46 protein-coding genes and 1 tRNA gene are annotated in these 52,280 nt (G+C 71.2%); 19 read left to right on the forward strand and 28 right to left on the reverse strand.

What is annotated here, in order from left to right:
• A partial coding sequence (locus VJ693_RS09865) for a dihydrolipoamide acetyltransferase family protein (protein ID WP_324153697.1) occupies positions 1–1,085 on the forward strand: 1,085 nt, incomplete at its 5' end.
• A 3-nt stretch (positions 1,086–1,088) separates the two neighbouring features.
• On the opposite strand, the gene feoB is transcribed toward VJ693_RS09865, so the two are convergent.
• Together feoB and VJ693_RS09875 are read right to left on the reverse strand one after the other, a co-directional pair.
• Positions 1,089–2,981 (reverse strand): ferrous iron transporter B, encoded by a 1,893-nt coding sequence (feoB, locus tag VJ693_RS09870; protein WP_324153698.1) that lies wholly within the window; start codon positions 2,979–2,981, stop codon positions 1,089–1,091.
• Entirely contained in the window at positions 2,978–3,250 is a 273-nt protein-coding gene (locus tag VJ693_RS09875; RefSeq protein WP_324153700.1) for a FeoA family protein, read from the reverse strand. The genes feoB and VJ693_RS09875 overlap by 4 nt, the downstream gene beginning before the upstream one ends.
• Positions 3,251–3,350: 100 nt before the next feature.
• Between VJ693_RS09875 and VJ693_RS09880 the strand changes: the two genes are divergently transcribed.
• Positions 3,351–3,959 carry a nitroreductase family protein gene (locus VJ693_RS09880; RefSeq protein ID WP_324153702.1) on the forward strand — a complete coding sequence of 203 codons (609 nt, stop codon included), beginning with the start codon at positions 3,351–3,353 and terminating at the stop codon, positions 3,957–3,959.
• Positions 3,960–3,976: 17 nt separating this feature from the next.
• Here the strand turns inward: VJ693_RS09880 and VJ693_RS09885 are convergent, their stop codons facing one another.
• From VJ693_RS09885 to VJ693_RS09910, 6 genes are all read right to left on the reverse strand, one after another.
• Positions 3,977–4,777 carry an ABC transporter ATP-binding protein gene (locus tag VJ693_RS09885; RefSeq protein ID WP_324153704.1) on the reverse strand — a complete coding sequence of 267 codons (801 nt, stop codon included), beginning with the start codon at positions 4,775–4,777 and terminating at the stop codon, positions 3,977–3,979.
• A 13-nt stretch (positions 4,778–4,790) separates the two neighbouring features.
• The gene (gene ntrB / locus VJ693_RS09890) at positions 4,791–5,705 is read right to left on the reverse strand and encodes a nitrate ABC transporter permease (protein ID WP_324153705.1); all 915 of its coding nucleotides are present in this window, start codon (positions 5,703–5,705) and stop codon (positions 4,791–4,793) included.
• A 25-nt stretch (positions 5,706–5,730) separates the two neighbouring features.
• Positions 5,731–7,002: a CmpA/NrtA family ABC transporter substrate-binding protein gene (locus VJ693_RS09895; RefSeq protein WP_324153707.1), complete on the reverse strand. Its 1,272-nt coding sequence runs from the start codon at positions 7,000–7,002 to the stop codon at positions 5,731–5,733.
• Positions 7,003–7,403: 401 nt separating this feature from the next.
• Positions 7,404–8,036, reverse strand: coding sequence for an ANTAR domain-containing response regulator (locus VJ693_RS09900; protein ID WP_324153709.1), 633 nt, complete (start codon positions 8,034–8,036; stop codon positions 7,404–7,406).
• Between the two features lie 50 nt (positions 8,037–8,086).
• Positions 8,087–8,800 (reverse strand): anti-sigma factor, encoded by a 714-nt coding sequence (locus VJ693_RS09905; RefSeq protein ID WP_324153710.1) that lies wholly within the window; start codon positions 8,798–8,800, stop codon positions 8,087–8,089.
• A 7-nt stretch (positions 8,801–8,807) separates the two neighbouring features.
• The gene (locus VJ693_RS09910; protein WP_324153712.1) at positions 8,808–9,458 is read right to left on the reverse strand and encodes a sigma-70 family RNA polymerase sigma factor; all 651 of its coding nucleotides are present in this window, start codon (positions 9,456–9,458) and stop codon (positions 8,808–8,810) included.
• A 122-nt stretch (positions 9,459–9,580) separates the two neighbouring features.
• Between VJ693_RS09910 and purU the strand changes: the two genes are divergently transcribed.
• Genes purU through VJ693_RS09930 form a run of 4 tightly spaced genes read left to right on the forward strand, consistent with a single transcriptional unit; the run spans position 9,581 to position 12,484 of the window.
• Positions 9,581–10,483: a formyltetrahydrofolate deformylase gene (purU, locus tag VJ693_RS09915; RefSeq protein ID WP_414652251.1), complete on the forward strand. Its 903-nt coding sequence runs from the start codon at positions 9,581–9,583 to the stop codon at positions 10,481–10,483.
• 17 nt (positions 10,484–10,500) lie between these two features.
• On the forward strand, positions 10,501–10,947 hold the full coding sequence (locus VJ693_RS09920) for a nuclear transport factor 2 family protein (protein ID WP_324153714.1): 447 nt from the start codon (positions 10,501–10,503) through the stop codon (positions 10,945–10,947).
• Between the two features lie 19 nt (positions 10,948–10,966).
• Positions 10,967–11,935, forward strand: coding sequence for a YheT family hydrolase (locus VJ693_RS09925; RefSeq protein WP_324153716.1), 969 nt, complete (start codon positions 10,967–10,969; stop codon positions 11,933–11,935).
• Positions 11,936–11,944: 9 nt separating this feature from the next.
• Positions 11,945–12,484, forward strand: a complete 540-nt coding sequence (locus VJ693_RS09930; protein WP_324153717.1) for a DUF2946 family protein — start codon at positions 11,945–11,947, stop codon at positions 12,482–12,484.
• A 56-nt stretch (positions 12,485–12,540) separates the two neighbouring features.
• Here the strand turns inward: VJ693_RS09930 and VJ693_RS09935 are convergent, their stop codons facing one another.
• Entirely contained in the window at positions 12,541–13,092 is a 552-nt protein-coding gene (locus tag VJ693_RS09935) for a c-type cytochrome (protein WP_324153719.1), read from the reverse strand.
• A 204-nt stretch (positions 13,093–13,296) separates the two neighbouring features.
• Between VJ693_RS09935 and VJ693_RS09940 the strand changes: the two genes are divergently transcribed.
• From VJ693_RS09940 to VJ693_RS09960, 5 genes are all read left to right on the forward strand, one after another.
• Positions 13,297–13,372: transfer RNA gene (locus tag VJ693_RS09940), tRNA-Arg, on the forward strand.
• 46 nt (positions 13,373–13,418) lie between these two features.
• The gene (locus VJ693_RS09945) at positions 13,419–14,321 is read left to right on the forward strand and encodes a septal ring lytic transglycosylase RlpA family protein (protein WP_324153721.1); all 903 of its coding nucleotides are present in this window, start codon (positions 13,419–13,421) and stop codon (positions 14,319–14,321) included.
• Positions 14,322–14,593: 272 nt separating this feature from the next.
• Positions 14,594–16,081: a histidine kinase gene (locus VJ693_RS09950; protein WP_324153723.1), complete on the forward strand. Its 1,488-nt coding sequence runs from the start codon at positions 14,594–14,596 to the stop codon at positions 16,079–16,081.
• Positions 16,068–16,592 carry a hypothetical protein gene (locus VJ693_RS09955; RefSeq protein ID WP_324153725.1) on the forward strand — a complete coding sequence of 175 codons (525 nt, stop codon included), beginning with the start codon at positions 16,068–16,070 and terminating at the stop codon, positions 16,590–16,592. Before VJ693_RS09950 ends, VJ693_RS09955 begins: the two co-directional genes overlap by 14 nt.
• 28 nt (positions 16,593–16,620) lie before the next feature.
• A complete protein-coding gene (locus VJ693_RS09960) occupies positions 16,621–17,463 on the forward strand; it encodes a LytTR family DNA-binding domain-containing protein (protein ID WP_324153727.1) in 843 nt (280 codons plus the stop codon).
• 7 nt (positions 17,464–17,470) lie between these two features.
• Here the strand turns inward: VJ693_RS09960 and VJ693_RS09965 are convergent, their stop codons facing one another.
• From VJ693_RS09965 to VJ693_RS09980, 4 genes are all read right to left on the reverse strand, one after another.
• A complete protein-coding gene (locus VJ693_RS09965) occupies positions 17,471–19,267 on the reverse strand; it encodes a S8 family peptidase (RefSeq protein WP_324153729.1) in 1,797 nt (598 codons plus the stop codon).
• Positions 19,268–19,408: 141 nt separating this feature from the next.
• Positions 19,409–21,205, reverse strand: a complete 1,797-nt coding sequence (locus VJ693_RS09970; protein WP_324153731.1) for a S8 family peptidase — start codon at positions 21,203–21,205, stop codon at positions 19,409–19,411.
• Positions 21,206–21,393: 188 nt separating this feature from the next.
• The gene (locus tag VJ693_RS09975; protein WP_324153733.1) at positions 21,394–22,089 is read right to left on the reverse strand and encodes a lysoplasmalogenase; all 696 of its coding nucleotides are present in this window, start codon (positions 22,087–22,089) and stop codon (positions 21,394–21,396) included.
• 14 nt (positions 22,090–22,103) lie between these two features.
• Positions 22,104–23,774 carry a M48 family metalloprotease gene (locus tag VJ693_RS09980; protein WP_324153735.1) on the reverse strand — a complete coding sequence of 557 codons (1,671 nt, stop codon included), beginning with the start codon at positions 23,772–23,774 and terminating at the stop codon, positions 22,104–22,106.
• Positions 23,775–23,982: 208 nt separating this feature from the next.
• Between VJ693_RS09980 and moaC the strand changes: the two genes are divergently transcribed.
• Both moaC and VJ693_RS09990 read left to right on the forward strand, forming a co-directional pair.
• Positions 23,983–24,480, forward strand: coding sequence for a cyclic pyranopterin monophosphate synthase MoaC (gene moaC / locus VJ693_RS09985; protein WP_324153736.1), 498 nt, complete (start codon positions 23,983–23,985; stop codon positions 24,478–24,480).
• Positions 24,481–24,566: 86 nt separating this feature from the next.
• Positions 24,567–26,273, forward strand: coding sequence for a tetratricopeptide repeat-containing sulfotransferase family protein (locus VJ693_RS09990; protein ID WP_324153738.1), 1,707 nt, complete (start codon positions 24,567–24,569; stop codon positions 26,271–26,273).
• Between the two features lie 67 nt (positions 26,274–26,340).
• Here the strand turns inward: VJ693_RS09990 and VJ693_RS09995 are convergent, their stop codons facing one another.
• Positions 26,341–27,042, reverse strand: coding sequence for a hypothetical protein (locus tag VJ693_RS09995; protein ID WP_324153740.1), 702 nt, complete (start codon positions 27,040–27,042; stop codon positions 26,341–26,343).
• A gap of 338 nt (positions 27,043–27,380) precedes the next feature.
• Between VJ693_RS09995 and VJ693_RS10000 the strand changes: the two genes are divergently transcribed.
• The 4 genes from VJ693_RS10000 to trhA all read left to right on the forward strand — a co-directional run bounded on the left by VJ693_RS10000 (position 27,381) and on the right by trhA (position 30,900).
• Positions 27,381–28,937, forward strand: a complete 1,557-nt coding sequence (locus VJ693_RS10000; RefSeq protein WP_324153742.1) for a methyl-accepting chemotaxis protein — start codon at positions 27,381–27,383, stop codon at positions 28,935–28,937.
• Positions 28,938–28,962: 25 nt separating this feature from the next.
• Entirely contained in the window at positions 28,963–29,316 is a 354-nt protein-coding gene (locus tag VJ693_RS10005) for a TonB family protein (protein WP_324153744.1), read from the forward strand.
• A 54-nt stretch (positions 29,317–29,370) separates the two neighbouring features.
• Positions 29,371–30,120 carry an SDR family oxidoreductase gene (locus VJ693_RS10010; RefSeq protein WP_324153746.1) on the forward strand — a complete coding sequence of 250 codons (750 nt, stop codon included), beginning with the start codon at positions 29,371–29,373 and terminating at the stop codon, positions 30,118–30,120.
• A gap of 87 nt (positions 30,121–30,207) precedes the next feature.
• A complete protein-coding gene (trhA, locus tag VJ693_RS10015) occupies positions 30,208–30,900 on the forward strand; it encodes a PAQR family membrane homeostasis protein TrhA (RefSeq protein ID WP_324153748.1) in 693 nt (230 codons plus the stop codon).
• A 28-nt stretch (positions 30,901–30,928) separates the two neighbouring features.
• Here the strand turns inward: trhA and VJ693_RS10020 are convergent, their stop codons facing one another.
• From VJ693_RS10020 to glpD, 14 genes are all read right to left on the reverse strand, one after another.
• Positions 30,929–32,908 (reverse strand): tetratricopeptide repeat protein, encoded by a 1,980-nt coding sequence (locus tag VJ693_RS10020; protein ID WP_324153750.1) that lies wholly within the window; start codon positions 32,906–32,908, stop codon positions 30,929–30,931.
• Positions 32,905–34,248 carry a tetratricopeptide repeat-containing protein gene (locus VJ693_RS10025; RefSeq protein ID WP_324153752.1) on the reverse strand — a complete coding sequence of 448 codons (1,344 nt, stop codon included), beginning with the start codon at positions 34,246–34,248 and terminating at the stop codon, positions 32,905–32,907. The genes VJ693_RS10020 and VJ693_RS10025 overlap by 4 nt, the downstream gene beginning before the upstream one ends.
• A 37-nt stretch (positions 34,249–34,285) precedes the next feature.
• On the reverse strand, positions 34,286–35,464 hold the full coding sequence (locus tag VJ693_RS10030) for a patatin-like phospholipase family protein (RefSeq protein ID WP_324153753.1): 1,179 nt from the start codon (positions 35,462–35,464) through the stop codon (positions 34,286–34,288).
• A gap of 118 nt (positions 35,465–35,582) precedes the next feature.
• Complete coding sequence (locus VJ693_RS10035) at positions 35,583–37,409, reverse strand: TIR domain-containing protein (RefSeq protein WP_324153754.1); 1,827 nt, start codon at positions 37,407–37,409, stop codon at positions 35,583–35,585.
• Between the two features lie 94 nt (positions 37,410–37,503).
• Positions 37,504–39,606, reverse strand: a complete 2,103-nt coding sequence (locus VJ693_RS10040; RefSeq protein WP_324153755.1) for a putative bifunctional diguanylate cyclase/phosphodiesterase — start codon at positions 39,604–39,606, stop codon at positions 37,504–37,506.
• A 17-nt stretch (positions 39,607–39,623) separates the two neighbouring features.
• Positions 39,624–40,169: a YfiR family protein gene (locus VJ693_RS10045; RefSeq protein ID WP_324153756.1), complete on the reverse strand. Its 546-nt coding sequence runs from the start codon at positions 40,167–40,169 to the stop codon at positions 39,624–39,626.
• The gene (locus VJ693_RS10050; protein WP_324153757.1) at positions 40,166–42,061 is read right to left on the reverse strand and encodes a TonB-dependent receptor plug domain-containing protein; all 1,896 of its coding nucleotides are present in this window, start codon (positions 42,059–42,061) and stop codon (positions 40,166–40,168) included. Before VJ693_RS10050 ends, VJ693_RS10045 begins: the two co-directional genes overlap by 4 nt.
• Positions 42,062–42,306: 245 nt before the next feature.
• A complete protein-coding gene (locus VJ693_RS10055; protein ID WP_324153759.1) occupies positions 42,307–44,037 on the reverse strand; it encodes an ABC transporter substrate-binding protein in 1,731 nt (576 codons plus the stop codon).
• Between the two features lie 96 nt (positions 44,038–44,133).
• Positions 44,134–44,442, reverse strand: a complete 309-nt coding sequence (locus tag VJ693_RS10060; RefSeq protein ID WP_324153761.1) for a DUF2160 domain-containing protein — start codon at positions 44,440–44,442, stop codon at positions 44,134–44,136.
• Positions 44,443–44,571: 129 nt separating this feature from the next.
• The gene (locus VJ693_RS10065) at positions 44,572–45,384 is read right to left on the reverse strand and encodes a carbohydrate ABC transporter permease (RefSeq protein ID WP_324153763.1); all 813 of its coding nucleotides are present in this window, start codon (positions 45,382–45,384) and stop codon (positions 44,572–44,574) included.
• Positions 45,377–46,273, reverse strand: coding sequence for a sugar ABC transporter permease (locus VJ693_RS10070; protein WP_324153765.1), 897 nt, complete (start codon positions 46,271–46,273; stop codon positions 45,377–45,379). The genes VJ693_RS10065 and VJ693_RS10070 overlap by 8 nt, the downstream gene beginning before the upstream one ends.
• Positions 46,270–47,343, reverse strand: a complete 1,074-nt coding sequence (locus VJ693_RS10075; RefSeq protein ID WP_324153767.1) for an ABC transporter ATP-binding protein — start codon at positions 47,341–47,343, stop codon at positions 46,270–46,272. The genes VJ693_RS10070 and VJ693_RS10075 overlap by 4 nt, the downstream gene beginning before the upstream one ends.
• 3 nt (positions 47,344–47,346) lie before the next feature.
• Positions 47,347–48,420 (reverse strand): ABC transporter ATP-binding protein, encoded by a 1,074-nt coding sequence (locus VJ693_RS10080; RefSeq protein ID WP_324153769.1) that lies wholly within the window; start codon positions 48,418–48,420, stop codon positions 47,347–47,349.
• A complete protein-coding gene (gene glpD, locus VJ693_RS10085) occupies positions 48,411–50,075 on the reverse strand; it encodes a glycerol-3-phosphate dehydrogenase (protein ID WP_324153777.1) in 1,665 nt (554 codons plus the stop codon). The genes VJ693_RS10080 and glpD overlap by 10 nt, the downstream gene beginning before the upstream one ends.
• Before the next feature lie 197 nt (positions 50,076–50,272).
• On the opposite strand from glpD, the gene VJ693_RS10090 reads away from it, so the two are divergent.
• Positions 50,273–51,040 carry a DeoR/GlpR family DNA-binding transcription regulator gene (locus VJ693_RS10090; protein WP_324153771.1) on the forward strand — a complete coding sequence of 256 codons (768 nt, stop codon included), beginning with the start codon at positions 50,273–50,275 and terminating at the stop codon, positions 51,038–51,040.
• Positions 51,037–52,280, forward strand: a 1,244-nt coding sequence (gene glpK / locus VJ693_RS10095; RefSeq protein WP_324153773.1) for a glycerol kinase GlpK, incomplete at its 3' end; no start/stop codon positions are given. The genes VJ693_RS10090 and glpK, both read left to right, overlap by 4 nt.

The following is a 52,280-nucleotide window of genomic DNA, read 5'->3' on the forward strand; positions in this document are numbered from 1 at the left end:
TGATCCGCATCGAGCGGGCCGGTGACGGGGCCGGGGCCGACGCTGCGGCGTCGGCGCCTCAGGCACCGCCCTCACCGGCCCCGGCACCGCAGGCGCCGCCAACGCCGGCCCCGTCCATCGCGCGCGCACTGGCGCCGGCCCCGGTGGCGGGGCGGCTGTCGGTGGCGGGGGTGTCCGGCCGCCCGATCGCCTCGCCCGCACTGCGCGAGCGCGCCTGGTCGCTGGGCATCGACGTGGCGCAGGTGCCGGCCAGCGGCCCGGGCGGGCGGACCATGCAGCGCGACCTGGACGACTACGTCGCCCGCCACGGCGCGCCCGGCCCGGCACGCAGCGCGCCGCCGCCCCCCGCACCCGCCGCCGTGCGCCCGCGCGTGGCCGCCGGCGCCGACCAGATCGAGACTGTCAAGTTCGTGGGCCTGCGGCGCAAGATCGCGCAGCGCATGCAGGAGGCCAAGCGCCGCATCCCGCACTTCACCTACGTCGAGGAGCTCGACGTCACCGAGGTCGAGGCCCTGCGCGAGCGCCTCAACGCCCGCCACGGCGCGGCGCGCGGCAAGCTGACGCTGCTGCCCTTGCTGGCCCGCGCGATGGCCGTGGCGCTGCCCGAGTTCCCCGACCTCAACGCCACCTTCGACGACGAGGCCGGCGTGCTGACGCGGCACAGCGCGGTGCACATCGGCATCGCGACGCAGACCGACGCCGGGCTGATGGTGCCGGTGCTGCGTGATGCGCAGGCGCACGACCTGTGGGCCAACGCGGCCGAGATCGCGCGCCTGGCCGAGGCCGCGCGCTCGGGCCGTGTCGTGCGCGACGAGCTCGCCGGCTCGACGATCACGATCACCAGCCTGGGCAAGGTGGGCGGCATCGTCTCGACGCCGGTCATCAACCTGCCCGAGGTCGCGATCGTCGGCGTCAACCGCATCGTCGAGAGGCCGGTGATCCGCGCCGGCGCCATCGTGCCGCGGCTGACGATGAACCTGTCGTGCTCGTTCGACCACCGGGTGGTCGACGGCGCGCAGGCGGCGGCCTTCGTGCAGCGCCTGCGCGAGCTGCTCGAGGCGCCCGCGCTGCTGTTCGTCGAGTGAGCGTCAGCCGCCCAGCGCCAGCGCGATGCGGTAGGTGGCGAACGACGCCAGCCAGGCCAGCGCGAACAGCCCGCCGGCCACCAGCGCCGGCGCCCGCCAGCCGCCGCTCTCGCGGCGCAGCGCCGCCAGCGTGGACAGGCACTGCGGCGCGAACACGTACCAGACCAGCAGCGACAGCGCCGTGGCCAGGCTCCACTGGCTGGCGATCAGCGGCGCCAGCGCCTGCGCGGTGTCGTCGCCGGTGGCCGACAACGCGTAGACGGTGCCCAGCGCGCTCACGGCCACCTCGCGCGCGGCCAGGCCCGGCACCAGCGCGATGCAGATCTGCCAGTTGAAGCCGATCGGCTCGAACAGCGTCACCAGCGCATGGCCGAGGCGGCCGGCGATGCTGTACTCGATCGCGGCTCCGGTGGCGCCGTCGGGCGGCAGGGGGAAGCTGGCGAGGAACCACAGCGCGATGCTCAGCGTCAGGATGATGCCGCCCACGCGCTTGATGAAGATCTCGGCGCGCTGCCACAGCCCCAGCGCCAGGTTGCGCGGCGAAGGCCAGTGGTAGTTGGGCAGCTCCATCATCAGCGGCCGCACCTGGCGGCCCTCGCGCGTGAAGCGCTTCTGCACCCAGGCAATGGCCGCCGCGCCGCCGATGCCGGCCACGTAGAGCGCGAACAGCACCAGCCCGCGCAGCCCGATGCCGCCGGCCAGCGTGCGCTCGGGGATGAACGCGCCGATCAGCAGCGCATACACCGGCAACCGCGCCGAGCAGGTCATCAGCGGGGCCAGCATCATCGTCAGCCGGCGGTCGCGCGGGTCGGCGATGCTGCGCGTGGCCATGATGCCGGGGATCGCGCAGGCAAAGCTCGACAGCAGCGGGATGAACGAGCGGCCGGACAGGCCGATCCGGCCCATCATGCGGTCGAGCAGGAAGGCCGCGCGCGGCAGGTAGCCCGATTCCTCGAGCGCGAGGATGAAGAAGAACAGGATCAGGATCTGCGGCAGGAAGGCCAGCACGCTGCCCGCGCCGGCGATGACGCCGTCCACCAGCAGGCTGCGCAGGGCGCCGTCGGGCAGTGCGTGGCCCAGCGCCTCGCCGACCCAGGCGGTGCCGGCCTCGATCCACGCGGTGGGCGCTTCGGCGCCGAGGAAGACCGCCTGGAACATCGTGAACAGCACCAGCGCCAGCAGCAGCGGGCCGGCCACCGGATGCAGCACCACCGCGTCGATGCGATCGGTGGCGGTGTGGGGCAGCAACTCGTCGAGCTCGAGCTGGCGCAGGATGTCGCGCACCGCGGCATGGTCGCCGCCGGGGTGGTGGGCCGGGTCGGCGGCCGGGGCGGCGCCGGGCTCGCGTGGTAGCTCCCAGGCGTCGGGCTCGGCCAGCAGGGTGCGCAGCGCGGCGTCGCCCTGCGGCGCCACGGCCACGGTGGCGACCACCGGCACGCCGAGCGCGCGCGACAGGGCAGCCGGGTCGATGTGCAGCCCGCGCTTGGCGGCCTGGTCGGCCATGTTCAGTGCCACCACGCAGCGCAGCCCGAGCCGGCGCACGCCCAGCACCAGGCGCAGCGTGCGGCGCAGGTTGGTCGCGTCGACCACGCAGACGACGAGGTCCGGCCGCTTCTCGCCACGGGCCTGGCCGCGCAGCACCTCGGTCGTCACGCGTTCGTCCGGCGAGCGCGGGTGCAGGCTGTAGGTGCCGGGCAGGTCGAGCACGCGCAGCGTCTTGCCGGCCGGCGTGGTGTGGCGGCCTTCCTTGCGCTCGACGGTCACGCCGGCGTAGTTGGCGACCTTCTGGCGGCTGCCGGTCAGGCGGTTGAACAGCGCGGTCTTGCCGCAGTTCGGGTTGCCCACCAGCGCGACCAGCGGGCCGCCGCGATGGACGTGGACGACGGCGGTGTTCACGTGCGCGGCACTTCGCGCCAGATCCGCACGCACGCCGCCTCGGCGCGGCGCAGCGCGTAGGTCGAGCCGCCCACGCGCACGCACAGCGGGTCGCCGCCGGGCCGGGCGCGCGAGATCAGCCGCACCGGCTCGCCCGGCTCGAAGCCCAGGGCCGTGAGCCACGGTGCCCAGGCCTCCAGCTCGGCGGGCGGGCGGACTTCGGCGATCAGGCCGGAGTCACCCGGCTCCAGGTCATCCAGCGAAGTGGCAATGGGGGTGGGAGCACGCATGCCGCAAGTTTAATGAGATTCGTTCGCATTCTCATGATCTGGGACAAATCCGTCAATCCTGGCCGCACGCGGGCGCTGCTGGCGCGTTCAGAATGGCGCCATGGCCGACTCCCATCGACGCCCCCAGGCGCTGGCGCCCGACGATCTGCTTGCCGCGCTGGCCGACCGTCACTCGGTCGGTCCCAAGCAGCTGGCCGCGCCGGCACCCAGCGACGAGGAACTGGCCTGGGCCGTGGGCCTGGCCCTGCGCGCCCCGGACCACCGCGGCCTGCGCCCGTTCCGTTTCGTCCAGGTGGCCGCCGGGCAGCGGGATGCGCTGGGCGAGCTCTTCGCCGAAGGGGCCCGCCTGCGCGGGCTGCCGGCCGCCGAGGTCGAGCGGGCCCGCCAGCGCGCCCACAACGGCCCGGGCCTGGTCGCGCTGGTGGGCCGGGGCCGTGAGGACGAGCCGGACGTGCCGCTGCGCGAGCAGTGGCTGTGCGCCGGTGCCGGCCTGATGAACTTCCTCAATGCCCTGCACCTGATGGGCTACGGCGCGAAGGCGCTCAGCGGCAGCTCGGTCGACGACCCGCCGGTGCGCGACGCCTTCTGCCGCGAAGGCGAAACGCTGCTGTGCTGGGTCATCTGCGGAACGCCGCGCGAACGCTCCAACCCGCGCTACGCCGCCGACCCGTGGGCGGCGCTGGAGCGCTGGACCGCGCCGGGCGAGTAGCGCGGCCAGCGTCCTGTTCAGGCTGCCATCGGCTCCACGTGCGCGTGGCGGGTATAGAGAAAGTCGATCACCGCCTTGCGCGCATGCACGTAGGTCGCATCCTCGGCCAGCGCGACGCGGTCGCGCGGGCGCGGCAGTTCGACCTTCAGGATCTCGCCGATCGTCGCCGCCGGGCCGTTGGTCATCATCACGATGCGGTCGGACAGCAGCACCGCCTCGTCGACATCGTGCGTGACCATCACGACCGTGCTCTTCGTGCGCGCCACGATCTTCAGCAGCTCGTCCTGCAGCTTGGCCCGCGTGAGGGCATCGAGCGCACCGAAGGGCTCGTCCATCAGCAGCACCTTGGGCTCCATCGCCAGCGCCCGGGCGATGCCCACGCGCTGCTTCATGCCGCCCGAGATCTCGTGCGGCCGCTTGTGCGTCGCGTGGTTCATGCCCACCAGGTCGAGCGCGGCCTGGGTGCGTGCCTTCAGCTGCGCCTTGGTCTCCTTGCCGCCGAACACGCGCTCGACCGCCAGGTGGACGTTGTCGAAGCACGAGAGCCAGGGCAGCAGCGAGTGGTTCTGGAACACGACCGCGCGCTCGGGGCCGGGCGCGGTGATCTCGCGGTTGTCGCACAGCAGCGCGCCGGCGCTGGGCTTGAGCAGCCCCGCGATCAGGTTCAGCAGCGTCGACTTGCCGCAGCCCGAGTGGCCGATCAGCGTGACGAACTCGCCCTGGTCGACCTTCAGGTGGATGTCGCGCAGCGCCTGGAACGGGCCCTTGGCGGTCTGGAACACGACCTCGGCGCCGTGGATGTCGATGAATGCGCTCATGGGAGTTGCTCCTTCACTCGAACGAGAAGCGGCGGGCGAGCAGCATCAGCGCCTGCTCGAGCAGCAGGCCGACGATGCCGATCGTGAAGATCGCGATGATGATGTGCTGGACGTTCAGGTTGTTCCACTCGTCCCAGACCCAGAAGCCGATGCCGACGCCGCCGGTCAACATCTCGGCCGCCACGATCACCAGCCACGCGGTGCCCACCGACAGGCGTACGCCGGTCAGCATGTAGGGCAGCACCGCGGGCAGCAGGATCTTGGTGATGACCTTCCACTCCGACAGGTTCAGCACCTTGGCGACGTTGAGGTAATCCGACGGGACGCGCTGCACGCCGACGGCGGTGTTGACCACCATCGGCCAGATCGAGCAGATGAAGATCGTCCAGATCGCCGCCGGGTTGGCGCTCTTGAACACCAGCAGGCCGATCGGCAGCCAGGCCAGCGGCGACACGGGCTTGAGCAGGCTGATCAGCGGGCTGACCATGCGGTTCGCGAACTCGAATCGGCCGATGATGAAACCCAGCGGAATGCCCACCAGCGCCGCCAGGCCGAAGCCCAGCCCGACCCGCTCGAGCGAGAACAGGATGTTCCAGCCTATGCCCTGGTCGTTGGGGCCGTTGCGGTAGAACGGGTCGGCAAAGAGCGTGACGGCGGCATCGAAGGTGGCACGCGGTGTGGGAAAGGGGCCACCCTTCTGCGTCAACAGCGCCCAGATGCCGACCAGCAGCGCCAGGCCCAGCACCGGCGGCAGCACCTTGAGCCACAGGCCGCGCCAGTCGAAGCGCGCGCGTGCCGGGCGCGGCGTGGCGGGCGGTGGCGCCGCCACGGTGATTGGGGCCGCCGCGCGGGCCAGGGCGGGCGCGGGCGAGGTCGCGGCCGGCTCGGCGGCAACGCTCATCGGGGAATGGAACACAGCGCTGACCATGGTGATCTCCAGTCGGGTGGCGCCTTCAGGCGCGGACCTTGAAGCCGTCGGCGTACTTGGCCGGCTCCTTGCCGTCCCAGACCACGCCGTCGATCAGCTTGGCGCTGCGCATCGGATCCTTCGGCACGCTGACCTTCAGCGCGGAGGCGGCCTGCTTGTAGAGCTCGATCTGGTTGATCTGCTTGGCCACGCCGAGGTAATCGGGGTGGTCCTTGATCAGGCCCCAGCGCTTGTGCTGGGTGAGGAACCACATGCCGTCGGACAGGTAGGGGAAGTTCACCGCCCCGTCGTTGAAGAACTTCATGTGGTTGGCGTCGTCCCAGGTCCTGCCCAGGCCGTTCTGGTAGCGGCCGAGGATGCGCTGGTTGATCGCGTCGACACCGGTGTTGACGTAGGCCTTGTCGGCCACGGTCTCGGCCATCTTCAGCTTGTTCTGCAGGCTCGCGTCGATCCAGCGGCCGGCCTCGAGGATGGCCATGATCGCCGCGCGGCAGGTGTTGGGGTACTTCTTGGCGAATTCGCCCGTCGTGCCCAGCACCTTCTCGGGGTGGTCCTTCCAGATGTCCTGCGTGGTGACGGCGGTGATGCCGATGCCGTCCATGATCGCGCGGTGGCCCCAGGGCTCGCCGACGCAGTAGCCGTCCATGTTGCCCACGCGCATGTTGGCCACCATCTGCGGCGGCGGCACGGTGATGACCTTCGCGTCCTTCATCGGGTTGATGCCGACGCTGGCGAGCCAGTAGTACAGCCACATCGCATGCGTGCCGGTCGGGAAGGTCTGCGCGAAGGTGTAGTCGCGCTTGTCCTTGGCCATCAGCTTGGCCAGCGAGGCGCCGTCCACCGCGCCCTGGTCGGCCAGCTTCTTCGACAGCGTGATCGCCTGGCCGTTGTTGTTCAGCGTCATCAGCACGGCCATGTCCTTCTTCGGGCCCGAGACGCCGAGGTGCACGCCGTAGATCAGGCCGTAGAGCACATGCGCCATGTCGAGCTCGCCGTTGACCAGCTTGTCGCGCACGCCGGCCCACGAGGCCTCCTTGGTCGGGATGATCTTGATGCCGTACTTCTTGTCGAAGCCCAGCACCGAGGCCATCACGACCGAGGCGCAGTCGGTCAGCGGGATGAAGCCGATCCGCACCTCCTCCTTCTCCGGCTTGTCCGAGCCCTGGGCCCAGGCGCGCGGCGCGCCGAACCCGGCGGCGGCGCCGACGGCCGCGGCGGAAGCGGCCTGCAGCACGCGTCGGCGGCTCAGGTCGGTGGTGGTGGTCACGCTGGCGGCGAGCGGGGCGGGGGCGTGCATCGGGCGGGTCCTCACGGCAAAAAAATAGGCGCCCGTCAGCTCGACCCGAGGGTCAAGCCGGCGGACGCCTTTGTCCAAAAAAACCTAGGAAGTCAGTGCAACCAGATCGTGCGACCCTTCGTTGGGTCACGCCTCTCACTACGCAATAGGTATGCCAGCGTGAGATGGTGCCAAACGCGCCGGACCCATGGTGGTCTTGCACCATGAGCGGCATCTGCGATCCGATGTCGCACCAAAGCCGGGCATCGCCACCAGGCCAAAGGAGGCACTCCGAAGGAGTCGCCGCCCATCAAGTGGCGTGCGCGGATCCGGCTTTGCCGGTCCGCTCGACGCGAGCCCCAGGGGTCCGAAGGGCCCCTTCGTGGCCCAGGGGGCAGCCCCCGGGAAGGGGGCGTGGGGGCTCAAGTAAACAGATCGGCCAGTTCGAGCAGCCGGCGCGCGACCTCGTGGATCGTCAGGCCCTGGTTCATCGCGGTCGTGCGCAGGCGCGCATAGGCCTGCGGCTCGAGCAGGCCGTGGCGCTGCATCAGCATGGCCTTGGCGCGATCGACGACCACGCGCTCGGCGAGCTGGCCCTTGGCGCGCGCGAGCTCGCCGCGCAGGCCCTGCTCGTGCTCGAAGCGGGCGATGGCGACGTCGATGATCGGCCGCACGCGCTCGGGCGCCAGGCCGGCGACGACGTAGGCGACCACGCCGGCGGCCACCGCCTCGCGCATGTGCGCCGGGTCGTGCTCTTCGGTGAACAGCACGATCGGCCGCGGTGCGTCGCGCGTGGCCCAGACCACGTGCTCGATCGCGTCGCGCGCGCCGCTCTCGGCATCGACGATCAGCACGTCGGGCGCCAGCGCGTTGAGCTTGTCCGGCAGCTGGGCGTCGGCACCCAGCACGCCGACGATCTGGTAGCCACCCACGCGCAGGCCATGCACCAGGTCACGCAGGCGCAGTGCCTCGTCCCAGCCTTCTTGGTCGGCCAGGTCGGGCACATGGGCCGACAGGGTGATGACGGCCAGGCGAAGCTCGTGCGTGACGCTCACAAGCGAGAGCCTATGCAATTTGCGCACCTGATGGGTGCTCGGTGCGTGCGCTATGACTCCAACTTGCCGACCGAGATGATCGGGCCGGTCGGTGCACCGGTCGGCGAGCCGCCTGCCGGCTCCAGGCTGACGGCGAAGGCGGCTGTGTCGCGCAGCAGCTCGGCGCGGATCACCTTGGTGGCGCCGTCGGCCGCCACCACGCCCAGCGAGCGCGGCGCACCCTGCCCCGGCACGGCCCAGAGCTCCAGCGCGCGCCGCGGGTCCAGCGCCAGCGCCTCGATCGGCTTGAGCACCAGGCCGCGCCCGTCGGCGCTGACGCTGGCGACGAAGCGGGCCTTGGCCAAGGCCCCCGCGGCGGCCGCATCGGCCGGCGCGAGCACGACCACGATGGGCGGCTGCGCGGGTTTCGGCAGCGTCAGCGCGACGCCCAGCGCCAGCGCGGCGGCGGTCGCGAAGCCGGTCGCGGCGCGCCAGGGCAGCACGCGCTGCCACCAGCGGGCGGGCGGCGAGGGCTCCTCGTGGGCGGCCTGCCGCTCGGCGAACAGCCGCGCCTCGATGGCGGCCCAGACGCGCGGCGACGGCGCCACCGGCTTCACGCTGGCCGCCAGCGGCAACAGTGCGCCTTGCCAGCGCAGCACCGCGGCGCGCAGGGTGGGGTGCGCGGGCAGCAGCGTGTCGAAACGGCGCCGGGCCGGGCCGCGCAGCGTGCCCAGCACGTATTCGGCGGCCAGGCGGTCGGGCAGGGGGGCGCGGAAATAGTCCATTCAGGCCTCAGGTTCCCACTGCGTCGATCGCGCCGGCACGCTCCAGGCACGCGCGCAGCGCCAGCAGCCCGCGCCGCACCCAGCTCTTCACGGTGCCCAGCGGCTGGCGCAGCTGCGCGGCCACCTCGGAATGCGACAGACCCTGGTAGAAGGCCAGCGCCAGCGTCTGCTGCTGCTCGCCCGTCAGGCCCTTCAGGCACACGCCGACCAAGCGTGCCTGGACCGCCTGGCCGAGCAGCTCCATCGGGCCGGCGCTGTCGCTGGCCATCTGGTCCAGCAGGTCGTCGTCGCCGTCGTCGACCGAGGCGCGCGCGGTCACCCAGGCCGGCTCGGCCCGGCGGCGGCGCAGGCCGTCGATCGCGCGGTGCCGCGCGATGCTGGTCAGCCAGGTCATCGCTTGTGCCCGCTGCGCATCGAAGCTGCCGGCAGCGCCCCAGATCTTCACGAACACCTCCTGCAACAGGTCCTCGGCCTGGGCCCGGTCACTGTGGATACGGAGGATGACCCCCAGCAGATGCGCGGCCGTCTGCTGGTACAGCGTGGCAAATGCCGCGCGGTCGCCGAGCGATACGCGGGCCAGCAGCGCAGCCAGCGCATCGGCACGCTGCGGGGTTGCGGCGGCGGCGCCGGTGGGGGCGGCGGAGGAAGGGTGGGCCATCGGGCGGGAATTCCAGGCTGGGGTCGGGCGGGGTCTGCCAGGGCATACGACGGCGCGCCGGTTCTGGATGCCGGGGTCGGTACCCGCTTGCGCCGACCCCCGTCCGTACAATCGAGCCCACCATGCCCCCGATGCCCCCGATGCCGCGCTCGCACGAATTCGTCCTCACGCTGGCTTGCCGCGACACCAAGGGGATCGTCCACAACGTCTCGGGCCTGCTCTACCAGGCCGGCTGCAACATCATCGACTCGCAGCAGTTCGGCGATGTGCTGGGCGAGGACGCGACCGGGCTGTTCTTCATGCGGGTGCACTTCGAGGCCCCCGAGCAGCTGGCCGACGTGGCGACGCTGGACAAGCTGTTCGGCCACGTGCGCCAGCAGTTCGACATGCAGGCCACCTTCCACGCGATCGCCCATCGGCCGCGCGTGCTGTTGATGGCCAGCCAGCACGGCCACTGCCTGAACGACCTGCTGTTTCGCTGGCAGAGCGGCCAGCTGGCGGTCGACATCCCGGCGGTCGTCTCGAACCACCTGAACCACAAGGCGCTGGTCGAGAGCTACGGCCTGGCCTTCCACCACCTGCCGCTGGCCGCCGGCGCCGGTGCTGCCGCCAAGCGCGAGCAGGAGCAGCGCATCGAGGCGCTGATCGAGACCGAGCGGGTCGATCTGGTCGTGCTGGCGCGCTACATGCAGATCCTCAGCCCCGAGTTCTGCGCGCGGCTCCAGGGGCGCGCAATCAACATCCACCACAGCTTCCTGCCCAGCTTCAAGGGCGCCAAGCCCTATGCGCAGGCGCACGCGCGCGGCGTCAAGCTGATCGGCGCGACGGCGCACTACGTGACCGCCGACCTCGACGAGGGGCCGATCATCGAGCAGGACGTCGAGCGCGTCGACCACTCGCTGTCGGCCGAGGACCTGACCGCCGTCGGGCGCGATGTCGAATGCGTGGTGCTGGCGCGCGCGGTGCGCTGGCATGTCGAGCACCGCGTGTTGATGAACGGCCACAAGACCGTCGTCTTCCGCTGACACCCCACGAGGCCGCGATGCCGACCACCCCGCCCAAGGCCGCACTGCTCGCCTCGCCCGACGACGTCGAGGCACAGTTCTACGACGCGCTGCGCGAGGCCGACCTGGACAAGCTGATGGCCGTCTGGGCTGACGACGAGGAGGTCGTCTGCATCCATCCCGGCGGCCCGCGGCTGATCGGCCCGGCGGCGGTGCGCGCGGCCTTCGAGGCCGTCTTCGCCAATGGGGCGGTGCAGGTGCAGCCCGAGAAGGTGCGGCGCGTGCACGCGCTCGGCGCCGCGGTCCACAGCGTGGTCGAGCGCATCGCGCTGAACACGCCCGAGGGCGTGCGCACCGGCTGGGTCATGGCGACCAACGTCTACCTGAAGACGGCCCAGGGCTGGCGCATGGTGGCCCACCACGCCAGCCCCGGCACGGCGCAGGAGCCGCCCGAGCTGGTCGAGACCCCGTCTGTCCTGCACTGAGAAGCTGGTGGGGCCGACGATGCGCGACTTTCGCGCGCCGCGCTGGCTGCCCGGCGGCCACCTGCAGACGATCTGGCCCGCGCTGTATGGCAAGCGCGTGCGGGGCCCGCGGCCCATCTACCAGCGCGAGCGCTGGGCCACGCCGGACGGCGACTTTGTCGATGTCGACTACCGGTTCTCGCGCCAGCGCGAGGCCCCGTGGCTCGTGCTGTTCCACGGCCTGGAGGGCTCGTCCCACAGCCACTACGCCGAGGCCTTCGCCGACGTGGCACAAGCGCTGGGCTGGAACTACGCGGTGCCGCACTTTCGCGGCTGCTCGGGCGAGCTGAACCTCGCGCCGCGGGCCTACCACTCGGGCGACCACGAGGAGATCGGCTGGATGCTCGGCCGGCTGCGCCTGCGCGCGGGCCAGCCGCTGCACGCGGTGGGCGTGTCGCTGGGCGGCAATGCGCTGCTGCGGTGGGCCGAGGAAGCGGGTGAATCGGCGGCCGCGACGGTGCACGCCGTCGCGGCAGTCTGCTCGCCGGTCGACCTGGCGGCCGGCGGCCACGCGATCGGCCGCGGCTTCAACCGGCAGGTCTACACCCGCCTTTTCCTGCGCTCGATGAAGCCCAAGGCGCTGGCCAAGTGGGCCCAGCACCCGGGGCTGTTCGACCGCGAACGCCTGCTGGCCGCGCGCGACCTGTACGAGTTCGACAACCTGTTCACCGCGCCGCTGCACGGCTTTCGCAACACCGACGACTACTGGGCCCGTGCGTCGGCCAAGCCGCACCTGGCGCGCATCCGCGTGCCGGCACTGGTGCTCAATGCCCGCAACGACCCCTTCGTGCCGGCGTCCAGCCTGCCCGGCGTGCAGGAGGTGGGGCATTTCGTGACGCTGTGGCAGCCGCCGCACGGCGGCCACGTCGGCTTTCCGGCCGGCCGATTCCCTACGCACGTGCGGGCCATGCCCGAGGCGGTGCTGGACTGGTTACGCCGTCCGGGCTAGAAAGCGCGCATGGACGACATCGTCAAGGCCGCGTTGGCCAAGTGGCCGAACGTGCCGCACTGCTACGACTGGCTCGCGCTCGATGCGCGCGGCGACTGGTACATGCGCGACGACCGCACCCAGGCCGCTGGCGCGTTCCCGCACCCCAAGGGCAGCCGCATCCTGCACGACAAGCTGCGCGAGTTCATCGCGCGCAACTACGAGGCCGACGACGATGGCTGCTGGTTCTTCCAGAACGGGCCGCAGCGGGTCTACGTCGAGCTCGAGGCCGCGCCCTGGGTCTGGCGCCTGACCGCCCAGCCGGGCACGACGCCGGCGATCGCCAGCCACACCGGCCGGCCGGCGCAGTTCCGCAGCGCCTGGCTCGACGACGGCGGGCGCCTGTTCCTCGAATGCGACATCGGCTTCGGCCTGGTGCACACGCTGGACGCGGCGCTGGCCGCCGATGCGGTCGAGAGCGGCGACTGGGGCCTGGACGAGATGCCCTTCGCGCTGATGCCGGCGCAGTTCGGCTACATACTGAGCCCGGCGGCGCGGCGCAAGCGCTGACCCGCCAAAGAGAAAAGCCGCCCTGTGGGCGGCTTTCGTTGCGTGCGGGGCCGCGCTTATTGCGCGGCGCTGGCGGCGGGGGCTGGGGCCTTGGGCTCGTCGAACTTGGCGCCGCCCTTGTTGGCCATGTAGACCACAGCACGGGCGACCTCGTAGTCCGAGAAGTCGCCGCCGCCTTGCGGGGGCATCGCGTTCTTGCCCTTCAGCGCCGAGTTCAGCAGCGCGTCGAAGGGTTGCTTGATGCGCGGGCCCCAGGCGGCTTCGTCGCCGAACTTCGGCGCGCCGGCGGCGCCCGTGGCGTGGCAGGCCGAGCACTGGGCCTGGAAGACCTGCTCGCCGGTGCGCGGCGCGGCGTTCGCGTTGGCTTCCTTGATCTCGACCGTGCCGACCGGCTGGATGCGCATGGCCACCGCTTCGCCGGTCAGCGCGTCGGTGCCGGCCGCCTGCTTCTCGCCGGTGGCGACGAACTGGGTCAGCATGATGATCACGATGATCGGCACCACGAACGAGGCCACCACGGCCCAGACCAGCTGCTTGGGCGTCTTGATCGGGCCTTCATGCGGGCCGTCGTGCTCGTGTTGTTCTGCGGGGGCGTGAGCGTCGCTCATGAATTCCTCGGTCGCTGAAGCCGTGTGGCGTGGTGTTGCTGTTTCAGGCGGGCGGCTGAGCCGGGCGTGGCGATTGCCATGGGCCTTCAGGGCCAGGGCCCGCTCGGCAAAACCGGCGGATTATAGCCAGCGCCCCCGCCGCGGCCGACTGGCCCGGCAGGCCCCTCAACCCGGCTGCTAGAATGCCCGCTTCTTCCATGCATGGCGCCCGTAGCTCAGTGGATAGAGTACTGGCCTCCGAAGCCAGGGGCCGCTGGTTCGATCCCAGCCGGGCGCGCCATCGCTCCCATTCCCTTTCCCCACGCAATGTCCTCGCCGCCGCGGCCGTGATCGCCGCGGTGATGCTGGCTGGCTGCTCGACCACGCCCGGCATGCGCGGCGCCGACGGCCCGCCGCCGGCCGGCAGCGACACCACCGACCTGAAGCAGACGCCCGATGCCGAGCCGCGGGTCGAGCCGATCCGCCCGGGCGGGCCGAACAAGCCCTACGAGGTGCTGGGCAAGTCGTATGTGCCGATGACCGGCGACGAGCCGCTGGTCGAGCGGGGCCTGGCCTCCTGGTACGGACGCAAGTTCCACGGCCGCCGCACCGCCAGCGGCGAGACCTACAACATGTACGCGATGACGGCCGCGCACAAGACGATGCCGATCCCGAGTTATGCGCGCGTGCGCAACCCGGCCAACGGGCGCGAGATCATCGTGCGGGTCAACGACCGCGGGCCGTTCTCGTCCGGGCGGGTGATCGACCTGTCCTACGCCGCGGCCGTGAAGCTCGGCGTGCAGAACGGCGTCGCGCAGGTCGAGGTCGAGCGCATCACCTACGAGGACATCCGGGCCGGGCTGGCCGGGCGTGGCCCGGTGCTGGCGCGCGCCCCGGAGCCGGAGCCCGCGCCCGCGCTGCCTGCCGCCACGGGCGTTTCGACGGTGGTGGCCCCGGCGGCCGACCCGGCCCCGGCCGACGCGCCCGCGCCATCGAGGGCCCACACGCCCGCGGCCAGCGGCTTCTGGTTGCAGCTCGGCGCCTTCGGCCAGGGCGGCGGCGCCTACAGCTTCCAGCAGCGGCTGGCGCAGGAGATGGACTGGCTCAGCCCGCTGCTGACGGTGTTCTCCGAGAACGGCCTGTTCCGCCTGCAGGCCGGGCCCTATGCCTCGCGTGACCAGGCGCGCGAGGCGGCCGAGCGGGTCCGTTCGGCGGTGGCGCTGGTACCGGTGATCGTCGAGCGCCGCTGAAGTGATGGGGCACCCGGCTGCGGGGTACCGCAGCCACCCTCCCGGAGGGTGCGCGGCCGCTTCGGAGCGGCCGTGCGCTGGCCGCGCCGATGGGGCACCCGGCTGCGTAGTACCGCAGCCACCCGGATGCGCCGCCGCCTGTCGCGCGCCGCTGCAGCCTGTCGGGGCGGGCGCCGCGTGCATCGCGCCGCGCTGGCGCCGGCACGCCGTCTGCGTAGAGTTCGCCTCATCGACGATTCCCTGGCCTCGCCCCGTTCCGCGCCTTGTCCACCATGAGCAGTCTCACCGCCACCCCCCCGCCCGGCTGGGCCAGCCGCTGGCAGCGTTTCAGCGCCGCCGCCGTGCGCGCCTTCCACGCCTACGGCTCGTGGCTGGCCAGCATCAGCTGGTGGCGCTTCGGGCTGCTGTCGCTGGCGCTGATCGTCATCGCCAACATCCTGCAGGACCTGCCGCCCTTCACCTGGACCTACACCGAGACGGTCGTCGAGCACCCGGGCGGCAGCGCCCCGCCCAAGCCGCCGGTGGTGCCCAAGGTGCCGAAGGTTCCCCATGTGCCCGGTGTGCGGATCGACAAGCCGGCCTCCGGCATCTCGGGCAGTGACCGGGAAGGCGTCGACATCTCGATCGACCATCGCGGCGTGCGCATCAGCCCGCGCGGGCCCGCCGCCGCCAGCGCCGCCGAGGCCGCCAGTGCCCCCGCCTCGGCCGCATCGTCGAACGGCTTCAGCGTCAAGATCAACGGCGAGCCGGTGGTCGAGATCAGCGCCGGCGACCAGGACGTGCGCATCGCCGTGCCGCCCGGCGCCAACTCGCAGGAGATCCGCCAGGCGGTCCAGGAGGCGCGCCAGGCGGTGATCGAGGCGATCGCCGAGGCCGAGCAGGCGCGCGATGACGCGGCCCAGGCGCGCGACGACATCGAGGAGGCCCTGGCCATCGGCCCGCGCGTGTCGCAGCGCAAGGTGCGGTACGGCGAGAGCCTGCCGCAGCTCGCGGTGCTGTGGATCCTGCTGTCGGCGCTCATCAAGGCGACCTACAAGGCGCGCATCCAGGCCGAGCACAAGGCCGCCGTGGCCACCGAGACGGCCGAGGCCGAGCAGCTTCGCCGGCAGGTCGTCGAGGCGCGCATGGCGGCGATGCAGGCGCAGGTCGAGCCGCACTTCCTGTTCAACACCCTGGCCTCGATCGACCACCTGATCGAGACCGACCCGGCCCGCGCCAGCCAAATGCAGAAGAACCTGATCGCGCTGCTGCGCGCCAGCATGCCGACGATGCGCGACACCGCCGACGGCGGCCCGCGCGACCTGGGCCGCGAGCTGGCGGTCGTGCAGCCCTACGTCGAGATCCTGAAGGTGCGGATGGAAGAACGCCTGGCGGCGACGATCGACGTGCCGGAGGGGCTGCGCTCGGCCGAGTTCCCGGCCATGATGATCCAGACCCTGGTCGAGAACTCGATCCGCCACGGCCTGGAGCCCAAGCCCGAGGGCGGCGCGCTGACGGTCCGGGCCGAGATCGTGCACGGCAGGCTGCAGGTCACGGTGGCCGACACGGGGGTCGGCTTCGGCAACGGCGGCACCTCGGGCACCGGCGTGGGCCTGGCCAACATCCGCGAGCGGCTGCAACTGCTGTACGGCGACAAGGCGACGCTGACCGTGGCGGCCAACCAGCCCAGCGGCACGATCGTGACGATCACCGTGCCCTACCGCACCGTCAATGCGCCCGGGGCCGGCAACGGCACCGGCCGCGCCAATGACCAAGTCTGATCACGAGGAGGCGAGCAACATGCAGGCGAACCGTTCTTCATCTTCCGCCTTGCGCTGGCTCGGCTGGCTGCTGCTGCTCGGCGTGCTGGTGATCGCCTTCGCGGCGGCCCTGTCGCTCGCGGCGTATTTCAACGAGATTCCGCCCGACCTGCTGGTGTCGGTGGACGGCGAGCGGATCGACCTGCACGGCCTGACGGCCGGCCACGCCTGGCTCATCTTCGGCGCGGTCGTGCTGGCCTGCGTAGTCGTGGTCGTCGTCGTGCCGCTGGCGCTGCTGTTCGGCATCGGCGTGCCCTTGCTGCTGGCCGGCCTCGGGGTGGTCGCGGCGCTGCTGTGCGCGACGGTCGCGGTGGCGGTGATCGGCTCGCCGGTGATCCTGCTCGGGCTGCTGCTGTGGTGGGCGCTGCGACCGAAGAAGTCGGCGCTGCCACCGGCCCCGCCGGCACCCGGCGCGCCGCCGCCGATCCCGGTGATCGGCCAGCACACCGACAACTCGACTCCCTTTGCATGAGGCCACGACGACGCCGTAGCATCGCGCGATGACGAACACGACCGAATCCACCGCCGCGCCGCGCGCCGTGCTGGCCGACGACGAGCGCCTGATGCGCGAGCAGCTGCGCGCCCGCCTGGCCGAGGCCTGGCCCGAATTGCAGATCGTCGCCGAGGCGAAGAACGGGGCCGAGGCCGTCGAGCTGGTCGAGCAGCACCGGCCCGACGTGGTCTTCCTCGACATCCGCATGCCCGGCATGACCGGCATCGACGCCGCGCGCCAGATCGCGCAGATGGATGTCGGCGACGAGGGCTTCCTGCCCGAGATCGTCTTCATCACCGCCTACGACCAGTACGCGGTCGAGGCCTTCGAGCAGGGCGCGGTCGACTACATCCTGAAGCCGGCCGAGCGCGACCGGCTCAAGCTCACCGTCGAGCGCATCGTCAAGCGCCTGGCCGCGCGCCAGGCAGCCGACGAAGGCGGCGGCTCGAATGGCGCCCCGCCGCCGGCGCAGCCGCTGCAGCAGCTGCTGCACAAGCTGGCCAGCCAGGGCGGCGTGAAGCCGGCCTACCTGAAGTGGATCCAGGCCACGGTCGGCCAGTCGATCCAGATGATCCCGGTCGACGAGGTGCTGTTCTTCATCAGCGACGAGAAGTACACGCGCGTGCAGACGCCGCAGGTCGAGGCGCTGATCCGCAAGCCGATCAAGGAGCTGGTCGACGAGCTCGACCCCGAGCGCTTCTGGCAAATCCACCGCTCGACACTGGTGGCGGTCGACGCGATCGCCTCGATCACGCGCGACTTTCGCGGCCGCCAGATCGTGGCCGTCAAGGGCCACCCGCAGAAGCTCGAGGTCAGCCGCAGCTACACCCACCTGTTCAAAGGCATGTAGCGCCGCGTCAGCGGTTGACTTCCAGCGTGTAGGTGCCGGCGGCGCCGACCGGCCCGGAGACGCGGCGCACGCGCAGGTAGATGTCGACCGCGGTGCCGCCGGCGTTGCGCCAGCTGACGGTGTCGGTCAGCCCCGCGCCGCGCAGGCTGCTCTTGGCCAGGGTGCCGGAGAGGTTGCGAAGGAAGAGGTCGTAGTTCGCGGTATCGGCGCCGATGAGGCGCGCCGTGACCGTCTGCCCCACGCCGACGTTGACCTTGACCGTGTCGATGTCGGTGGCCGTGGCCATCGTGCCGCGCAGCTTGACAGGGAAGCTCGACAGCACCTGCGCGGCAGTGAAGGCGTCATTCGGCTCGGTTTCGGTGGCGGTGCTCGGGCTGCCGGCGCCGAGGAAGACCGCGTTCACGGCGGCCGCCGCGTGCACGATGCCGCGCCCGCAGCCCAAGGTGCAGGCCACCGGCAAGGGGCGCGCCGTCGATTTCAGCAGCACCTCGACCTCGTCGGGCGTCAGCGCCGGGTTGCGCGAGAGCATCAGCGCGGCCACGCCCGCCACGTGCGGCGCGGCCATCGAGGTGCCTTGGTAGTAGGCGTAGCTGTCGTTGCCGGCCGTGCTGTAGCCGTCGTTGAGCGTCGACAGCACGCCGTTCGCCGCGCCGGCGGCCTGGTTGCCGCCGGGCGCCGTGACGTCGATCCTGGCGCCGTAGTTCGAGTACGGCGCGCGCCCGCCGCCGCGGCCGTTGGCGGCCACGGTCACGACGCCGGCGCAGTTGGCGGGCGTGTGCAGGCTGGCGTCCTGGTTCGAGTTGCCGGCCGCGACGACGACGACCGCACCGTTGGCGCGCGCCTGGTTGATCGCGGCCTGCATCGTCGTCGGGCAGGCCGCGCGGCCGCCGAGCGACAGATTCAGCACGCGCGCCGGCTGGCTCGGCGCCGCGACGCCGCCCACCGCGTTGCCCGAGGCCCACAGCACGCCGTCGGCGATGTCGGAGAAGTAGCCGCCCCCGCAGCCCAGCACGCGCACCGGCAGGATCTTCGCGCCGTAGGCCACGCCGGCGCCGCCCTCGCCGTTGTTCGCCACGGCGGCGACGGTGCCGGCCACGTGCGTGCCGTGCCAGCTGCTCTGGCCGCCGTTGCAGCCGTCGCCGGGGTCGGTCGCGTCGGCGTCGCGGCCGTCGCCGTCGTTCGACGACGAGGTGCTGCTGATGAAGTCATGGCCCGGCAGCAGGTTGTCGGCCAGGTCGGCGTGGGCGAGCACGCCCGTGTCGACGACACCGACGACGATGCCGCTGCCGGTGGCGCGGTCCCAGGCCAGCGGCAGGTTCAGGCCGCCGGTGGCCTCGAAGTAGTGCCATTGGCTTGCGTACAGCGGGTCGGTCGGTGTCGACAGGGCCTGCAGCCGGCGGTCGGGCTCGGCGTAGAGCACGTTCGGATCGTCGGCCATGAGCTGGCGCGCGAGGGCGTCCAACTCGCGCACCGGCGCTGCCCGGTTCAGGTGCAGGACCTGCGCGCCAAGGCCGTTGCGGTGCACCGCCAGCGTCTGCAGCCCGGCCGTCTGCAGGCGCTGCAGGGCGAGCGCGGTCGCGTGGGGCGCGGCCTGCAGGGCCGAGCGGCGGCCGCCGCCGCTGGTGCCGTCGCGGTAGTGCACGATCAGGCGGTCGGTCGTCTCCTCGGCCGTTGAGCCCGCCGAGCCGGTCGCTGCCTCGGCGCGCGGCGCCAGCAGCGCTGCACCAGCCAGCAGCACGCCGAGGGCGGTCAAGGGCCAGGCCGGGTGGCGCGTCGGCGGGCGGGCGGCAGGGGTCGAACGCATGGGCGGGCTCCGGCGGGCGAAAGCGGGAAGGCCCGCGGCGACAACCACGGGCCTTCTGCATTTCGGCCAATTGGCCGGTGAAATGAGCCCTTTTCGGGCTCATGCGTGTCAACTACTTGACGCAGGCGCCGGGTGTTCCGGCTACTGGCTCAGGCCCAGCGTGTAGGTGCCGCCGGCGCCGGTGGTGCCCGAGTAGTACTTCACGCGCACATACCAGGTGACCGCCGACGTGCTGGTGTTGGTGCGGGTGATCGTGTCGACCGCGCCGGTGCCGTTGATGCTGCTGGCCAGCTGGGTGCCCGACGAGTTGTACAGGTACAGGTCGTAGTCGGAGCTCGCGTTGGGCGTCAGCGTGGAGGTCAGCGTCTTGCCGGCGCCGACCGTCAGCTTGAAGTAGTCGGTGTCGGTGGACGTGCCGATCGTGCCCGACACCGTGGCCGGGTTCACGCTGATTGCCTGCGCGCTCGACAGCGTGTTGTTCGACTCGACTTCGGCCACGTTGCCGCCACCACCGCCTCCGCCGCCGGTGGCCGCGTCGACCGCCGCGCTGGCATCGACGATGCCGCTGCCGCACTGCGAGCAGCTGCCGGGGAAGGCGCGCGCGGTGGACTTCAGCTTGGCCTCCACCTCGTCGGGCGTCAGTGCGCTGTTCTTGGCCAGCATCAGTGCCGCGACGGCCGCGACGTGCGGCGAGGCCATCGACGTGCCCTGGTAGTAGGCGTAGGTGTCCGAGCCGGGGCTGGTCGTGCCGGTGTTCAGCGTCGAGTACACGCCGTTGGCGCTGCTGCCGCTCATGTCGCCGCCGGGGGCGGCCACGTCGACCACCGCGCCGTAGTTCGAGTAGTAGGCACGCGCGCCGGTGCGGCCGGTCGCCGCCACCGTGACCACGCCGGCGCAGCTGGCCGGCGAGTAGTTGGCGGCATTGGCGTTCGAGTTGCCGGCTGCGACCACGACGACCGTGCCGCGGCTGCGCGCGCCGTTGATCGCGGTCTGCGTGGTCGTGTCGCAGCTGCCGCTGCCGCCGAGCGACATGTTGATGACCCGCGCCGGGTTGGCGTTGGCCGGCACGCCGCTGACCGTGCCGCCCGAGGCCCAGGTGATCGCGTCGGCGATGTCGGAGGTGTAGCCGCCGCACTTGCCGAGCACGCGGGCCGGCACGACCTTGGCGTTGTAGGCCACGCCGGCGACGCCGCTGGCGTTGTTGGTCACCGCGGCGATGGTGCCGGCCACGTGCGTGCCGTGCCAGCTCGAGTTCTGCGCGGCGTGGGTACCGCCGCACTCGTTGGCGGCGACCCAGTCGCCCGGGTCGAGCGCGCTGGAGTCGCGGCCGTTGCCGTCGTTGGACACCGCGGTGTCGATGATGAAGTCATAGCCGCCGACGATGTTGGCGGCCAGGTCCGCGTGCGGCCGGTAGCCGGTGTCGATGACCGAGACGACGACGCCGGTGCCGGTCGACTTGTCCCAGGCCGACGGTGCGTTCAGGCCGCCGGTGGTCTCGTAGTAGTGCCACTGCAGGTTGTAGCTGGTGTCGTTCGGCGTCAGCAGCGCGTGCATGCGGCGGTCGGGCTCGACGAACTCCACGTCGAGGTCGGCCGCGGCCACTGCCTTGGCCAGTTGCTTCACTTCGGCCACCGTCAGCAACCGGTCCAGCTTCATCACGTGGGCGCCCGACGCGTTCGAGCGCAGGTAGCGCATCTGGACGCCGGCGCGGTTCACCGCCTCGTGGGCGCGCGCCATCGCCTGCGTGTCGGCGCGGGCGAAGGCGGCGGTGCCGGCCTTGTACTTGACGATCAATCGATCCGTGTGGCCTTCGATGGCCGCCTGCAGCGAATCCAGGTCGTCGGACGCTCCGCCCGCGAACGCGGCGGGGGAACAAGCCAGGGCGCAAGCCATGGCCAGGGCAGAGGCAACGAAGCCTCGGCGTGCAATCAGACTCATGAACACTCCTCGAACTTTGTGACTGGTGAAAGCCGCCGGCGCGGATAGCGCCCGCGGCACGCGCCCCGATCAGGGCGCGCGATCATGAGAGCAAGGGCCCGGCCAGCAGGAAGGCGGCAAACCCTTGCCGGGCTCCATCAACGGTCATCAATCGTCAACAAACGGAACTTGCGCACCGATCGCGCGCGTTAGTCCCTGTTCGATGTGTCTTCAGGAGAATTTGAAGCAGATTGCAACGAACTGGCGATCGCTGCCTGGGCCAGCCAGTAGCTCGCCAGGATCCAGAAACCGGCCGCCGGAACGGGCCAGAGGAAGCGGTTCCAGGCCAGGGTGGCGTCGGAGGCGAGAAACAGCGCGCCGCCGATGGCGGCACGCCGTGCGAGAACGTGGCCGATGCCGTGGCCGGCCGCCAGCCACACCGCCGCGGCCTGCGCCGCCATGCAGGCCAGCGCGGCCACGTACGCGAGCACCGGCCATCGCAAGCCCGCCGGCACCCCCGGCCAGACCTGGGACAGCACGAGGGCTGCGACGATCGCGTACAGCACGAAAGGCACCGGCCGTGCCCCGAAGCGCAGGCCGCGCGTGAAGGCCACGATGTAGGCCAGGTGGGCGAGCAGGAACGCGACCAGGCCGGGCACGAAGCCCTCGGTGGGCCACAGCAGCGCGACATCGCCGAACCACGACAGCACGAGACCGACGCGCAGCCACGAGCGCCGGGCGCCTTCGCCGGCACCGCGCGGCCAGGCCCAGGCGATGACCAGCAGCGTGGTCAGCGGCTTGAAGGCGAAGTTCAACCACGCCGCACCCAGCGGGCCGGCGGCGATGGCCAGGGCCGCGCTGAGGGCGGCGGCCGGCAGCAGCCAGGCCGTGGGCGGGCGGGTCATGGGCGCCGCCGGCCCTACTGCACGTCCTCGGGGTGGCGCTCGCCGCGCATCTCGGCCAGCAAGCGGCGCCGCTCGCCTTCCAGCTCGCGCAGCCGCGCCTGGATCACCGAGGTCTCGATGTAGTCGTCCGAGCGGGTGTCCTGCGCGATCTGGCGGGCGACGCGCAGCCGGTCGACCGCACCCAGCACGTCGCCGTTGGCGTAGGCCGCCTCGGCCCCCGCCCGCAGCGACCGCAGGCGCAGGCCCAGCGGCTCGGCGCAGCGCGCGAGCGTCTGCCAGGCCAGCGCATCGCGCTTGTGCTCGGAGACCCAGGTCTGCAGCGATTCGGTGGCCTGGCGCAAGGTCTCGGTGGCGGCCGGCTCGCCGCTGCGCTGGCGGGCCAGCGCCGCATCGGCGCGGGCCAGCATGGCCGGGCGCGAGCGGTCGGCGGCCAGCGGCGCCAGGGCCGCGGTCAAGGCAGGCCCGAGCTGCGCGGGCGGGCCGCCACGATCGGACAGGATGTCGACCCGCAGCAGCGTGAACTGGCGCAAGGCCTCGGGCTCCTGGGCGAACGGGCCGCGCGCCAGCGCCTCGCCGGCGGCCAGGGTCTGCAGCGCGCGATCGAAGTCGCGCAGCTGCATCGACGCCATCGCGCCTGCGTACAGCGTCGCCAGGCGCGGCAGGTCGGCGGCCGGCCCGGTGCCCGGCGCGGCCGCCGCACCGAGGGCCTGCTGGCGCAGCAGACCCTGGTCGGTCTTGTCCATCAGCACCTTGGCGCGGGCCTGCATCAGGGCATGCGGCACCAGGGATCGCACCGGCGGCCCCTTCACGCCCGGTGACGAGGCGGCCGAGGCGCGCCCCGTCTCAGGCGGAGGCGGCAGCGCGGCCGCCTCGCGCACCCGCAGCCGCGCATCGCTGATGCGCTCGATCGTCAACGGGTGGCTGCGCAGGTAGGGGTACTGGTTGCTGTCGTTCAGCCGCATCGCGTTGTCGAGCTTCTCGAACATGCCGACCATGCCACCGGGCGCGAAGCCGGCGCTGGCGAGCACCTCGATGCCGATGCGGTCGGCCTCGCGCTCCATCTCACGCGAGAAGTTGAGCTGGCCCTGCGCCGCCGCCGCCTGCGTGCCCATGATGACCGCCTGGGCGGCGTCGGTGCTGTTGGCGCGGCTGGCCGCGAGCACGCCGAGGATCATGCCGGCCATCGCCGCCAGCCCCTGGCGCTGCTGGCTGATCGCGCTGCGCGCGATGTGGCGCTGGGTCACGTGGGACATCTCGTGCGCCAGCACCGAGGCGAGCTCGTCGCTGTTGCCGGTCAGCGCGATCAGGCCGAGGTAGACGCCGACATAGCCGCCCGGCAGCGCGAAGGCATTGACCGGCCGCTCGCCGACCAGGAAGGGCTCCCAGGCGAAGGCGTTGTCGAGATCGACGCCGATCTCGCCGCGTGAACGCGCCGCGGCCAGCAGCGGATCGAACAGCGAGCGCAGGTATTCCAGCAGCGCAGGGTCGTCGAGGTAGGCCGGGTCGCGCCGCACCTCGCGCATGATGCGGTCGCCCAGGCGGCGCTCGGCCAGGATGTCGAAGTCCTCGGAGACCGCGTCGCCCAGCGCCGGCAACCGCACCTGGGCATGCGCCTCGTGGATCGGCCAGGTGGCGGCCAGCGCAACCACGGCCGCGGCCAGCGCGAAGGGTGCGAAACGCTGCAACGGATGGCCAGGCGGACGGCTGGCGGGGGGCTTCGAGGGCACGGAGCGCTGGGGCGGAGTCGGTGAGGGCAAGGCGGGCGGGGCGCGATGGCGCGGTCGGTGCGTAAGGGCTGGCCCCGGTGGAGTCGGCGCGGCCGCGCCGAGTTCCGGTGCGTCGCTATCATGACACCGCCGCGCGAGTCGAATGTTGCTCGCCCGGTTACAGCCCATGCCCGACCCGCTCACCCATTTCGACGCCCACGGCCAGGCCCACATGGTCGACGTCGCGGCCAAGGCCGAGACGCACCGCGTGGCGCGTGCCGCCGGCACGATCCGCATGCAGCCGGCCACGCTGGCGCTGATCGCCAGCGGCCAGGCCGGCAAGGGCGACGTGATCGGCATCGCCCGCATCGCGGCCATCCAGGCGGCGAAGCGCACCGCCGAGCTGATCCCGCTGTGCCACCCGCTGCCGCTGACCCGCGTGGCGGCCGAGTTCGAGCTCGACCAGGCGGCCTCGGCCGTGCACTGCACCGTCCAGGCCGAAACCTTCGGCCGCACCGGGGTGGAGATGGAGGCCTTGACGGCGGTGCAGGTCGGCCTGCTGACCATCTACGACATGTGCAAGGCGGCCGACCGCGGCATGGTGATGGGCGACATCCGGCTGCTGGAGAAGCAAGGCGGCAAGTCGGGGCACTGGGTGGCCGCGGGCACACTACACGGCGGGTGAAGGAAACCAGGGGTTCGAGGGGCTGGGCAGCGGGGCTGCCTGGCGGATAGATTCGGTGCTCCAGGCCGGTCTTCAGGGGGCTCTCGATGAATCCACGCATTGAAACGCCGGCGGCGCCAGGCGGTATCTCGCGCGCCGCGTCGGCGGGCCCCGATGCTTTCGCACTCGCGTCGGCACGCCTGAATGCGCAGCGGCCGGTCCGCGATGCGCGGCTCAAGCAGATCCTGACGGTGGTTCAGAGCAACCTGTTCCGGCTTGCGCAGACTCAGCTTGCCGACTACCTCGCCAGGCATCCGAACGACGCCGACGCGATCAACTTGCGGGCGCGCGTGGCGGCGCGGCTCGAGCAGCGCGGCGAAGCCGTGGCGCTGCTGGCGCGCTGCCTGGACATCGCGCCCGGCTTTGCGGCCGCGCGCTACCACCTCGCCTACCTGCTGTGCCAGCAGAACGAGTTCGAGGCGGCGCTGAAGCAGGTCGATACGCTGTTGGCCCAGGATGGCCGCAATCCGCTGTTCCGGCAGATGAAGGCCGACATCCTGGAGCACCTCGGCGACAGCGAGCAGGTGCTGGCCATCTGCGAGCAGCTGGCGTCGGAGAACCCCGGCCGCGCGGAATCGTGGATCCGGCTCGGCCATGCGCTGCGCGGGTTGGGCCTGCAGGACCGCAGCGTCGCGGCTTATCGCCAGGCGATCGAATGCCGGCCCTCGAACGGCCAGGCCTACTGGAGCCTGGCCAACATGAAGACGGTGCGCTTCGACGATGCCGATGTCGACGCGATGCAGGCGCAGCTCGAGCGCCGCGACATCGGCGCCGACGATCGCATCACCTTGCAGTTCTCGCTCGGCAAGGCCCACGAGGATGCGGGCCGGTACGAGCAGGCCTTCATGCAGTACGACCAGGCCAATGCGGCGATGCGCAAGCGCATCAGCTACGACGCGGCCACGCTGACCGACGGCGTGGCGGCCAACAAGGCGCTGTTCACGCCCGCGTTCGTGCAGGCCCGGCGCGGCTGGGGTTGCCCGGCGCCCGACCCGATCTTCATCCTCGGCCGGCCGCGCTCGGGCTCGACGCTGGTCGAGCAGATCCTCGCCAGCCATTCGGCGATCGAGGCCACGGCCGAGCTGCCCTACGTCACCGCGCTGGCCGCTCGCCTGAACGGCCTGCTTCCCGGGCGCCCGGCGTACGGCAGCGACTACCTGAAGCCGCTCGCGTCCATGGATGCGGCGGCGTTGGCCGAACTGGGCGAGGAGGTCCTGCGCCGCGCACGGCTGCACCGTCGGCTCGACCGGCCGTTCTTCATCGACAAGAAGCCCGCCAACTTCGCGCATGTCGGGCTGATCCACCTGATGCTGCCGAACGCGAAGATCATCGACGTGCGCCGCCACCCGGCGGGGTGCTGCTGGTCGATGTTCCGCACCTACAGCAGCAAGGGCCGGCTGCGCCTCGACGAACTCGGCCGGTTCTACCGGGACTACGTTGCACTGATGGCGCACTTCGACAGCGTGCTGCCCGGCCGTGTCCACCGGGTGATCTACGAAGACCTCGTGCGCGACCCGGAAGCCGAGACGAGGAAGCTGCTCGATTACCTCGGGTTGCCGTTCGAGCCGGCCTGCCTGCGCTTTCACGAAACCGGGCGGGCGATCCTCACGCCGAGCTCGGAGCAGGTGCGCCAGCCGATCAACAGCCGTGCTGTCGAGCACTGGAAGCACTTCGAACCCTGGCTCGGCCCGCTGGTCGACAGCCTCGGCTCGGTCATGGCGACGTACCCGGCGGTCCCCGACGACCTGCGCTGAGCTTGGCGCAGAAATGACGGGCATGAAAAAGGGCGGCTTGGTGGCCGCCCTTCACCGATAAACAGGCTCAGCAGGACGTCGACTTGCCCTTCAGCGCGAACATGTAGTCGGGCCCCTGGCCCAGCGCGCCGATGCAGGTGACCATGTCGCCATAGGCCGAGCAGCCGGTGCCGAAGCCACCGCCCGGGTTCTTCCACATGGCGCCCGTGCCGCTCAGCGAGGTGGTGGTTTCCCAGCCCCACTCGCCGCCCACGGCGAAGTCCATGTTGGCCTGCACCGAGACCCAGTACTTCTTGCCGCTCTTCGCCTTGACGCCCGTGGGCAGCAAGATCGCGAAGGACCCACCGACATCGGTCGGGACGATCGCCGGGAAGTCCGCAATGATGGCGGCCTCGTTGGGTGCGCCGGCCTTCTGCTTGTAGAAGGTGACGTGGACCGATGCGGCCGGGCCCGGGCCGTTGAAGTACACGCCCGTCACGTCGACTTCCTTGATCTTCCAGCATTGGCCGGTGGGAACCGCGAAGTCGTCTGCGCCCTGGGCGTCATAGGCATCGAACGACGCTTCGAAGTTCTGCGACACGATGCCGATGCCGCTGTCGTTGTTGTTCTGGTCGTGCAGGACGGCCTGCCCGTTGTTCAGGCTGAACGGCTTCGCCTTGCTGGCGTGGCCGAGGCTGGAGGCGCTGGGCGCCGGGCCGGCCGCAGAGGTGATGCCACTGGCGGAAAGTGCAAGGGCCGCCGCAGCGGCCAAGAGCAGAGTCTTCTTCATGAGAGTCCTCGTACTTGAGACAGAAGTGATGTTCTGCCTACTACCGCGAACTGAGCCCTAACTCCTCAGATATATATGTATACGGCTGGACGATCCAGCGTTCTGCAAAGTAGCTCCCCGTCAGGGGCTGCGTCATAGGGACAAACGCTAGATCAGGGCCCGCGGCGGCCCATTGCTGTCCCTTGAACGAGGGGGGTGTCATCGTGCGTACCCTGCCTGTAATTGAGCCGGGTTCACCCTGAAACTAAACGCTTCAGCCACCTAACCCGCTGCCGATACTGCAAGACCGGACCGAACCCGAAGGCCGGGATTCCAGCCGCCCGCAGGAGGAGTTTGTTGTGGTTTTCCTTTCCAACATGAAGATCGGCGCACGCCTGGCGCTGGCCTTCGGCGCGTTCATCGTGCTGCTGCTCGCGATCTGCGGCTACAGCGCGCTGACCAGCAGCCGCCTGGCCGCCGACCTCGAGGCGACGGCGACGATCGACCTGACCCGTGTGCAACTCGCCTATCAGCTCGAGCAGCAGGCCGGTCTGATCGCCCGTGCCAGCCGCGAGCTGCTGCTGGTCGACGGGGCCGGGCAGATCAAGAAGCAGCGCGAGCTGATCAAGAAGAACCTCGCCGATGCCGACCTGACCTTCGGCAAGCTCGCCGAGCTGGGCAGTGCCGGCGATGCCGAGCAGGCCCTGGCGGCGGTGCGCGAATCGCGCGAGCAGTACACCAAGGCGGTCGGCAAGTTCCTCGAGACGCTGGACGCCGGCAACCCCGACGACGCACGCACGTCACTGCTGATCGAGCTGCGCCCGGTGCAGGCCGGCTACGAGAAGGCGGTCGACGCGCTGGCCGCGGTGATCGCCAGCCAGGCCGAGGACCGCGCCGGCGCCGGCCAGAAGACCGCGCAGGCCACGACCTTCGTCACGCTGGCGCTGGGCGCGGTCGGCGTCGTGCTGGCCATCGGCGCCGGCATCACGATCGCCCGCTCGATCACCCGGCCGCTGGGGCGCGCCGTGGCCGCCGCCGAGGCCATCAAGGCCGGCGACCTGCGCGGCCGCATCGAGGCCCAGGGTCGCGACGAGATCGCCACGCTGCTGGCCGCGATGCGCGACATGCAAGGGCACCTGACCCACGTGATCGAGGACGTGACCCGTGCCGCGCGCGACGTGGCCAGCAGCTCCGACGAGATCGCCCACGGCAACGCCGACCTGTCGGCCCGCACCGAACGCGCGTCGACCAACCTGCAGCAGACGGCGTCGGCGATGGAACAGATCTCGGCCACGGTGGCCGGCTCGAGCGCCAAGTCGCGTGCGGCCACCGACGTGGCCAACCGCGCCCGCGCGGCGGTGATCGAAGGGGGCGAGTCGGTCGACAGCCTGGTCGGCACGATGACCCGCATCGCCGAATCGAGCAACCGCATCAAGGACATCATCGCGGTGATCGACGGCATCGCCTTCCAGACCAACATCCTGGCGTTGAACGCGGCCGTCGAAGCCGCCCGCGCCGGCGAGCAGGGCCGCGGCTTCGCCGTGGTGGCGGGCGAGGTGCGCTCGCTGGCCGCGCGCGCCTCGTCGGCAGCCAAGGAGATCAAGGTGCTGATCGACGACTCGGCCGACAAGGTGGCCGTCGGCACCCAGACCGTGGCCGACGTGGGCAGCCGCATCAAGGGCATCGTCGACGAGGTCGTCGGCGTGCGCCAGCTGATCGAGGAGGTCAGCGTGGCCAGCTCGCAGCAGGAATCGGGCATCGGCGCGGTCAACGACAGCGTCGCCGTCCTCGACCAAGCCACCCAGCAGAACGCCGCCCTGGTCGAGGAACTGGCGGCGACCACCGAATCGCTGAAGAGCAACGCCTCGCGCCTGGTCTCGTCGGTCGAGTTCTTCCGCATCCCCGCGGTCGCCTGAGCGACGCATCGAAAGGACATTCATCATGAACGCCACCCCCCTGTCCGCCGCGCTGGCCGTGGCCATGGTTGCGCTGGTTGCGGCGCTGTCGATCACCCCCGGCATCGCCCACGCCGATGGCGCGCCAAAGATCCTGAAGAAGGTGCCGCCCGAGTTCCCCGGCGAAGCGACCCGCAAGGGCATCACCGACGGCGTGCTGAAGGCCAAGCTGTCGATCGATGCCAGCGGCGCGGTGACCGAGGTTGCCATCGTCGAGGCCACGCCGCCGAAGGCCAAGATCTTCAACGACGCCGCGACGACGGCGCTGAACCAGTGGAAGTTCGAGGCGAGCGGCAAGCCGCAGACCTTCGAGCTGAAGCTGGTCTTCTCGATGGAGTGAGGGAGCACCCGGCGCCGGCCGCGCTTTGCCGCCCCATCCGACACAATGCGGCGCATGGGCGCGAAGAACCTGTTGATCACCGGAGGCAGCCGCGGCATCGGCGCCGCGACGGCGCGGCGCGCGGCCGAAGCCGGGTGGAACGTGGCGATCAACTGCCGGCGTGATCTCGGCGCCGCCGAGAGCGTGGCCGAGGCGGTGCGGGCCGCCGGACGGCGCGCGGTGGTGGTGCCGGCCGACATCGGCCGCGAGAGCGAGCTGATGGCGATGTTCGCCCACGTCGACGCCGAGCTCGGCCCGCTGCACGGGCTGGTCAGCAACGCCGGCGTGGTCGATGTCGCGGCGCGTGTCGAGGCGATGGGCGCCGAGCGCCTGGCGCGCATGTGGGCGATCAACCTCAGCGGCAGCGTGCTGTGCGCCCGCGAGGCGATCCGCCGCATGTCCACCGCCCGCGGCGGCACCGGCGGGGCGATCGTCAACCTGTCGTCGGCCGCGGCGCGCGTCGGCTCGCCGGGCCTGTACCTCGACTACTCGATGAGCAAGGCGGCGATCGACCACTTCACCACCGGCCTGGCGCGCGAGGTGGCGGCCGAGGGCATCCGCGTCAATGCCGTGCGCCCCGGCATCATCGACACCGAGATCCACGCCGGCAGCGGCCACGCCGAGCGGGTGGCCGCCAGCCTGCACCTGATCCCGATGGCCCGCCTGGGAACGGCCGACGAGGTGGCCCGCGCCGTCGTCTGGCTGCTGTCCGACGAGGCGGCCTACGTGAGCGGCGCGCTGCTGGACGTGGCGGGCGGGCGCTGAACGGGCCATGTGACCCCACGTTCTTTGCGTTTCGTCACTGAGTCAAGGGATGGGGCCGGCTAACTTGCTCCGTACCATTGCCCCATCATGGCCACGCTGAGCTTCGTCGACGATTCCTCCGCCGCGCGCGGTGCCGACAGGGAGCGCCCGCAAACGCTGGGCGAAGAGATCGCCAACGCCATCAGCCACGGGCTGGGTTGCCTGCTGGCGATCGCGTCGCTGCCGATCCTCGTCTACCAGGCGGCCCAGCGCGGCGGGGCGGTCAACGTGGTGGCGGCCAGCGTGTTTGCCGGCACGGCGATCGTGCTGTACCTGGTGTCCGCGCTGTACCACGCGGTGCCCGCCAGCACCGCCAAGCGCTGGCTCGGCCGGCTCGACCATGCAGCGATCTATGTCTTCATCGCCGGCAGCTACACGCCGTTCACGCTCGGCGTGCTGCGCGGCGGCTGGGGCTGGGCGCTGTTCGGCATCGTCTGGGCCGCCGCGGCCTTCGGCGTCACGATCAAATTGCTGGACCGGCTCAAGCACCGGCTGGTGTCGACTGCGCTGTACGTCGCGATGGGCTGGGTCGCGCTCGCGGCCGCCGGGCCGCTGGTCGAGCGCATGTCACCCAACGGCCTGGTCTGGCTGGTCGCCGGGGGCTTCAGCTACACGCTGGGCGCGGCGGTCTTCCTGTTCGACCACAAGCTGCGCTACGCGCACTTCGTGTGGCACCTGTTCGTGCTGGGCGGCAGCACCTGCCACTTCTTCGCCGCGCTGTGGTACGCCGTGCCTGCATGAAGCCCCCACGCCCCCTCCTGATCCCGCCTTACGCCAGGGTCCGGGTGTCGATCCACTTCACGCGCCCGGTGCGGCGCTTGACCTCGTCCATCATGTGCTGCGTGCCGCCGGGGCCGTCGCCGCTGGCGCCGTTCCACAGGCAGACGAAGCGCACCTTGTCCGGCCCCCAGGCCAGCGCGGTGTTGGTGAGCCAGTCGTTGCAGCGCTCGTAGGGGTTCGAGCCCCGGGGGCCGGGGCCGAGCTCGTCGGGCATCAGGCGCGGCGGGTCGGCCAGGCCCGCGCGCACGGCGAACCAGCGCTCGCGCCAGGCGGCACCGTCGGTGCTGGGCAGGATCGAGCGCTGGATGTACGCGGGTTCGTCGACCGGCAGCATCACCTGGCAGCGCAGGCCGCGTGCCTTGGCCGCCTCGAGGAACAGCAGATCGCCGCCGGCGGCGCACTGGCTCAAGGCCAGGTCGCCCGGGCCGGCGCCGAGCGCATTGAGCGTGGCGCCGATCTCGCGCGCCGCGGCCGCCTCGAGCCGGGCCGGAAAGCGCGGCGTCTCGCGCCCCGGCGCGTCGATCATGTGGCCGGAGAACAGCAGCACCTGGCGCGGCACGAAGGGCGGCGCCAGGCGCTGGATCTCGCGCTCGACGATCTGGCAGGCGAGCGCGGTCTCGGCCGGCCGGAAGCCCAGGTCGCGCAGCAGCGCGAGCGACTGCAGCGAGGAGTCGAGCGCGAACCAGTCGCGGTCGGCCGCGGCGGCCGCGGCGCGGTGGTCGCGCTGCACCGCGCCGGCGTCGAAGCACAGCAGCGACAGCAGCGCCTGCGAGGCGCGGGCCCAGTAGTCGCGCGGGGCCTGGGCCAGGGCACTGGCGACGGCCCAGCGCACGCCGCCGAGCAGCGATTCGGTCTCGGCCGGGGCGGCCGTGCCGCCGAGGTGGGCGCGCAGCACCGTCAGCATCAGCGCGTTGATGCCGGCATAGTGGTGCGACGGGTCGGCCATGAAGGCGCTGCGGTAAGGCGCGATCGCGTCGCCCAGGCTGGCGTCCTCGAGCGAGGCGCCGTCCTTCAGCACGGTGGGGTCGGCCCCGGGCGTGCGCCAGCGGCCGACCCATTCGTCCTTGGCGACCCGGCCGGCCAGCGCCCAGCATTCGGCGTCGCGCGGGAAGTCGCGCGTCAGCGCCTCGGTCCACTCGCGGGCTTCCTCGAACCGGCCCAGCCGGCCGAGGCAGATCGCCTTCTTCTGCCGCGCCGGCACGTCCTCGGGCTCGATCGCCAGCGCGGCGTCGAACTGCTCCAGCGCCAGGCCGGGCTGCTGCAGCTTCAGCAGGCAGTGGCCGGCCTCGACGCGCGCCTCCAGCGCGAGGGCGCGGGTCGGGGTCTCGTGGGCCAGGGTCATGATGTCGCCCGGCCGGTTGCGCTGGCGCGCCACCTCGATGCGGCGTGACCAGTCCTTGTAGGCGTCGCTGAACTCGTTGGCGTCTTCGAGCAGCAGCTTGCGCCACTGCGGCTGCTGCAGGTGCGGCAGCAGCGCGTACACGGGGCTGACCTTGCGCCGGGTCGAGGTGGCGAGCGTCTCGCGCGCCATCGTCGCCAGGCGCTCGCGGTCGGCGGCCAGCGCCGCGGCGTCGGGGCCCGTGCCGGCCAGGTGGTAACGCAACTTGCGCTCGGTGTAGGTGTCGAAGGCCTTGGCGCTGTCGGCGTCCTGGCCCCAGGCCGCGTCGGCGCCGTAGACCAGCACCACGCCGCGGGCGCGCAGCGCATGGCGCACGCCGAGCTCGTACCAGACGTTGGCGTTGGCCAGCGTCAGGTCGGCCACCACGAGGTCGGCGACCAGCAGCTCCTGGAACATGTCGACCCGGATGTCGCCGGCGCGCATCTCCTCGTCGGCGCGGAAGACCTCGCAGCCGGCGGCTTCGAGCGCGGGGCGGATCAGCTCGTCGAGCACGCGGTTGAAGTCGATGGCCGCGCCGCCCGGGCCCGGCTTGGTGCCGAAGGGCATCGCGATGAAGGCATGCGGTTTCATGGCGGGCGGCCCTTGCGGGCGGTGGGCTGGGCGGGCTGGCGCGCGGGGCGGGGCGCGGCCAGTTCGTCGCGCCAGGCGCGCAGCCGCTCGCCCTGGGCCAGCCGCGTGGGTTTCATCCAGCCGGCCGATTCGACGGTGGCCAGGCGGCTCGCCCAGCGCTTCTCGTCGGTCGCGTCGCCGAGCGCGATCGCCGCTTCCCACAGCGTCGCGTGGGCCCAGAAGCGGGCGGTCGGGCTCAGCGTCTTGCGGGCCGCCTGGGCCTGCGCCATCGCCTGCGCCTCGCGCCACAGGCGCTGCGCGAGCACCTGGTCTTCGCGCGATTCGCCGGCCTGGCCCGCGCGCGCCAGCTGGGCGGCATGCGCCAGCCGCAGCGTCGCGAGCTGGGCCGCGAGGTAGTGGTCGGGGGCCAGCGACAGGCCACGCTCGAAGGCCAGCAGGGCCTGGTCCAGGTGGGCCGGGCCCTCGCCACGCTCCCAGAGCCGGCGGTGGATCGCGCCCCACAGGCTCAGTGTCTCGGGGTCGTTGGTGGTCGCGGGCTCGAGCGGCAGCAGCAGCTGGTGCGCTTCTTCGAGCGCCTTCTTCTCGCTCGGGCGCCTGGCGCGGTAGGTGGCCAGCGCGAGCTGCTGCGTCGCGTGGCGGTCGGCCGGGCTGAAGCGCCGGACCTCGGCCCAGGCCTTGACCGCGGCGGGATAGTCCTCTTTCGCCATGGCCTGCTGGGCCCGCTCGAGCCAGTCGCGTGCGCTCGGCGGGGTGGGCGCCTTGCGCGGCCGCGGGCCCGCGGCGGGTGCCGCCGGCTCGGCGCCCGCGGCGGATGGGGGCGGTGCCAGCGGCCGCTGCGGCGGCTTCAGCCCGGGCAGCAGCGTGTAGACCGGGCTGTCGGTCTGGCTGTCCGCCAGGATGGCCTTGATTGCGCTGCTGAGCTCCTTCTCGAAGCGCCGCGCTTCCTTCGCGCCCAGATCGGGCCCGAGGTGCTCGTAGCGGCGGATCAGGATGTGGTTGACGTCGAACGGGCTCTTGAACTTCGACTCGGCGACGACGATCGTCGCGCGCGGCCGCAGCGCGTAGCGCACGCCGAGCTCGAAGGCGGCATTGAGGTTGTAGGTCGACAGGTCGGCGATCACCAGGTCGGCCGCGAGCAGCTGCTGGTACATCGGGATGTCGATCGTGCCCGAGTGCACGATCTCGTCGGCCCGCACGCACGCGAGCCCGGCCTTCTCGACCGCCTGCTTGATCACGTCGTACGAGGCGTCGAGGTCGAGCACGCGGCCGTCGGTGTAGTCGGTCTTCGAGCCGAAGCCCTGGACCACGAAGCACAGCGGTTTGGCGGGGGTGGTGTTCAAGCGCGTTCGAGGCTGGCCGGTGGATGGCGCATTGTGGCTACACGAAGCCTTGCCAATGCTCGGCCCGCACCCACTTCTCGGCATAGGTGCGGCCGACGCGCTGGATGGCCTCGATGTGGTCGACTGCGTCGAGCACCTGCACGTCGGCGGCGTCGATGTCGGCCAGGCCCAGCGCGGCGAGCCCGGCCGCGCTCACGTCCGGGTCGTAGCGCAGGTAGCTGAACTGCTTCGGGCAGGTGGTGGTCGTGCCACCCTCCGAGCTCGCCAGGCTGACGAGGTCGCCGACCTCGCGGTCCAGCGCGCCGCCGAAGCGGCAGTCGCCGATCACGCGGCAGGCCATGTCCCAGCCGGCGCTGGCGGCGTTCATCAGCGCGCCGGGGATGTTCTTCGCATGGTCGAGCAGCCACAGCTCGTCGGCCTGCAGATCCGGCCGGGCCCGGGCCGCGCCGCCGGTGCCGACCGAGACGATCAGCAGGCGGTCCGGGCCGGTCGCCCACTCGAGCTGGTAGGGCGCGGCGGTGGCCATCTCGAAGGCGAGGAAGGCCGGGTTGTTGTAGGTCGTGACGCCGCCATCGACGAAGACGAACTGCTGTTCCTTGTCGGTGCCGGCGCCCAGCGTGACGACCTCGGGCGGAAAGAAGGTCGGCGCGGCGGTGCTCGCGCGCACGAGCTGCCACAGGGGCAGCTTCAGGTTGCAGTCGGGCCGCTCGGGCCGGTTGTACTTGGCGCGCGGGTGGTTGCTGACCGGCCAGGGCGAATCGGTCGAGTGGTTGCGCAGCACCATCATCAGCAGCGTGCGCAGGCCGGGGTCACCGAGCAGCGCGGGTGCCGCATCGGCCGGGTGGCCGAGCGCGCGGTTGAGCTCGGCCTTCAGCTTGGCGGCCAGCGGCTCGTCGTCGTAGCCGTACTTCAGCCGGTTCAGCAGGTGGGTCTTGTGGAACATGTCCGCGCCGCTGCCGACGTAGAAGTCGCGGATCTGCGCGGTGCTCATGCCGGCCGACAGGCAGGCGGCGATGATCGCGCCGGTCGAGGTGCCGCAGCAGAAGTCGAACCAGTCGGCCAGCACGAGATTCGGGTCGTCGCGCTGCCGGCGCAGCGTGGCTTCGAGGCGGGCCAGGATCTCGACGCTGATCAGGCCGAGGATGCCGCCGCCGTCGCAGGCGAGGATCTTCTTCGGGCCGGGCGCATCGAGGCGATTCAGCAGCGGGTGGCCCATCAACTTCTCCGTGCGGGTGATGTGACGATCGAGCCAAGGGGTTCGCGCGGATCCGGCTCTGCCGGGCCGCTGCAAAAGCCCGCTTGGGGGTCAGCGACCGGAAGGGAGCGTGGGGGCTTCATGGACGGCATCCGGGCGGGTTGCGGCCGCCTGGGGCGCACAGCGCCTTGTCGAACCAGAGTTCGTAGGTGTCGGTGGCCGGCTGGGCGCGGCGCAGCACGGTCGCCTCGGCCGGCGCGCCGGCGGCCTCTTCGAGCGCGCGCTGGCACCAGCGCGCCAGGTCGGGGTCGCTGGCGCCTTGCGTGCGCAGGCTGGGCCGCGCCGGGGCGCGCGCCTCGCCGGTGAGCTCGATGCCCGGTGTCACGTAGCCCGCGTCGGCGAGCCGTTTGGCCAGGTGCTCGGCGAGCGGGCGCTGGCTTTCGCGGGCGATCTGCAGGTAGGCCACCGGGCGGCGCGTGAAGCTGCGCTGCAGGGCGGCCGACAGGCGCGCCGCTGCGTCACGCTGCGGGCCCGCGAGCGGCGACGTGGCGAGTTCGCCCAGCAGCGCGCGCAGTGCCGGCTGCACCGCGCGCAGCGAGGCCGGGCTCGCGCGCTCGAGCAACGCGAGCGTGCTGGTGATGCCTTGGGCGGTCGCCTCGGCCTGCGGCGCCGTGGCCAGGGCCCGCCGGGCCAGCGCGACGGCCGAGGGCAGCGCCTCGGCCGCGGCGGTGGGGTCCAGTGTCAGCGCGGTGCTGGCGGCCAGGCGTACCTCGCGGTCGGCGCCGAACAGGGCCTCGCTGCGGCTGCGCGCGGCCTCGGCCAACGCGGGCGGCGCCGGCACGCGGGGCAGGCGCGCGCGCAGGCGGTCCGTGTCCGGCGGGCTGCCCGAGGGGGCCGGCTCGCCGGGGGCGATCGGCTGGCCGGCGCTGTCCAGCGGCGTGCCGGCCCCGCTGCCCTGCGCAGGCGGCGTGCCGCCGACCGTGGCCGGCGGGCGGACCGGCTCGGGCGCGTCGATCGGCACCGGCGGCGTACTCGGACCGGCATCGCCCGCCGGCACCGGCCGGGTGATCGCCGGCGCCGTGTCGGTCAGGCTCAGCTGCGCGAGCTGGCTGCGTGCGACCACGCGCTGCGCGCCATCGAGCCGCTCGGCATGGTCCAGCGCGCGCTGGAAGTGCTGGCGCGCATCGGCACGCAGCGCCTCCAGCACCTCGCCGGCCGGCGGCGGGCTGCCGCGCAGCATCAGCTGCGCATACAGGTGCGCGAGGAAGTAGTGCGCCGGGGCCAGCGCGTCGTCGAGCGCGAGGGCGTTGGCGTATTCGCTTTGCGCGCGCTCCAGGCGCGGCGGGGTGGCGAAGTGGTCCTCGAGCGCGCGGCCCAGGTGGGCGATGGCCTCGCGCTGGTTGAAGCGCTGCCAGCCGAAGGCGCCCAGGCCCGCCACGCCGCCGGCGCCGACGAGTCCCAGGGCAAGCACCAGGCGCCGCCGACGGCGCCGCTGGCCCAGCGTGGTCTCGCTGGCGAGCAGCGCCCGCGTGGCTGGGCGCGCCGTGTCGCTCGCGCGGCCGTCGCGCGGGCCGGCCGCGGCCAGGCGCTGGCGCACCTGCGTGACCAGGGCCTGGCAGGCCTCGTCGTCGGCGTCGCCGTCCCAGGCCAGCAGGTCCAGCGTGTGCAGCGTGCCGAAGCCCAGCGGCAGCTCGACCTCGGCGATGCGCACCGGCAGCAGCTTGCCCATGTCGCGCGCGCGGCTCGATTCGTCGCGCACGAAATCCGACAGCACCGAGGCGGCCGACCACAGCACGATCGCCACCGGCGAGGCGCGCAGGTGGCGCTCGATCTCGGCGGCGAAATCGCCGCCGCCGGTGAGCTCGCGGTCCCACCAGACATCGATGCCCTCGGCCTGCAGCGCCTGGGCCAGCGCGAGCGCGGTGTCGCGGTCTTCACGGGCGTAGCTGATGAACAGGTCGGGCATCGGTGGGTCGCGGCGGGGCATGGAACCTGCCGCAGCATCGCCGCAAAGGCGGCGCACCGCAAGGCGGCCGCGCCCTCAATGTGGGGGAACGGCCCTAGGCGGCCTGGGTCGCCGTGGCCGGCAGGGCGCGCAGCAGCTCCAGCGCGCCGGATTCGGCCAGCGGCGCGGCGTAGAGGTAGCCCTGGCCGCGCCGGCAGCCGAGCGCGTGCAGCGCCCGGGCCTGCGCTGGCGTCTCGATGCCCTCGGCGATGACGTCGGCGCCCAGCGCCGCGCCGATGGCGACGATGGCGCGCGCGATCGCGTCGCCGTGCGCGGCCTGGCCGAGCTTGCGCACGAAGGCGCGGTCGATCTTCAGCGTGGTGATCGGGAAGCTGTCGAGGTAGGCGAGCGAGGAGTAGCCGGTGCCGAAGTCGTCGATCGCCAGGCCGAAGCCCGCGGCGCGCAGGCGGCCCAGGCGGCCGAGCATCAGCTCGCTGCGGTCGACCAGCAGCGATTCGGTCAGCTCCAGCTCGACCGCCCCGGCCGGCAGCCCGCTGGCGGCCAGCACCTGCGCGAGCCGCTCGATCGCCTCGTCGCTGGCGAGCTGGCGGGCCGACAGGTTGACGGCCATCTGCAGCTGCGGGTGCACGCTGCGCCACTGGCGCAGCCTGGCGCAGGCCTCGCGCAGCACCCACTCTCCGATCGGCTCGATCGCGCCGCTGGCCTCGGCCAGCGGAATGAACTCGGTCGGCCCGATGGCACCCAGCGCCGCATGGCGCCAGCGCAGCAGCGCCTCGAAGCCCAGGACCGCCGGCATCGCGGCCGCCTCGGCACCGCAGGCCGGCAGCACGACCTGCGGCTGGTAGACCAGGTGCAGTTCGCCGCGCGCGAGGGCGCCTTCGAGGGCTTGCTCGAGCTGCTGGTGCCGGCTCGGCGGCTCGGCGCCGCCGGCGTGGTAGAGGCAGTGGCGGTTCTTGCCGCGCTCCTTGGCGCGGTACATCGCGCTGTCGGCGTGGCGCATCAGGCTGTCACGGTCGTCGGCATCGTCGGGGTACAGGCAGGCGCCGATGCTGGCCGAGACCGCCGGCGCGCCGCGGTCGCCCAGGCGGTAGGGCAGGGCCAGCACCTCGACCAGCTTGGCCGCGATCGTCTCGACCTGCGCGCCCTGCAGGTCACCGTCGATGATCACGGCGAACTCGTCGCCGCCGAGCCGGCAGACGCCGTCGCTGCGGCGCAGCGTGTCCGTCAGGCGCCGGCCGACCTCGCGCAGCAGCTCGTCGCCGCGGTCGTGGCCGAGCGTGTCGTTGACCTGCTTGAAGCCGTCCAGGTCGATGTAGATCAGCGCGCAGCGGCCGTGCTCCTGCGCAGCGCGGTTCACGGCATCGTCGATGCGCTCGCGGAAGTAGTGGCGGTTGTGCAGGCCGGTGACGCTGTCGAAGTAGGCCAGGTCGTTCAGCCGCAACTCGGCTTGCCGGCGCTGGTGCAGCTCGTGGTTGAGCCGCTCGTCGCGCTGCTGCAGCTGGCTCATCATCTGGTTGAAGCCGTTGGCCAGCGCATCGACCTCGCGGCTGCCGCTGGCGCGGGCGCGCAGGCCGAAATCCTGTTCGTGGCTGACGCGCTCGGTGATCTCGACCAGCCGCGTCAGCGGATCGGCCACGCGCGAGGCCACGCGCCGCCACAGCGGGATCGACAGGCCGAAGGCCAGCGCCGCGAGCGCCACGCTGACGAGGATCGTGCCGGCCAGCGCGCGGTAGGTGGAGCGCAGCCCCACCTCCATCGCCACCATGCCGACGGTCTCGCCGTGCAGCTGGATCGGCCGGTACAGCGCGGCCCCGCACCAGCGCAGATCCCAGCCGATGCGGGCGTCGGGGCTCAGCGGGTGGCATTCGGCCTCGCTCGTCAGCGGTGCGTAACGGCCCAGCGTGCGCCCGCCGGGCAGGAAGATGCGAGCTTGCAGCACGTCGGGCGAAGCGGCGAGCGAGGCCAGGATCTCGTTGGCCTCGTCCTCGTTGCCGAAGGCGACCGCGGCCGAGCTGTTGCGGCCGATGATCTCGGCCTCGGTGGTCGTGCTGGCCTCGAGCGCCTGGCGCCGGTTGGCCGCCTCGTGCAGCACCATGCCGAGCGCGAAGGCGCCGAGCACCAGCGCCGTCAGCGCCAGGCCCAGCGTCATGATCTGGCGCCGGATGGACTTGCGACGAAGCGACGAGAAAGCCGGCATGCGTCCGCGGCCCCTGCCTACATGGCCCCGGCGACGTAACTCGCCAGCTTCAGCATGCGGGCGCTGAAGTTGAGGTTGGCCTGCCGCGCCACCTTCAGGTTGACTTCGAAGCCCAGGCGCGCCTCGTGCTTGTGGATCTCGATCATCATGCCGCGGTCGGCCAGGCCGTCGCTGTCGGTGATCGTCAGCACCGGCGCCCCGGCCAGCCGGCCCAGCACGTCGTCGACCTGGGCGCGCTGGCTGTCGTCGAGGTACAGCGCATGGCAGCCCGCGAACGATTCGCGCGGCATGACGTGGCGCACGCTGATGTGCAGCCCGCTCAGCACCGGCTTGCCCTCGAGCTTGGTGAGCTGCTCGTCCAGCGGCGTGCGGCCGAGCACGCACAGCCGGAAGGGTTCGTCCGGCGGCAAGGGCCACTGGGTGAACTGGATGAAGTTGAACAGGTAGGCGGCCTTCAACGCGCGCTCGTCGACCTGGGCGGCGGCGTTCGAGGCCGCCATGGCCAGCAGGGCGCCGAGCCACGGCGCGGCCAGTCGGGCACGCACGGCGGACCAGGCGCTCACCGGAAGGTCCCCGTCAGCTCGATCCAGGCCGAGCGCTGGCGCTTGCCGGTCGGTGGGCCGCCCAGGTACGGATCCAGCGATTGCTCGCGTTCGCGCAGCAGGTTGCGCCAGCCGATGCGAAGGTCCAGGCCGTCGACCGCCTTCTGCGACACCAGGGTCAGGTCGACCAGCGTGCGCGCGGGCACGCGGTTGGCCTTGCTGTCGGTGAAGGCGCCGGTGCGGCGCGCCGTCAGGCTCAGGCGCAGCCCCTCGCCGGCCAGCGGCGCCGAGGCCTGCAGCTTGCTGACGCTGCGCGGCGAGTAGGTCAGCGGCGCGCCGGCATCGGCTTCCGCGTGCTGCCAGGCCTGGCTGCCGCGCAGGCGCCAGCCGTGCCACTGCCACTCGGCCTCGAATTCGGCGCCCCGGCCGTCGATGCGGCGGGCCGGCTCGGCGTCGGCGTTGAGCGGCGGGTCGACCAGGTGGCCCATGCGGAACTGGTACAGGCTGCCGAGCAGGCGCAGGCTGTCGCGCTGGTACTCGGCTACCAGTTCGCGCGTCGTCACCTGCTCGTCGGGCTGATCGGGTGCATTGCCGAAGTCGCGCTCGGCGGTCGAGGCGAAACGCGTGGCGCGGCCCCGCGAGAGCTTGATCGCCCAGGCGGGCGTCGGCTCCCAGACCAGCGCCGCGCGCGGGCTCCAAGTCCAGGGCGAGAAGCTGCGCCGGTCGACGCGCAGGCCGCCCGTGACGCGCCACTCGGGCGCGAGCGTCAGCTCGTCCTCGACCGACAGGCCCACGCTCTTGCGGTGGTCGTCGTCGCGGGAGGTCGTTGCGTCGTAGTTGCGCGAGACGAAGCGCAGCACCGGATCGCGCCGCACTCGGGCGCCGAGCACGATGCGGTGGCCGGCCAGGCCGTCGTAGCCGAACTGGCTGTCCAGCGCCCACCAGACGCCGTCGTCGGCTTCGTGGAACTGGCCGAGCTCGGTGTCGTCGTCGTGCACGCGGTAGCCATAGCGGCCGGCTTGCAGGCGCAGCGACGAGCGCCAGCCCTCGGCCGGCCGGCCGTCGTGGCCGAGCGAGACGAGCTCGTTGCGGTCGAGGTAGTCGAAGGCCCAGGCCGGGCGGTTGTCGATCCTGACCTTGCGCTGGGCGCTCAGCGCCTCGACGCTGAAGCCGTCCCACGAGCCCTTGAAGAACAGGCGCTGGTCGTGGGCGATCGTGTCGTCGAACAGGTCGCCGACCTCGGCCGAGGGCAGGCCGCTGTTCTGGTGCACGGTGGCCGAGAGCAGCCACTCGGCGCCGTTGGGCAGGCGCTGGCCGGCGCTGACGCGCGCGGAGCGCTCACCCCAGTCGCCGAGCGCGGCGCTGGCCTGCACGCCGTCGATGTCGCGGCCGCGCTTCGTGACGACGTTGATCACGCCGAGGAAGGCGTTGTTGCCGTACATCGCGGTGCCGCTGCCCGGCGCGTACTCGATGCGATCGATCAGCGCGACGTCGAGCGGCCCGTCGTGGCCGAGGTAGAGCTGGTCGTACAGGTTGTCGAGCGCCGGAATGCCGTCGATCAGCAGCAGCACGCGGCCGGCCAGGCTGCGCGGGCCGCCGATGCCGCGTGCGCCGAGGAACACGTAGTCCAGCGAGTGGCTGACGTGCAGCCCGCGCATGTGGTCGAGCACCTCGCCGAAGGTGCGCAGGCCGTAGATGCGGATCTCCTCGGCCGTCAGCACCGAGACGGCCGAGGCCGCGTCGGTGACCTGATGCGCGAAGCGCGCGGCGCTGACCACCTCGGTCTCGAGCAGGCTTTCGAGCGCCAGGTCGGTCAGCTCGTCGGCGCGTGATGCGCCTGTGGCGCCGAGCACGAGGGCCAGCGCGATGGGCAGGCAGCGGCGGGCGAATGAGGCGACGGCGTCGAGGGGCATGAAACGGCCAGGGGTATGCACGCAAGCGCACAGCGCGCACCGAGACGCGGCATTGTCATCACCGTTATCGGCCGCATCTTGCCGATCTGTGCAATCCGCCGTGGCCTGCCCTGGCCCGCCGTGACGGCGTTCACGCTGGCGCGGCCCAAAACGAGAAAGGCCGCGCGGGGCGGCTCGAAGCCACCCCGGCGCGGCCGGGCTCAGCGAGACGGCTGTTCAGGCGTCAGCCGCCACCGGGCGGGGTGTCAGCGCACGCGGCCTTCCTTCCAGGCGGACAGCAGCTTGTCGTAGGCGATCGTCTCGCCCTTGGGCTTCTCGTTGGCCAGCTTGGCCCACGGCGCACCCTTGTCGCTCAGCCACTTCTTCGGGTCTTCCTTCTTGTTCAGCTTGGGCGCGCACTTGGCCATGCCGGCGCGCTCGAGCCGCGCGAGCACGTCGTCCATCTCCTTGGCCAGGTTGTCCATCGCGCCCTGCGGCGTCTTCTCGCCGGTGACCGCCTGCGCCACGTTCTTCCACCACAGCTGCGCGAGCTTCGGGTAGTCGGGCACGTTGGTGCCGGTCGGCGTCCAGGCCACGCGGGCCGGGCTGCGGTAGAACTCGACCAGGCCGCCGAGCTTGGGCGCGAGGTCGGTCATCGCCTTGCTCTGGATGTCCGACTCGCGGATCGGCGTCAGGCCGACGATGGTCTTCTTCAGCGAGGTCGTCTTGGCGGTGATGAACTGGGCGTAGAGCCAGGCCGCGGCGGTGCGGTTGGCGTCATGGCCCTGGAAGAAGGTCCACGAGCCGACGTCCTGGTAGCCGTTCTGCATGCCCTGCTTCCAGTACGGGCCGTTCGGGCCGGGGGCCATGCGCCACTTGGGCGTGCCGTCGGCGTTGACCACCGGCAGTCCCGGCTTGGTCATGTCGGCGGTGAAGGCCGTGTACCAGAAGATCTGCTGCGCGATCTGGCCCTGGGCCGGCACCGGGCCGGCCTCGCCGAAGGTCATGCCGGTGGCTTCCTTGGGCGCGTACTTCTTCATCCAGTCGACGTACTTGGTCAGCGCGTAGACGGCGGCCGGCGAGTTGGTCGCGCCGCCGCGCTCGACCGAGGCGCCGACCGGCGCGCACTTCTGCGCGTCGACGCGGATGCCCCACTCGTCGACCGGCACGCCGTTCGGGATGCCCTTGTCCGCCGTGCCGGCCATCGACAGCCAGGCGTCGGTGAAGCGCCAGCCGAGCGACGGATCCTTCTTGCCGTAGTCCATGTGGCCGTAGATGGGCTTGCCGTCGATGGTCTTCACGTCGTTGCTGAAGAACTCGGCGATGTCTTCATAGGCCGACCAGTTCAGCGGCACGCCGAGCTCGTAGCCGTACTTGGCCTTGAACTTGTCCTGCAGGTCCTTGCGGGCGAACAGGTCGGCGCGGAACCAGTACAGGTTGGCGAACTGCTGGTCGGGCAGCTGGTACAGCTTGCCGTCCGGCGCGGTGGTGAAGCTGGTGCCGATGAAGTCCTTCAGGTCCAGCCCGGGGTTGGTGAATTCCTTGCCCGCACCGGCCATGTAGTCGGTGAGGTTCATGATCTTGCCGTAGCGCCAGTGGGTGCCGATCAGGTCGGAATCGCTGATCCAGCCGTCGTAGATCGACTTGCCGGATTGCATGCTGGTCTGCAGCTTCTCGACCACGTCGCCTTCCTGGATCAGGTCGTGCTTGACGGTGATGCCGGTGATCTCGGAGAACGCCTTGGCCAGCGTCTTCGATTCGTACTCATGCGTCGTGATGGTCTCGGAGACGACCGAGATTTCTTTCACGCCCTTGGCCTTGAGCTTGGCGGCGGCGTCGATGAACCACTTCATCTCGGCCAGTTGCTGGTCCTTGCCCAGCGTGGAGGGTTGAAACTCGCTGTCGATCCACTTCTTCGCGGCGGCCTCGTCGGCCCAGGCCTGACCGGCCAGCGCGCAAGCAGCGGCCAGGGCGAGTGCGGAATAACGCACCTTCATTTGCATGTCTCCTCAAGCATTCGTCCCCGTTTGCGGTTGGGTTGACCAGGCCCCGGGGACGCTCCGGGCCGGATTCCCTCACGATGCGGTGTGTCTTCAGCCCTTGCGCATGATCAGCGCCAGCACGCCCATCGAGGCGATGAAGCTGATCCAGATGCTGGGTTCACTCTCCAGCGAGAACCACTCGGCAAACTTGCCGGCCAGGCCGATGAAGGCCAGATTGATGTAGGCGGCGGTGAGCAGGCCGATGAAGAGCCGGTCGCCCCGCGTGGTGCTGATCGGCAGCCAGCCTTTGCGCACGGTGGTGGGGCTCTTGATCTCCCATACGGTCATGCCGGCAAGCATCAGCACGATGCAGGTGAAGAAGACGGCGACAGGGGTGGTCCAGACCATCCAGTCAAACATGGCCCACCCCCGTAGCGCCTTCGGCGCTCCCCCTCAAGGGGGCGCCGCCAGCGGCCTGGCAGAGCCAGTTCCGCGGCGTCTGCTTGGTTCGGTTGACTTGCTGCATAGCTTTCTTCCTTGCTCGATGGCTCACACCCGCCCCATCGCGAACCCCTTCGCGATGTAGTGCCGCACGAACCAGATGACGATGGCGCCCGGCACGATGGTCAGCGTGCCGGCTGCCGCGAGCACGGCCCAGTCCATGCCCGAGGCGCTGACCGTGCGGGTCATCGTCGCGACGATGGGCTTGGCGTTCACCGAGGTCAGCGTGCGCGCGAGCAGCAGTTCCACCCACGAGAACATGAAGCAGAAGAAGGCCGCGACGCCCACCCCCGCCTTGATCAGCGGCAGGAAGATGGTGAGGAAGAAGCGCGGGAAGGAGTAGCCGTCGATGTAGGCGGTCTCGTCGATCTCGCGCGGGATGCCGCTCATGAAGCCTTCGAGGATCCACACCGCCAGCGGCACGTTGAACAACAGGTGCGCCAGCGCGACTGCAATGTGCGTGTCCATCATTCCGAGCGTCGAGTAGAGCTGGAAGAAGGGCAGCAGGAACACCGCGGGCGGCGTCATGCGGTTGGTCAGCAGCCAGAAGAACACATGCTTGTCGCCGAGGAACGAGTAGCGGCTGAACGCATAGGCCGCCGGCAGCGCGACGGTGACCGAGATCACCGTGTTGATCGCCACGTAGATCAGGCTGTTGATGTAGCCCGAGTACCAGCTCTCGTCGGTGAAGATCGTCTTGTAGTTGTCCCAGGTGAAATGCTGGGGCAACAGGGAGAAGCTCGACAGAATCTCCTCGTTGGTCTTGAAGCTCATGTTGACCATCCAGTAGATGGGCAACAGCGCGAAGACGAGGTACAGCCCGAGCAGCACGCTGCGCTTGTGGAAACGCTGCTCATTCATTTCCAGCGCCCTCCTTGTCGGCCGTGCCGACACGCTGCATCCAGTTGTAGAGCACGAAGCAGAACAGCAGGATGATGAGAAAGTAGATCAGCGAGAAGGCGGCTGCAGGGCCGAGATCGAACTGGCCGACGGCCTTCTGCGTCAGGTACTGGCTGAGGAAGGTCGTGGCGTTGCCGGGGCCGCCGCCGGTGAGCACGAAGGGCTCGGTGTAGATCATGAAGGAGTCCATGAAACGCAGCAGCACCGCGATCATCAGCACGCCGCGCATCTTGGGCAGCTGGATGTAGCGGAACACCGCGAACTTCGAGGCGCCGTCGATGCGCGCGGCCTGGTAGTACGCATCGGGAATGGAGCGCAGCCCGGCGTAGCACAGCAGCGCGACCAGCGGCGTCCAGTGCCACACGTCCATCAGCAGCACGGTCAGCCAGGCCTGGGTCGCATCGCCGGTGTAGCTGTACTCGATGCCCAGCTTGTCGAGCGTGGCGCCCATCAGGCCGATGTCGGCACGGCCGAAGATCTGCCAGATCGTGCCGACCACGTTCCAGGGGATCAGCAGCGACAGCGCCACGATCACCAGGGTGGCCGAAGCCCGCCAGCCCTGCGCCGGCATGGCCAGTGCCAGGGCGATGCCCAGCGGGATCTCGACCGCCAGCACGGCCAGCGAGAAGCGCAGCTGGTTCCACAGCGCTTCGTGCAGGTCCTCGTCGCGCATGACGGAGGCGAACCACTCCGTGCCGACGAACACGCGCCGATCGGGCGAGATGATGTCCTGCACCGAGTAGTTCACCACCGTCATCAGCGGCACGATGGCCGAGAAGGCGACGCAGATGAAGACCGGCAGGATCAGGAACCAGGCCTTCTGGTTGATTGGCTTGGTCGGTGTCGTCATGCGACCAACTCCTCGTTCGCATAGAAGCAGGTGTGGTTGCCCAGCACCTGCAGCCGCACGGCGTCGCCCGGCGCGGGGATGACGGCATCGGGCGCAAGCCGGGATTTCAAGGTCTGCTCGCCGGCGCGGCAGGTCACCAGCACGTAGGTGCCGATGTCCTGCACCTGAGTCACGGTGGCCGGCAGGCCGTGCGCGTTGTCGGCCGCGGCGATCGACAGGTACTCCGGCCGGATGCCGAGCTTCAGCGCACCGTCGGGCAGCATGCGGCCCGTGTCGCCGAGCGCCTGGCCGGCCACGCTCAAGCGCCCGCCGCGCGCCTCGACCGGCAGGAAGTTCATGCCCGGCGAGCCGATGAAGTGGCCGACGAAGGTGTGCGCCGGCCGCTCGAACAGGGCATCGGCCGAGCCGACCTGCACTGCCTTGCCGCGCGTCATCACGACCACCTGGTCGGCAAAGGTCAGCGCCTCGACCTGGTCGTGCGTCACGTAGATCAGGGTCAGCTTCAGCTCGTGGTGGATCTGCTTGAGCTTGCGCCGCAGCTGCCACTTCAGGTGCGGGTCGATCACCGTCAGCGGCTCGTCGAACAGCACCGCCGAGACATCCGGCCGCACCAAGCCGCGGCCGAGCGAGATCTTCTGCTTCTGGTCGGCGGCCAGGCCCGCCGCGCGCAGGTTGAGCTGGTGGCTCATCTCCAGCATCTCGGCGATCTGGCCGACGCGGGCCTTGATCACGCTTTCTGGCACCTTGCGGTTCTTGAGCGGGAACGCGAGGTTCTCGGCCACGGTCATCGTGTCGTAGATGACCGGGAACTGGAACACCTGCGCGATGTTGCGCGCCTGCGGCGTGGCGCGGGTCATGTCCTTGCCGTCGAAGGTCACCGTGCCGTGCGAAGGCACGAGCAGGCCCGACATGATGTTGAGCATGGTCGTCTTGCCGCAGCCCGAGGGGCCCAACAGCGCGTAGGCGCCGCCGTCGGCGAAGCTCATCTTCAGCGGCAGCAGCGCGTAGTCGGCGTCGTCTTTCGGATTTGGCTTGTACGAGTGCGCGAGGTCGAGGTCGATGCGGGCCATCGTTCAGTTCCTCCCGCCACGGTGAGGGGCGACCAGCAGCGCGCCACCCTGGTCGAAGACATAGACCTGCGTCGGGTTCAGGTGCAGAGTGATCGGTGCACCGAGGCCGAAGTCGTGCACGCCGGTCAATTGCGCGACCAGCTCGCCGACGGCGGTGGCCACGTGGACGAAGGTGTCCGAGCCCGAGATCTCGGCCAGCTCGACGGTGCCCGGCAGCGTGACGTCGCCGGGGCGGGCCTGCACGCGCAGCGCGCTGGCGCGCACGCCGAGCGTCAGCGCGCGCGACGCCGCCGCGGGCAGGGGGATCTGCAGCGACGGCCCGGCGTTCATCTGCACGCCGATCGTCGCGGCCTCGCCGGCGATGAGGTTCATCGGCGGGTCGCTGAAGGCCCGTGCGACGCGGATCGAGGCCGGCGCGTGGAAGACCTCGGCCGTCGGGCCGTACTGGAGCAGCTCGCCGGCATCGAGCACCGCGGTGTAGCCGCCCAGCAGCAGGGCTTCGCCCGGCTCGGTCGTGGCATAGACGACGGTCGAGTCGCCCGCGGCGAAGAGCGCGGTCAGCTCCTCGCGCAGCTCCTCGCGCAGCTTGTAGTCGAGGTTGACGAGCGGCTCGTCGAGCAGCATCAGCGGCGCGTTCTTCGCCAGCGCGCGGGCCAGGGCCACGCGCTGCTGCTGGCCGCCCGAGAGTGCCGCGGGCAGGCGATCGAGGAACATCTCGATGTGCAGCTTCGCGGCGAGCGCGCGCACGCGCTCGGCCACGCCCTTCTCGCCGCGCAGCTTCATCGGCGAGGCGATGTTGTCGGCCACCGTCATCGACGGGTAGTTGATGAACTGCTGGTAGACCATCGCGACATTGCGTTCGCGCACCGGCACGCCGGTCACGTCCAGCCCGTCGACGGTCACGCGGCCGGCGCTGGGCGTGTCGAGCCCGGCCATGATGCGCATCAGGCTGGTCTTGCCGGCCTGCGTGGCGCCCAGCAGCACGGTGACCTCGCCTGGGTGCGGCGCGATGCTCATGTCGTGCAGCCAGGTCTCGGCGCCGACCTTCTTGCTGATGCCCTCGAGCGTCAGCTGCATGGGGTGTCCTTCATCGAATCCGTCGTTGTCTCGGTTGAATCCCTGTCGTTGTCGTGGCCGCCGTCGTCGGCGTGGTTTTCCATCCAGGCATCGACGCGGGCGCGCTCGGCGGCGCTGTAGTGCAGGCCCAGCTTGCTGCGGCGCCACAGCACGTCTTCGCCGCTGCGGGCCCATTCGGTGTCGCGCAGGAACTTCAGCTCCGCCTCGTACAACCCTGGCGCGATCTCCGCGCCCAGGTCGGCCAGCGACTGTGCGCTGCCCAGCAGCTCGCCGATGCGGGCGCCGTAGGCGCGGGCCAGGCGACGCACCAGCACCGTCGGCAGCCAGGGGTGGCGCGCGCCGACCGCATGCACCAGGCGCTCGAAGTCGGTGTCGGGGCGCTGCGCGGGCCCGATCCACGCACTGAGTTCACCGCCGGGCAGGAAAGCGCCGTGCGTCCACGCGGGCCGGCGCTCGCCGAGCATCTGGCCGATCTCGTCGGCCGCGTCTTCGGCGAGCTTGCGGAAGGTGGTGATCTTGCCGCCCCACACGCTCAGCAGCGGCGCGGCGGGCTGCCCGTCGGCACCCTGGTTGGGCTCGAGCAGGTAGTCGCGCGTGACGGCCGAGGGGTCGCCCGATTCATCTTCGAGCAGCGGTCGCACGCCGGCGTAGCTCCACACCACGTCGGCCGGCCGCACCGGGCGGCGGAAGTAGCGGCTGGCCTGCTCGCACAGGTAGGCCGTCTCGGCCTCGGTGATGTGGGCGCCGCGCGGGTCGCCCTGCAACTCGACATCGGTCGTGCCGATCAGCGTGAAGTCGCGCTCGTAGGGGATCGCGAAGATGATGCGCTTGTCGGGGTTCTGGAAGATGTAGGCGTGGTCGTGCTCGAAGCAGCGCGGCACGACGATGTGCGAGCCCTTGACCAGGCGCAGGCTCTTGGTGGCCAGCGCCTCGCCGCGCACGGGCAGCGCCGCGCCGCGCAGAAAGGCCTCGGCCCAGGGCCCGGCGGCGTTGACCAGCGCCCGCGCGGTGACGAGGCGCTCGCGCCCATCCTCGCACTGCAGCGTGGCCTGCCAGGTGCGTTCGCGCCGCTCGGCGCGGGTGCAGCGGGTGCGCGTCAGCAGCGTCGCGCCGTGGGCGCGGGCGTCGACGGCGTTCAGCACGACCAGCCGTGCATCGTCGACCCAACCGTCGGAATAGACGAAGCCGCGCGTGAACTCGGGCTTCAGCGGCGCGCCGGCGGCGTGGTGGCGCAGGTCGATGCCGCGCGAGCCGGGCAGCACCTCGCGGCGAGCCAGGTGGTCGTACAGAAAGATGCCCAGGCGGATCAGCCACGCCGGCCGCATCGAAGGATCGTGCGGCATCACGAAGCGCAGTGGCCACATGATGTGCGGCGCGCTCTTGAGCAGCACCTCACGCTCCTGCAGCGCCTTGCGCACGAGCGAGAACTCGTAGTACTCGAGGTAGCGCAGCCCGCCGTGGATCAGCTTGGTCGACGACGACGAGGTGTGCGAGGCCAGGTCGTCCTGCTCGACCAGCACCACCTGCCAGCCGCGGCCGGCCAGGTCACGCGCGATGCCGGCGCCGTTGATGCCGCCGCCGACGACGAGCACGTCGCAGGCCAACGGCGCCTTCGCGGCGGCATGGGCGGCCGCATCGGCAGCCGAAAGGGGCACCCGGTGGGGCGCATCGTCGAACAACTGGCGTCTCCTCGATCGCGGTGAACGTCGGCCGCAGGCAAAGCGCCGCCGGCTTCGTTCTTCTTTTTTCGTTTTATCTCAGTTCGTGTTCGAATTCAAGTTCGTTTTGGACTGTTTGTTTGCGGGTTTGCTCTGATTCGCTCCAACCAAGGGCCTTCGGGACAATGCGGGGCATGACCCCCAACCCGCGCCAGTCCGAGTTGCTCGATGCCGTGCGTGCGCACGGTGTCGCCACCGTCGAATCGCTGGCCGATCGGTTCGGCGTCACGCTGCAGACGGTGCGCCGCGACGTGAAGCTGCTCGCCGAAGCCGGGCTGCTCGCGCGCTTCCATGGCGGCGTGCGGATGCCCAGCTCGACCACCGAGAACATCGCCTATCGCCAGCGCGAGGCGCTGAACGCCGAGGCGAAGAAACGCATCGCGAAAGCGGTGGCAGCGCGGGTGCCCAACGGCTGTTCGCTGCTGATCAACCTCGGCACCACGACCGAGGCGGTGGCGCGCGAGCTGCTGCGCCACAAGGGCCTGCGCGTGATCACCAACAACCTGAACGTGGCCGCCATCCTGGCCGACAACGCCGAATGCGAGGTCATCGTCGCCGGCGGCGTGGTGCGCAACCGCGACCGCGGCATCGTCGGCGAGGCGGCGGTCGATTTCATCCGCCAGTTCCGCGTCGACATCGGGCTGATCGGCATCTCGGGCATCGAGGCCGACGGTTCGCTGCGCGATTTCGACTACCGCGAGGTCAAGGTCGCTCGGGTCATCATCGAGCAGTCGCGCGAGGTCTGGCTGGCGGCCGACCACAGCAAGTTCAACCGGCCGGCGATGGTCGAGCTGGCGCGCATCGACCAGCTCGACCTGCTGTTCACCGACCAGCCGCCGCCGGCGCCTTATCCTGCACTGCTCGCCGAGGCCGGCGTGCAGCTGGAGTGCGTACAACCATGAGCTTCATCCTCGCCCTCGATCAGGGCACCTCGAGCTCGCGCTCGATCGTGTTCGACGAACGCGGCTGCATCGTCGCGATGGCGCAGCGCGAGTTCCGCCAGATCTACCCGCAGCCGGGCTGGGTCGAACACGATCCGAAGGAGATCTGGGCCACGCAGCTCGCCACCGCGCAGGAAGCGCTGGCCCAGGCCGGCATCGGCGCGCGCGACGTCGCGTCGATCGGCATCACCAACCAGCGCGAAACGACGCTGGTGTGGAACCGCGCGACCGGCGAGCCCGTGCACAACGCGATCGTCTGGCAGGACCGCCGCGCCGAGCCCACCTGCGCCGCGCTGCGCGAGCGCGGGCTGGAGCCCACGGTTCGCGCCAAGACCGGGCTGATCTTCGACGCCTATTTCTCCGGCACCAAGCTGAAGTGGATCCTCGACAACGTTCCCGGGGCGCGCGCCAGCGCACAGCGCGGCGAGCTGGCGTTCGGCACCGTCGACAGCTGGCTGATGTGGCAGCTGACCGGCGGCCGCGTGCATGCCACCGACGTCAGCAACGCGTCGCGCACGCTGCTGTTCAACGTGCGCAGCAACACCTGGGACGATGAGCTGCTGGCGATGCTCGAGGTTCCGCGCGAGATGCTGCCCGCGGTGCATCCGTCGAGCCACGTCTTCGGCCACACGCTCGAGAACCTGCTCGGCGCGTCGGTGGCCATCGGCGGCGTGGCCGGCGACCAGCAGGCCGCGTTGTTCGGCCAGGCCTGCTTCCGCGCCGGCCTGGCGAAGAACACCTATGGCACCGGCTGCTTCATGCTGACGCACACCGGCGCGCAGTTCGAGACCTCGGCCAACGGGCTGATCACCACCAGTGCCGCGCAACCGACCGCGACGCCGGAGTTCGCGCTCGAAGGCAGCGTGTTCATCGCCGGCGCAGTGGTGCAGTGGCTGCGCGACGGGCTCAACGCAATCAAGAGCAGCGCCGAGGTGCAGGCGCTGGCCGAGAGCGTGCCCGACAGCGGCGGCGTGATGTTCGTGCCGGCCTTCACCGGCCTCGGCGCGCCGTACTGGAAGGCCGACGCGCGCGGCGCCATCGTCGGCCTGACGCGCGGCAGCACGGTCGCGCACATCGCGCGCGCCGCGCTGGAGAGCATCGCGTTCCAGAGTGCGGCGCTGCTGCAGGCGATGAACCGCGATGTGGCCGCCGCCGGCGGCGTGCCGGTGAGCGAGCTGCGCGTCGACGGCGGCGCCTGCGT

The sequence above is a fragment of the Ideonella sp. genome, from assembly GCF_035254525.1.
Classification (GTDB): Bacteria; Pseudomonadota; Gammaproteobacteria; order Burkholderiales; family Burkholderiaceae_C; genus Ideonella.

Bases quoted from the DNA above. Each gene is read 5' to 3' on its own strand.
- VJ693_RS10005 (WP_324153744.1), top strand. From the start codon at position 28,963: ATGAACGCCACCCCCCTGTCCGCCGCGCTGGCCGTGGCCATGGTTGCG.
- VJ693_RS10065 (WP_324153763.1), bottom strand. From the start codon at position 45,384: ATGAATGAGCAGCGTTTCCACAAGCGCAGCGTGCTGCTCGGGCTGTAC.
- VJ693_RS10050 (WP_324153757.1), bottom strand. From the start codon at position 42,061: ATGCCCCTCGACGCCGTCGCCTCATTCGCCCGCCGCTGCCTGCCCATC.
- VJ693_RS09895 (WP_324153707.1), bottom strand. From the start codon at position 7,002: ATGCACGCCCCCGCCCCGCTCGCCGCCAGCGTGACCACCACCACCGAC.
- VJ693_RS10030 (WP_324153753.1), bottom strand. From the start codon at position 35,464: ATGGGCCACCCGCTGCTGAATCGCCTCGATGCGCCCGGCCCGAAGAAG.
- VJ693_RS10035 (WP_324153754.1), bottom strand. From the start codon at position 37,409: ATGCCCGACCTGTTCATCAGCTACGCCCGTGAAGACCGCGACACCGCG.
- VJ693_RS09885 (WP_324153704.1), bottom strand. From the start codon at position 4,777: ATGAGCGCATTCATCGACATCCACGGCGCCGAGGTCGTGTTCCAGACC.
- VJ693_RS10010 (WP_324153746.1), top strand. From the start codon at position 29,371: ATGGGCGCGAAGAACCTGTTGATCACCGGAGGCAGCCGCGGCATCGGC.
- VJ693_RS10040 (WP_324153755.1), bottom strand. From the start codon at position 39,606: ATGCCGGCTTTCTCGTCGCTTCGTCGCAAGTCCATCCGGCGCCAGATC.
- VJ693_RS10020 (WP_324153750.1), bottom strand. From the start codon at position 32,908: ATGAAACCGCATGCCTTCATCGCGATGCCCTTCGGCACCAAGCCGGGC.
- moaC (WP_324153736.1), top strand. From the start codon at position 23,983: ATGCCCGACCCGCTCACCCATTTCGACGCCCACGGCCAGGCCCACATG.
- VJ693_RS09995 (WP_324153740.1), bottom strand. From the start codon at position 27,042: ATGAAGAAGACTCTGCTCTTGGCCGCTGCGGCGGCCCTTGCACTTTCC.
- VJ693_RS09875 (WP_324153700.1), bottom strand. From the start codon at position 3,250: ATGCGTGCTCCCACCCCCATTGCCACTTCGCTGGATGACCTGGAGCCG.
- VJ693_RS09950 (WP_324153723.1), top strand. From the start codon at position 14,594: ATGAGCAGTCTCACCGCCACCCCCCCGCCCGGCTGGGCCAGCCGCTGG.
- VJ693_RS09920 (WP_324153714.1), top strand. From the start codon at position 10,501: ATGCCGACCACCCCGCCCAAGGCCGCACTGCTCGCCTCGCCCGACGAC.
- VJ693_RS09910 (WP_324153712.1), bottom strand. From the start codon at position 9,458: ATGGCCCACCCTTCCTCCGCCGCCCCCACCGGCGCCGCCGCCGCAACC.
- VJ693_RS10080 (WP_324153769.1), bottom strand. From the start codon at position 48,420: ATGCAGCTGACGCTCGAGGGCATCAGCAAGAAGGTCGGCGCCGAGACC.
- VJ693_RS09925 (WP_324153716.1), top strand. From the start codon at position 10,967: ATGCGCGACTTTCGCGCGCCGCGCTGGCTGCCCGGCGGCCACCTGCAG.
- VJ693_RS09935 (WP_324153719.1), bottom strand. From the start codon at position 13,092: ATGAGCGACGCTCACGCCCCCGCAGAACAACACGAGCACGACGGCCCG.
- VJ693_RS09880 (WP_324153702.1), top strand. From the start codon at position 3,351: ATGGCCGACTCCCATCGACGCCCCCAGGCGCTGGCGCCCGACGATCTG.
- VJ693_RS09955 (WP_324153725.1), top strand. From the start codon at position 16,068: ATGACCAAGTCTGATCACGAGGAGGCGAGCAACATGCAGGCGAACCGT.
- VJ693_RS09960 (WP_324153727.1), top strand. From the start codon at position 16,621: ATGACGAACACGACCGAATCCACCGCCGCGCCGCGCGCCGTGCTGGCC.
- VJ693_RS10075 (WP_324153767.1), bottom strand. From the start codon at position 47,343: ATGGCCCGCATCGACCTCGACCTCGCGCACTCGTACAAGCCAAATCCG.
- VJ693_RS09970 (WP_324153731.1), bottom strand. From the start codon at position 21,205: ATGAGTCTGATTGCACGCCGAGGCTTCGTTGCCTCTGCCCTGGCCATG.
- VJ693_RS09930 (WP_324153717.1), top strand. From the start codon at position 11,945: ATGGACGACATCGTCAAGGCCGCGTTGGCCAAGTGGCCGAACGTGCCG.
- VJ693_RS09990 (WP_324153738.1), top strand. From the start codon at position 24,567: ATGAATCCACGCATTGAAACGCCGGCGGCGCCAGGCGGTATCTCGCGC.
- VJ693_RS09965 (WP_324153729.1), bottom strand. From the start codon at position 19,267: ATGCGTTCGACCCCTGCCGCCCGCCCGCCGACGCGCCACCCGGCCTGG.
- purU (WP_414652251.1), top strand. From the start codon at position 9,581: ATGCCCCCGATGCCCCCGATGCCGCGCTCGCACGAATTCGTCCTCACG.
- VJ693_RS09975 (WP_324153733.1), bottom strand. From the start codon at position 22,089: ATGACCCGCCCGCCCACGGCCTGGCTGCTGCCGGCCGCCGCCCTCAGC.
- VJ693_RS10060 (WP_324153761.1), bottom strand. From the start codon at position 44,442: ATGTTTGACTGGATGGTCTGGACCACCCCTGTCGCCGTCTTCTTCACC.
- VJ693_RS09905 (WP_324153710.1), bottom strand. From the start codon at position 8,800: ATGGACTATTTCCGCGCCCCCCTGCCCGACCGCCTGGCCGCCGAATAC.
- VJ693_RS10090 (WP_324153771.1), top strand. From the start codon at position 50,273: ATGACCCCCAACCCGCGCCAGTCCGAGTTGCTCGATGCCGTGCGTGCG.
- VJ693_RS10055 (WP_324153759.1), bottom strand. From the start codon at position 44,037: ATGAAGGTGCGTTATTCCGCACTCGCCCTGGCCGCTGCTTGCGCGCTG.
- VJ693_RS10070 (WP_324153765.1), bottom strand. From the start codon at position 46,273: ATGACGACACCGACCAAGCCAATCAACCAGAAGGCCTGGTTCCTGATC.
- trhA (WP_324153748.1), top strand. From the start codon at position 30,208: ATGGCCACGCTGAGCTTCGTCGACGATTCCTCCGCCGCGCGCGGTGCC.
- ntrB (WP_324153705.1), bottom strand. From the start codon at position 5,705: ATGGTCAGCGCTGTGTTCCATTCCCCGATGAGCGTTGCCGCCGAGCCG.